This window comes from Marinospirillum celere, assembly GCF_900112235.1.
Taxonomy (GTDB): Bacteria; Pseudomonadota; Gammaproteobacteria; order Pseudomonadales; family Halomonadaceae; genus Marinospirillum; species Marinospirillum celere.
Genome location: NZ_FOLH01000008.1, coordinates 1 through 57,671, shown reverse-complemented (window position 1 = coordinate 57,671; position 57,671 = coordinate 1). Strand labels below are relative to the sequence as shown.

Sequence of the window (57,671 nt, the reverse complement as noted above, 5' to 3'; positions counted from 1 at the left end):
GCTTTTGCGCTTACTGGTTTTCGGTCTCTTTATCATCATCCTTTTGGCCATCGGCCACCGCTACCCCGCTGAAGTGAACGGCTTGTTTAACCCTGTTCACTTCCCTGCTTTATATATAGAGCAGTTGGGCTTACCCCAATTGTCCCTGTTTGCGTTCATTGGCAGCCTCACCGTTCTCTTCATTCAGCTGCTTATCAACCCTCAGCCTTATTATGCTGCCCAGTGGGTTGCTTTGGTTGCCATGGTGTTGGCGCTGCCTCATTTTCACCATGAATATGCACCCGCTTTAGTAACCAGTTTGGCCTTGATCATGCTAAGTATGGCCGTTCTTCAGGAAGCCTTCCAAATGGCTTTCCGCGATGATTTGACGGGGCTACCTGGGCGCAGGGCATTAAATGAACGTTTACAGCGCCTGGGAAGGAACTATGCGATCGCTATGTCTGACGTCGACAAGTTCAAGGTTTTCAATGATACCTATGGCCATGACCTGGGTGATCAGGTACTCAAAATGGTTGCTGCCCAATTAAAGCGTGTTGGCGGCGGCGGTAAGGCTTATCGCTATGGTGGCGAAGAATTCACCCTGGTCTTTCCAGGTAAAACGGCCGAAGAGGCTAAACCTCATTTAGAAAAGTTGCGTATTGCCATTGAAAACTATCAAGTAAAAATTCGCGATGAGTCAAAAAGACCCAAAAGCGATAAAGAAGGCAAACAAAAACGTAATCAAACATCCAAGGACTGGGTATCTGTCACCATCAGTATGGGCATCGCAGAGCGCGGGTCAGATCTGGGCAACCCAGAAGAAGTGATTAAGGCCGCGGATCAAGCCCTCTATAAAGCCAAGAAGGCTGGACGCAATCAAATAGCCTTGGCGAAATAACATGAGCGGAAGACTCATCGTAACGCCGTGCAACCTGGAGTTGGAAACGGGACAGCCGGTCATCCAGATGTCCGAGCTGATAACCGGCTTTAACCTTGCCCCTTGTCGCCCACTCTCGATACTCAGGCAGCCTGAGCAACAGCTAACACTGGACCAGGCTTTTTGGAGTTTCACACCGCCCTGGATGAAACAGCTCGACCAGGCACCCTATATCCTGCGCAGTGAGAAACTATTAACCAGCCCTATGTTTAAAGAAAGCTGGGAAAGTCGGCGCTGCGTGATTCCAGTCACTGGCTATTACCTTTGGCTACAAATGAAACGTCGCAAACAAGCTTTTGCGATCAGAAAAGAGCACAATCGCCCATTTTTTCTTGCCGGACTCTGGACTCGCTATCCAGTCGCACCTGGGCGCAGCTATGATTCCTTTGGATTAATCAGCACCCCGGCTACCCGCTGGCTGGGACAGCTCTCACCAAGAACACCACTGACCATCGATTCTGCTCAACTGCAAGTTTGGCTTAATAAAGCCACTCCCAGTGCTGACTGCCAAGCCCTTTTAGAGCCCTGCGAACAGGGCTTTGAGTTCTACCCCGTTAGCGATCTGGTCAACAACCCAGACAATCAAAGCTCCCAGGTAGCATCCCCCATAGCAGATAGGCGTAAACCCAAGTGAGCAGGGAACTTTCCCTGCTGATCATTGCCAGTTAACCTGTTAACTTTAGATCAGGAACTCTTGTCATGTCTGTAACCACAACTAGATTCTACTGCTCAGCTCTAATCCTTGCTGCCACCCTGATCAGCCTAGCAGCCTGCAGCTCATTAACTCGTCAGGAACCCATGACTTCTCTACCTACACCCATTACAAGTCCACTGGACACTCGCGAATACCGAAGCCTGGAGCTCAACAATGGACTTAGGGTTCTCCTGATCAGCGATGCTGATGCCGAGAAGGCCGCAGCCTCCATGAATGTCGCCGCTGGTAGCCTGCAGGACCCGGATGAATGGCCTGGCTTGGCACATTTTTTAGAACATATGCTTTTTCTGGGAACCGCCACCTATCCTGAATCCGATGCCTACCAGAACTATATCCGCCAACATGGCGGCAGTTACAATGCCTTTACCGCTCCCAGGGACACCAACTATTTTTTTGATATCCGTCCCGAACACCTGGACGGTGCCCTCAGCCGCTTTTCCCGTTTTTTTGTTGACCCCCTTCTTTCCGACGATTACCTGGAACGAGAAATCAATGCTGTTCACTCCGAATGGAGCGCCACCCTGCAAGACGATGGCAGACTGAGACTGGCAGCCCTTCGTCAGGCATTGAATCCAGAGCATCCGTCCTCTCGGTTTAGTGCGGGTAATCGAGACTCCTTGGATATAGAAGACCCTGCTTTGCGTCAAGCCATGCTGGCTTACCATGAAAACTACTATCACCCTGATCGCATGACACTGGTCATCATCGGCCCTCAGGACCTGAACGAGCTGGAAGCCCTCACTGAAAAGCACTTTCTGGACCTGGAAACCAAGACCAGTGAGCCTGATCCCAAGTGGCCAGAGTTAGTCAGATCCGAAGATCTGCCTGCCCTGTTGGAAATCAAACCTCTACGCCAAACCCGACAGCTTCAGCTTTTATTTCCAATTGCGGACTCTACAGCTGATTTCAAAAAGAAACCTGACACCTACTTAGCCCACCTTATAGGCCATGAAGGTCAAGGCAGTCTTTTGGACGCACTCAAGCAGAAGGGCTGGGTTACTGAACTATCGGCTGGCAGCCAAATGCGCACTGGTCAGGAAGCCCTCTTCAGTATCAACCTACAATTAACGCCCACGGGCGAAGAGCACCTAAAGGAAATTGAAGCTGCGGTCTTTGCCTGGCTCAACCTGATTCGTGAAGAAGGTATTGAAGAATGGCGCTTTCAGGAAAAAGCAAAGATAGCGGCCAACAGCTTTCGTTACCAGGAAAGAAGTGACCCGAGCAACCTGGCCACTCACTTGGCCATGCAAATGCCTCTTTATCCAATCGAAGACCTCCTCCGAGTTCATTCTGCCTGGGATACCTTTGATGCCGAGTTGATTCGTGACTATCTCAACCAACTGAAGCCTGACAACCGCCTGACCCTCCATATCAGTCCTGACGTTGAAACAGACTCAGTAGCTCCTTGGCTCCCCGCCGAGTATCGTCTACAGCAACCCTTAAGCGAAAACCGGGCACGCTTAGTTGCTCCACCCGAGTTTCTTGAGCTTCGCCTGCCGGGGCCTAACCCCTTTATTCCCAGCAACCTGACTTTGAATGACGGCGAACAGCAGCTGCAGCCTCAACGAATCAAAGAAACCACCGGCATGGAAGTTTGGCAGGGTTTGGACACCAGCTTTGAAGCACCCAGAGCCCAACTCTATATCAGCCTTCAGAATCCACGCGTTACCTCTAGTTTGCGTGAGCGCCTACTGGCTCAACTGACTGCACGCTGGTTACAAGATGAGCTGAATGCACCCGGCTATCCTGCCCGGCTTGCTGGCTTGAACTATGACATCCATGCTCATTCACGGGGCCTAACCCTTAGCCTCGGTGGCTATAACTCAGAGCAAGAACGCTTACTGGAAATGCTGCTCGAAACCCTGTTAACAGCCAGTGTGGATGAAGAACACTTCCAGCGTCTTCAACTACGCCAAGAAGAAGCCCTGATCAACCAGCGTCGTGATCGACTTCCCCAGCAGCTCATCCGGCAGACCTTTAACGATAGCTTGAGCCCTTCCTGGACTCCTGAAGAACAGTTGAAAGCTCTGCCCAAATTAAAGGCTGAAGACCTTGCTGATTTTGTGGAAACCTTTCCCAATCAGCTCTATGTTCAACTACTCAGCTGGGGCAATCACACACCGGCAGCGGTGGAACGGCTCGCCGACAAGTTGCAGCAAAGACTCCAGCCCGGCCTGACTCCAGAAGACGTAGAACGTCTGGGCATCAAACAGCTGCCACCCGGACAGTGGAGTAAAAAACTCAACCTGGAACACAATGACCGCGCTCTACTCTTTTACTTCCAGGGTAAAAGCGGTGACCCCAAAGAAGAGGCTTACCTCAGGCTGATTGCTCAACTGCAATCCTCTGCCTTCTTCCATGAACTCAGAACGCGCCAGCAACTGGGTTACGCAGTATTTAGCAACTTTTTACCCCTGATTGATCAACCGGGGCTTTTCTACTTCATCCAGTCACCGGATACAGAGCCCGATGAGCTGGCCGAAGCCATAGAAGCCTTTCTACGCAGTGACTTGCAACGTTTGGAAAAACTGGACAAGCAAGACTTTGAAGAGCACCGTCAAAGCCTGATCAACCGCCTGACAGAGAGTGATAAGCGCTTGAGCCAGCGTGCGGATGGTTTTTGGCAGGAAATCGGTAACGGGCGTTACCAGTTCGACTACAAGGATAGAGTCGCAAAAGAAGTAGCCAGCATCGACCGTGAAGCCTTGACCACTTTCTATACCCAGTTGATGAACTTCTCACGTGCTGCCTACTTGGTAGGCAGCTCTCCAGAAAGAAGAGGGCGCCTCCTGCCAGGACAGGAAGCCGATCCAGACAGCTGGCCCGTCAGGATTTTGGAAACTAATAATCCATAAACTGTAGCGGCAAGATGGATTCAACATAGAGCTGTAGCTCCTGAAGAAGAAACAACTGTTCTTCTTCCAGGGGCTGCTGGCTCAGACGAACCAGCTCCGCTTGTAAACCCTGCAGGGTCAAACTGGAAAGCTGGGCTGAATTCATCTTTTGCCAACGAAATTCATCCCAACGCTCACGTTCTGTAGAAGTCAGGGTTTCAGGCCAATTACGCGCACGGTAGCGAAATAGCATTTCTTCAAGACGCGAATCTTCAAAAGCCAAATCCAACTCCGCCAACTCCTCCGGGTGAGCCTGATGAATGCTTGTAAAAGCCTGCTTATCCCGTGATGAGAAGAAGGCCCCCGAATAGAGCATCAAATCAGGGTCCTGCATCTCCTGAGTACCTGGACCTGAAGCAAAAACCTGCTGCACCTTCTGACTCAGATCACTGGCCACCAGCTGCTGCCAGTGGTTTTCATTTTCACGCAAATCCAGCCCCAGGCGCTCAGCCAGATGGGGCTCCATTGCTTTGGCGGGTAGTAGAATCGGACAACGGTTAATATGCACCACTTTAAGTGGCAGCCTTTCCAAACCCTGCGCCTGCAACTCTTCCGTTGAGGTGAAAACCCTTTGCTGAATCGCCTCTGCACTCAACTCAAATAGCGGCCGAGGATCTGCAGCAAGATCATAAACAATCACCCCGTTGGGGTTGGATGGGTGCTGGGCCAAAGGCAAAACAATAGCTGCACAGCCGCGGCTTGCCGGGTAGCGACTGGAAATATGCAACAAAGGTTTGGGGTTATGCACTTGCAGCAGTGGCGCCACCTGGTGTTTACCGCGCAAACTAAGCAAATGCTCAAAAAGGCGGGGTTGCTTTTCTTTGAGCAAACGAGCCAAAGCAATGGTTGCACGAACATCCGCCAAAGCATCGTGAGCTGCGGCACCATGATGAATACCATTGGCGGCGGTTAAATCTTCCAAACGAAAACTGGGTGATCCATCTTCCTTTAGAGGCCAGTTGATCCCTTCAGGGCGAAGTGCGTAAGTTGCTCTAACCACATCAATCAAATCCCAGCGCGAGTTTCCGTGTTGCCATTCCCGCGCATAGGGGTCAATAAAATTACGGTAAAAAAGGTGGCGACTCACCTCATCATCAAAACGGATGGAGTTATAGCCCAGGACACAGGTATTGGGCACTGACATCAGTTCTTGGATACGCTGCGCAAATTCAGTTTCCGGCAAGCCTTCGCGGTAAGCCTGCTGAGGCGTGATGCCGGTTATCAAGACTGCTTGAGGGTGAGGCAAATAGTCATCAGCTGGCTGGCTGAAAAACATTTGCGGCTCACCAATTTCATTGAACTCAGCATCCGTTCTTATTGCAGCAAATTGGCAGGGGCGGTCTCGGCGGGGGTCCGCTCCAAAGGTTTCATAGTCATGCCATAAAAAGGTAGTGTCCTGGACTGCTGAACTCATTAAATCGCCTGATTAATTGGATTAACTGGATAGGTGCTTTTCTGGGAAAGTAACATTAATTTCAAGAATTGAAAGCCTGTCGCTTTCTTGCATCTGCACTCGAACCTGATCATTGGAAACAGCCACATAGCGTTTCACCACATCCAGAATATCCTGCTGCAAACGTGGCAGAAACTCGGGCTGACCTCTCAGGGTTCGCTCATGAGAAAGAATGATTTTTAGCCTCTCCTTGGCAGCAGAAGCCGAAGTCTCTTCATTGCGTTGAAAGAGTTCTTTAAACCTCATTTACGGCCTCCGAACACTCGACTGAAAAAACCAGATTTTTGTGGCTCGGCAAAACGCAGGGGAAGGGTTTCACCAAGCAAGCGGCTCACTGCATCCTGGTAAGCGATAGCCGCATCTGTACCCTCTTCATGGATAACGGGAATACCTTTATTCGACGCTTTCAGCACCGCCTCGGATTCAGGAATCAAACCGATTAAAGGAACGGCCAGAATTTCCTGCACATCATCCAAAGACAGCATTTCTCCCTCAGCAACGCGTTGACTGTTATAGCGGGTCAGCAGCAGGTGCTCATGAATTTTTCCGCCATTTTGAGCAGCCCGGGTTTTAGCCTGCAAAAGCCCGATAATGCGGTCGGTATCCCTAACCGAAGAAACCTCGGGGTTGGTCACCAAAACCGCTTCATCAGCGAAATACATCGCTAGCTGGGCACCCCGCTCAATTCCTGCAGGAGAGTCACAAAGAATATAGTCAAAATCAAGGCTGAGCGCATCAATCACCTGCTCAACACCTTCCAGTGTTAGTGCATCTTTATCGCGTGTTTGGGAGGCAGGCAGCATGAAGAGGTCATCTGCTCTCTTGTCACGAATTAATGCTTGGTGCAGGCTGGCTTCTCCCTGGATCACATTGACCAGATCATAAACAACCCGGCGCTCACACCCCATCACCAGATCCAGATTGCGCAGGCCCACATCAAAATCGATCATCACCGTTTTGTGGCCTCTCAGAGCTAGCCCGGTTCCCAGGGAGGCGCAGCTGGTCGTTTTACCCACACCTCCCTTGCCTGATGTCACCACGATAACTTTTGCCAAAACCTTCCCCTTCCTTTTCCTTGCTGTTTAACTCATGCCGCTTAACTTGGATATCACCAGTTTTTCATCCTGCAGCGCAATACAGACAGCTTCACCTGTCTGTATTGCTTTTGAATCAAGACTGGTTTGATAGTGGCCTGCAATGGCCACCAATTCCGCTTTCAAACCCAGGGTAAAAATTCTTGCTTGAACATCCCCATGAATACCCGCCAAAGCACGCCCCCGCAAGGCGCCATAAACATGTATCTGCCCACTGGCAAGCACTTCACCTCCTGGATTGACACTGCCCAAAACGATTAGATCGCCTTTTTCATGAACAAGCTGCTGACCACTGCGCACCGAACCCTCATAAACTTTGCTTGCACCCAGCTCTTCCTGATTGGCTGCCACCAAAGGACGCTCCTGAGTATTCAAAGCCATTAGACCCAGAGACTTGGCTTCAGACTGAAAAGCCGAGTCGGCACTTCTGATGGCTACCAGCTGAATGCCTAAATCAGTGCAGAGTTTTTGAAATCCCCGAAGGTTGAAGCTTTCTAAATCCTTTAATTCAACAACCAAAGGGGCAGCCTTCAGCAGGCTATTACCCTTTGCAAGCCGTTGCTTTAGCTCTGTTTCCAAAAGATGTAGGCGGTCTGTATTGGGCTGCATCAAGGTGGCAGGCAAAGAAGTGCCTTTAAGACGAAAAGGTGTCGTCACCAGATTCAAACGCGGATTGGCAGCATCAGCCATAACAAGTACTCGCCTCTGGATAGTAAAAATCAAGATACTTGAATTCTACCAAGCATCCCATTAAAAAAACCTTAACGCCCTAAATTCAGCAATTCAGTCAAAGGAGCCTGCCCCTGCAAGGCTTGAATCTCTTTAGCTTCCAACCAGGTATCAAGAGCCTGCCCAGTGACCTCAGCACAAGCCTGAACAGCATGTGCCCAACTGCACTGATTAGCCAGCAACAGTCCCATAACATCCAAGGTGCCGCCGCGGTTGATATAACCTAAGGCTTGAGTGTGTGCAGCACCCAGATCCAGAGAGCGCAGGTGCCCTAAAAAGACTTCAGGCCGCCCGTGACACAAGAACACCCGCTTGCTGACTGTTGAAGGAAAAAGACGCTCGCGCACCGCTGTGGGTGCCTGCCAGGCCGCTTCCTCCTTGTCTCTGGGCACACGGAAACGCCCCGGCTCCTGCAGGTACACCAGAGAAGCCTTTTGACCCCGCGCATCCAAACGCCTCCAGGCCAAGAGAGCCTGAGTGAGCTGATAGGCACCTATAGCCACCAGCTGTAAAGGGGCATCAGCCTTGCCAGCCATCCATAAGGCGCCGTTTTTTGCCAATTCCTGAGCTTGCTCAGCACTCAGGTGCACCGGCAAGCTGCGTTTGGGAATGACCAGGTTGGCAATTTGTCCGGTATAACGATAAACGTCCAGCAAAGCAGCTGCTGCCGAATTAGCATCGGCTGGAAAGAGGACGCGAGAAACATCAGCCATTTCCCCCATCAGGGCTTCGGCCAGTGTCGGATCTTGGTGAGACTGCTCATTCTTGCCGTTTTCCCAAAGATGCGAACTGGAAATCACCGGCACCGACAACCAGCCTGGTCGTTCACCCTTTTCAATTTGATGGCGTGAAAAAATAATTTCCTGGCGCAAAGCACCCAGCATTTTCACGGCAAAAGCCTCATAAGAAACGGCCAAATTCAGGCCACCCTTATTAGCCAAAGCAGCACTGACTACGGCTTCTTCATTCAAAGCCGTAATCACAGCTCCATCCAAGGCTTCATCTTGAGATAATTCAGGTTGGGGAACCCGATGCTTTAGCTTAGCTAGAGTCAGGTTCATGTTGTTGCTGGAAATCTCATCAGGATTACCGACTCTAACCCTTAGCTTGGGGTTGGCTTTGATCAGCGCACAAAAAGCAACATCCACAGCGGCCATGGGTGAGTGCTCTGCCTTTTGAACCATCAGCTCTGATAATTGAGGTATTTGGGGAGATTCAACCCGACGGTTAGCCAAAGGGTGGTCACGCTCCAGGCAACGCCTTTGGAGTTGATGCTGCTGAAAGCTTTTGACGGCCTGATGCAACTCATCAGTAGCCACCCAGAGTCGGGAAGCACCTTCATTAAACAGACGCCGCGCTTCTTCATCCTTTGCAGGGTTTCCTGGCAAAGGCGTGCCATGGGCGCGATTCGTACCAGCACCGGGAAAACCATACCCTTTAGGTGCTTCCGCAATGACATAGGGTAGTCTGGCCGGATACTGCCTACGCCCAGCGGCTATTTCTGCGGCCTCATCCTCCAGCCACTGTTCGCCCATCAGAATGCCCCAGGCAAAAGCCGCAGGATCACGGCCATCAATCACTGCTGGTTGAAAACCATGATGATAAAGGTGGTCGGCAAACCAGTCGGCACCCCCTTCCATCATTAGGGTCGATCGCTGATCAATACGGCGTCCATTGGCAATCATGATGGGGACCACCCAGCCGGTATCTTCGGCACGCCACCAAAGTGGCGACCAGTCACTGCCACGCTGTTCTTCAAAGGCACCATCAGAAAGGAAAGCCACTAAACGCTCTCCCTTCTCACTGGCATGAACATATTGCAGGGCAGTAAAACCCAGATAGCCGCCTTCACTGACCGCACCAGCAGTATTTACATTCATGTGGCTACCCAGAGGAGAGGCAGGCTTGCCCTCATCAGTTAACGCATAAGAATAGAAATCCTGCACAAAACGGCTGAGCACTTCTGAACTCCATTCAGGATAAGCCTTGGCATGCACTTCTTTCTGGTTACCCAAGAGTAAATTAACACTGTCTATCGCTGCTACACAGTGGCCCTGTTCCATTAGCCAGCTTCGCGTGGTTCCTCCCAGTAGATTAGAAAGCATATAACCCACATAGGCTGGCACCATATTGAGTGATCCACCCGTATGGCCCTGAGGGTCTTCCTTGAAATCACCAGGCTTTAAGGGCTGACCCTCCACATCAACTTTTTTAGCGTAGGTGGCATGAACAACCAGCCACATGGCTGCATTGGCCAGGCGGTCAGCCGCTTTCAGGGTTTGCAGAAGAAACCGTCTATCTTCACCCTGTTGTTCCTGCTGATCCAAAAGCCCAGCAATTCTGACTTGAGTAAGCGGCTGATGTACTATCACCCCATGGCCTTCAGCCCAGGCAGCAAACTCAGGATCACTGGCGCGCAAACGCTGTGCTTCCTGTTCAACATGTAGAAGATCTGTTTCAGCAGCATAGAAATGGGCAGTCATAAAAACTCCTTGTCAGGCGATAACTTATACTGCGCGCCTGAAGCCTTCATCTGATAGAATGGCAGGCTCTCTGTCAGGACGCCTCTTTTTCTTCTAGTCTATTCGTCCTGGCTAGGCTTTGCACCTTCAAACCGGTGCAAATAACTGAAAGAATCAATTTTATCGATCTGGTAGCAAGGGCACTCTTAGTCATGAATTCGTTGTTAGTCCGAATCGCACCGCGCTTCTTCAAACCTTCGCTTGAACACAGCAAGCGCAGCATCCGTTTCATGGCCCTACAAAGATTAGATTTGCAGGACAAGCTGCAACAGCAGCATTTTCTGGAGTGGCTGGAAAAAGAAAAAGACCCCCAGTTAGTTCAAAACGCCCTTCCCCTTTTCCCTGAACCGGAACAACTGGCCAGCCTACTGGAAAAACCACTTCAGCCAGCTGTGACGAATTTGCTGATCCAATATCTTGTCGAGCAGCTAACAGACCCAGGCAAAGAAGAAGCCGAGCGCAAAAAGCTGCTGGAAAAAATCCAGCAGCCAGGACTCTTGCTTGCAGTTATTAGTAGCGCCAACGAACAAGAAATGCGCTTGCAGGCTATGCAGCAGTTGGAAAGCGATGAAGCCGACTGGTTGGAGATAGCTCTCAGCAATTCCATGGCACGAGTGCGTTACCAGGCAGCAAGCCAGATTCAACAGGAAACCAGTTTAGAGCAATTGGTCAAAGAGGCTCAGGGCGACAAAAGAGTTTTACGCCTAGCCAGGGAACGTCTCACGGCGATTAGAGCCAAACAGCAGGAAGCGCTGGAAGCTCGCGACCACCAACAAAAACTGGTACGAGAGCTGGAACAACACCTGAACAGCAAAGACCAACAACTCTTTGCGGCTCGCCTGGAGCACATGCAGCGGCAGTGGTCACAGCTTCAGCATTTTCCTGCGCCTGCATCACTCACCCAGCGCTACCAAGAACTACTAAAAATGGCTCAACAAAGAGCTGAGCAGTTGGCCGCCGAAGAAAAAGCTCTGCGCCTTGCAGAGCAACAAAAGCAAGCGGCCCGCCAAGAGCAGAAACAACTGTTCGAGCAGCTTCAACTGCTGCAAAACCAGCTCGCTAACACCCTAAGTGAACAGGGCGATCTGCTACATGAAGAATTTCAGCAATTACAAGCAGCCTGGACTAAAAGCACCAGCCAGCATCTAGCTGAGCCAAACCTTGCCAAACAATGGCAACTAAGCCTGAATCAGCTCCACCCCCTGCTAACCAGTTGGCAAACTTTTAAAAACCACCTGCCGGAATTACAAATCCTGTTAGCAGAAAGTGAGTGGTCATCTCAACAGCTCAGGGCCGCCCAAAAGCTGATCAGCCTGATCAATTGGCCTTTAGCCATTCAGGCGCCAGCTGAAATTCATGAACTGCAAGAACTAGTCAAAGAGCTCAAGCCCTTCCAGCCAGAACCAACAGTTCCAGGCCAGCCGCCATTTAACGAGCAAAGCTGTCTAAATAAACTCCAGTTGCTTGAAGGTCACCTGGATGAAGGCAACAGCCGTGATGCCCAAAAAATCCTGCAACAGCTGCAAGACAACTTTGCTGCTGCTCCCACCAGTTTTCGTAACCAGCAGTCCGCCTACTTCAATCGACTAACCGCCCGCGTTGCCGAACTCAAAGACTGGCAGGGCTTTGTTGCTGCACCCAAGCGTGAAAGCCTGTGTGAACAGATGGAAGCCCTGGCTGAAGATCAAAGCATGGAGCCTCAAGCCAAAGCAGACCGCATCCAGGCTTTACAACAGGAATGGAAAGAGCTGGGTTCAGCCGCTATGAACAAAGCCCTCTGGAAACGCTTTAAAGCGGCAGCGGACCTAGCTTATGAACCCTGCAAAGCCTGGTTTGCCGAACAAGCTCAGCAGCGTGAGTACAACCAGCAGCAGCGCCGAATTATTTGTGAAGAGTTGGAAAAACTGACTAGCAGCAATCAGCGGCAAGAGCTTGATGAAAACGCACTGGACCAACTCCTCACTCAGGTTCATGAAGAATGGCGTCGTTTTAATCCGGTTAACCGGGCAGAAGGCAAGCGCCTTGCCGAGCGTTTCCAACTTGCACTCCAGCCCATTAAAGATCATCTCTATCAGCTGCGTAAAAATCATGCTGAGCAAAAGCGCGAACTCATCAAGGCAGCCAAAGCCCTTCTGGAAGAAACGGACATCAAGGCCGCAACAGCCACCAGCAAAGACTTGCAAAAGCAATGGCGTGACCTCGGTAAAGCGCCTGGGAGCCTGGAGCACCAGCTTTGGAAGGAGTTTCGTACCGCCTGCGACCGCCTATTTGAGCGCCGCGATCAACAAAAAGATGAACACCTGCAACAGCAGCAGGATAATCTGAAGCAGGCCCGCGAACTGCTGAACACAGCAGAACTAGCACTCAGCGAGGGTGACCTTGAGCTTGCCCTGGAAAAGCAGCGGGAAGCATCCACCATCCGCCCTCTTCCACGCTCTGATCAAAGCGGTTGGGATGAACAGCTACAGAAGTTCAAAAAGCAGCTACAGCTGGCCCGTCAGCAACAACAAAAGCAAAAGCAGCTCAACCAGCTACTCAGCCTTTGGGAAGCACTACCTGACGACCAGCCGCTAGAAAACACTGAACTTGCCAGGAAGCTAACTCTTCAGTTGGAAACCCTGGCTGGCATTAGCTCACCTGAAGAAGACCAAGCTTTAAAAATGCAGCTACAAGTCGAAAGACTCAATGCAGGCATCAAGGGTGAAGCAGCCCCACAGGAAAAAACCCAGGAAGCCGAAGAAGCCCTAAAAACCTGGCAAGAAGCGATAGCCAGCCGTCAAGGCCCTCTCGGTCAAAGGTTTATACTCGCCTTACAACAGCTTCACCAGGCTTAACCGCAAAAGGGCAGGTCGCCCTGCCCTTTTGTTAGTCTCTCAACACTCATATTGGCTTAGTGCATGAATTGACCACCATTCGCTGAAATATTGGCACCCGTAATAAAACTGGATGCTTCGTCAGCAAGAAAAACCACGATACGCGCAATATCCTCAGGCTCACCAAAGCGCCCAACAGGAATCTGCGCCTTAATCCCTTCACGAACATCTTCTTTGATCTTCATGATCATATCCGTAGCGATATACCCTGGAGAGATGGTGTTAACAGTAATCCCCTTGCGAGCCGTTTCCTGAGCCAAGGCTTTGGTAAAGCCGTGCATGCCTGCTTTGGCCGCAGAGTAGTTGGTTTGCCCCATTTGGCCTTTCTCACCATTAATGGAAGAGATATTGATAATTCGACCATACTGCTGCTCAAGCATGGCATCCAGGCAAGACTTGGACGTATTGAACACACTATCCAAATTGGTTTTGATAACCGCCTGCCACTTTTCAAAATCCAGCTTCTTGAGCATGCCGTCGGCTGTTATCCCGGCATTATTGACCAACACAGAAACCGTGCCAAACTGCTCAGCAATCTCTGCATAGCTCTTACGAACTGAGTCAAAATCTGTGACGTCAGCATAGCTGATCGCAATATCATACCCCGCTGCTTTTTGTTCTTGTTGCCAAGCCTTGGCTTTTTCTTCATTGGAATAGCCTGCTACCACCTGATAGCCAGCATCAGCCAATGCCTTACAAATGCCCGTTCCGATACCACCAGTACCTCCGGTTACCCAAGCAACTTGTTTTTGCATAGTGAACTCCCTCAATAAAAATAATGACCGGCTAATGCCGGAGTTTTACAACACTGTTCTTGTTTTTCTTATCCAGTAACGTAGCTCATAAGCTTTTTATTTTTATGTTGCCCAGAACCCACTAGTCACAATTTAGTGATTTACCTGTTAATTGCAAACAACCTTTGGTCGTGTATTGACAGGTGTCATAAAACACGTATAATTCGCGCCACTGATGCGGGGTGGAGCAGCCTGGTAGCTCGTCGGGCTCATAACCCGAAGGTCGTCGGTTCAAATCCGGCCCCCGCTACCAAATTCTTAGAAGGCAGATCAATAACTTAGTTGATCTGCCTTTTTTGGTTTCTGGTCCCAAAAAACCAGGTGGCAAAATGTGGCTGACCTTAAGCCATTCTATTAACTTTAGCTTAGTAGGATATAACCTGGTCCGCTAGTCCTCTTCATGGCGTTCAAGCAAATCGCCAACCTGGCAATTTAAAAGCCCGAATGATTTATCAATCACTCCCAGGTCCAATCTCTGAGCTGTCTCACTAACCACATCTATGACGTTTATTTTGCGAAGCTCATTAATTTGGAAACGTCAGAGTGGCGTAAGGATCAGTTTTTCAGGTAACCTTCCTCAATAGCGGTAAACTTCTCTACTTGCTGCCGTCTTCTTTCTATTTTCTATGCCTCCTGAGAACTTCAGGCCAATAAGGCTCAACACTTGCCAAAACCAAGCGTTAAACCCATGCATGTTCAAATGACTCCCGGCATGAAAGCCCAACTACTTGGACTGCTAGTGGTTGGACTGCTAGTTTTGAGCAGCCATCTGCATGCCATTGAGGGAGTTAAACAAGCTCTGTCACAAGCCGAGGTTCTGGTTGGCCCCTATAGCGAAGAGATAAGGCCTCCCGATGACAGCCGCGCCTGGCAGCCCTTTAACTTCGATACGGGAGTGGACAACAGAGAGCAGGAATTGATTACCCTTTGGGTTCGCACCGAGTTTTCTCTGAACACCCCTCTCAACGAACCCCTCCAGCTCTATCTACCACGCCTCTATCACGGTGGTCGAATCTACCTGAATGGCACCTTGTTGGCCTGGATACGCGGTGATGACCCCACGACCCAGGCCCGCTGGTTGCGCCCGCACCTTATTAGCCTGCCTCTGGATACCCTGCAGCAAGGCGATAATCAGCTGCTGATTAAAATGGATACCCGCTGGCCGAACGCTACACTGGGTGTCCCCCTGGTTGGTAGTGAAGACTTAATTCAGCCAAGGTACTTTCAACGCTACTTTGTTGAACATGGGTTGATTGTTATTTCAGTGACCGTCTTATTGTTGGGCGGGCTTTTCCTGTTAGCCATTTGGGTGCGCCGCCGCAAAGAAGTGGGCTATGCACTTTTTGGTTTAGCGATGCTGGCCTGGGGCTTGCGCTCTGCCTATAACCTTTTACCTCTGATTCCTTTGGATTACTGGCTGCTCAGTCGCGCTGTCTTTTATGGTTTAACTGGCTTTGGAAATATTCTCTTGTGCCTGTTTATTCTCCGAACGGCTCAGTTCCATCGCCGTTGGCTGGAGCGGTCAGCCCTGGCCTATGCCACCGCCGGCCCCCTGACGATGTTACTCATTGGTGAGCGTTTTGTGCAGTGGGACGCCTGGTGGTATCTGGGAGCCATGCCACTAAATGTCTTTGCTGTGCTGTTGATTTTTCGGGCGACCTGGCAACAGCCCAGCTGGGACCGCATTGCTTTGGCGACAGGGATAGTCTTAAGTGTTGCGGCCTTTGTGCATGACTCGGCGCTTCAGGCTGGCTGGCTGACCTACTCGGATATTTATCTCAGCTATATAGCGGTATCCCTGATCCTCGCTTCCATGGGCCTGGTATTGGTTGCTCGCTTTACCGATGCCCTCCAGTGGGAAGAAACCAATCGCTACGAACTGGCTCAACGCGTCAAGGAACGTGAGCGCGAATTGGCCGCCAACTATGAATCTTTGCGTGAGCTGGAAGCCGAACAGGTGCGTACCAGCGAGCGCCAAAGGATTATGCGTGACATGCACGATGGCCTGGGTTCTCAGCTCCTGTCTTCCCTGGTGCTGGTAGAAGCAAGCGATCTTAATCACCAGCAAGTGGCCCAAGTGCTGCGAGAATGCTTGGATGACATGCGCCTGGTTATTGATACCCTTTCATTGGAAGACGGTGACCTAGTGACCGCTTTGGGAACCCTGCGCTTTCGCATGGAACCCCGACTAAAACGGGCGGGCATAACGATTAGTTGGAAGCTGCAGGGTGCTGTAGAAGAGATTGAATTAGGTCCCGAAGAAGCCTTAGCTATTTTGCGAATCGTTCAGGAAGCCCTAAGTAATGTACTCAAGCATGCACAAGCCACGCGAATCGAATTTACTCTGCAACAGGCTGCACAAGGCCTGCAACTTTCCATTCGTGACAACGGTTGTGGGTTTGACCTGGACAGCAAGGCCAACGGCAGGGGCCTGACCAACCTGCACAAACGTGCAACCTCCATAGGTGGCGAGCTACAGATATTCAGTGACTCATCTGGAACCGAAGTGCAGCTGACCACCTTCAATGCCTGATGTTTTTGGTGTAACTTAGCGAAAACCAATTGACTACTAAGTAATTTTTAGCCCGTTCCAGGGAGTTACAGGATGATTCAGTGCTAACCCCCTCTCTATTTTATCTTGCCAACCTGCTTTTCTGCCTCGCCTACATGGTTCGTGACATGGCCTGGCTAAGGGCAATTACTATCCTGGCAGCAACCAGCACCCTGCCTTACTTCTACTTCCAGTCGGCTCCTCTCTATTCGGCAATAGGCTGGCAAACCGCGTTTATTATCATCAATGCGATTAATCTCACGATTCTTCTTCTACAGCGACGCCCGGTTAAACTCGATGAACAGGAGCAGTGGCTGCAGAGCACCACACTCCGTTTACTCAAACCTCGTAAAATGCTCCGCCTATTACGGTTGGCCAAAACCCACGAAATTCCTGCCGGAGAGCCGCTGATTCACCAAGGCCAGAAATTGAATGCACTGCTACTACTGCTGTCCGGAAAGCTCAGCGTGCAGGTCGAAGGCCAGCCCCGGGCAACACTTAAGCCAGGTGACTTTGTAGGTGAGATGAGTTTTATCAGCGGCCAGCTCACCAGTGCTGATGTTGTCGCTGACGAGCCAGCTCGTTATCTGGAATGGCCAGCAGATGCTCTGGATCGCCTTTATGCACGTGATTCAGAGATCAAGGACGCCCTTCAGGGCGCTCTTGGCATGGACATGGCCAGCAAGCTGGCACGCCAAGCAACCTAGCCCTAGCTTAATCCGGCCTTTTAACGGCAAAGAATTCACCCAAGGACGCATATTGAGCACCACCCAAACGGGCTAAAGGGTTTATTTTTTGAGCATCAATCAGATAACGACCCTTGGCTTTATCTTCCGTAATGGCTTGGTCATCCACATGCACCTGCAAAAGCTCGGCATAGATCACCGCCTGTTTTCCCGGACCGAGATAATGCACATCATAAAACCTGGCATGAAAAGCAATTGGTGCTGCCTTTAGCCGCGGCAAAGGGCAACCTGGAAACTCCACCAACTCGCCTGCATCCAAATGCTCCAGTTCCGAGTCACCATAAGCCAGGGTTGCAGCGCTGGCGGTTACATCCTTGGCCTGTTCAACACTCGGCAAGTGAATCACAAAATCCCCTCCTTGAATCAGATTACGACGGGTGTCCTTGGGTTCTTCCGGGCCCTTGTGGCCCATCGATAACATCACCAGCGGTGGATCTGAACAGACGGCATTGAAATAAGAGAAAGGAGCCAGGTTGTATGAAGGTTCACCTGAATCAGCAGGCAGGTTGCGGGTCAATACCCAGGCAATAGGGCGTGGCAGAATGCTTTGCGTCATTAAATGATAACGGGTCGTTGCCGTCAGCGGCTGAAGATCGATTTGCACAAAGACTCCTTGTGAATACCAGTATCAATAAAACAAGGCTGTAAAGCCATGAAGCTCTTGGTATCCTAAGCTTCCTTTAGCACTAACAGCAAGAGCAACCTATGCAGCCAGCCACCAATAAAACAACGAAAGGTCCTGAGCTTTCCTGTGCTAGGGCACCCTTAACCCTGAAAACACAAGTGATGAATGAGCAGGGCGAATGGCAGGAACAGGCCCTGGCCTGTGAGCGCCCTCTGACACTTTATCTGGACAAAAGAGAGCTGGTAACCCTGATGACTCTGGGTGAAGACCCTGAAGCCCTGGTATTAGGCTATCTACGTAATCAGGGTTTGGTTGAACAGCTTGAAGATATTCTAGCCATTCAGGTCGACTGGGAAGTCGAGGCTGCGGCTATACGTACGGCCAGAACCGCGGAAAACCTGGAAGAAATTCTTTCCCAGCGTACTGTCACGACTGGTTGTGGTCAGGGTACTGTTTTTGGCAATCAAATGGCCCGACTGGAGCAAGCAGAACTGCCACAATGGCAACTCAAGCAATCCCAGGTTTACAAGCTGCTGCAAGCCTTGAATGACTATAATGCCACCTACCGCAATGCGGGTGCTGTGCATGGCTGTGCGGTTTGTACCGCTGAAGGGGAGGTTCTGGCCTTCTGTGAAGACATAGGCCGTCATAATGCGGTTGATACTCTGGCCGGGCGCCTATGGCTGGAAGGACTTAACCCAGAGCAGGCTATTTTCTACACCACCGGCCGCTTGACCTCAGAGATGGTTATGAAAACCGCACAGATGGGGATTAGCGTTCTTCTTTCCCGCTCGGGTGCCACCCAAATGGGCTTGGAGATTGCCCGCAAGCTGGATATTCTGATGCTGGCAAGAGCCAAAGGTAAGCATTTTCAGGTCTTTAGTGCCGACCAGCGTCTTGAACTGGATGCCCCACCCCCGTTGCGCCCCGGAGATAGGAAATGACTGTAAGCAGTCCTTATATGACCGTCAGGGAAGTCGCTACCTACCTGCATCTTAATGAGAAAAAAGTTTATCAATTAGCCAGTGACGGCCACCTACCAGCAACCAAGGTAACCGGTAAGTGGCTCTTCCCCCGCAAACTGGTGGATCAGTGGTTGATGGAATCCAGTCATCACGGTGTTCTGAGTGACCGCTTACTGATTTCAGGAAGTGATGACCCCCTCCTGCAAGCCGCCCTGTTAAGAATGATGCAGGAGCAACAGTACCAGGCCCTCTACAGCTATATGCCCACAGGCACCCAGGCCGGATTAAGCCTTTTGGCTCAGGGTTTAGTGGATTGTTGCACCCTCCACTGGGGGAAAGCAGAAGAAAGCCACCTCCGTCACCCTGCGCTGATTCGTCAATATACCGGCGCACGCCACTGGGTCTTGGTTCACCTATTCAAACGTCAGCAAGGCTTAATGCTACGTAAGGAAGATGAGCAGCAACCCCTGGCCGAACTACTTAAAAAACGCTGGGTGGTACGCCAGGAAGGAGCTGGTTCACAACGTTTTTTGAAGGATTGGCTAGGGCAACAGGGTGCTCAGTTGGAAGGCTTGGATAAAACTGCAATGGCCCTCACTGAACGAGAAACCGCTGCCGCTATAGCCCAGCATCGTGCTGATCTGGGCCCTGGCACTCTGGCTGCCGCAACTGAATTAGGTTTGGGCTTTCTGCCCGTTTATGAAGAGGCTTTTGAGCTGGTTGTGCCTCGCCCCGTGTACTTCAGGACCCTCTTACAACAGCTGTTCGAATGGTTACAAAGTGAAGAGGGAAGACGCAAAGCAGAACAACTGGAAGGCTATCAGCTTGGCCAGTGCGGCAAGCTGGTCTGGAATGGTGAAGACCGTAAAGACTAATTAGCGATTCTGCAGGGCTTGCTGCATTTGTTCCATGCGATCAGGCATTTCATAAGTCAGGTAGGTCGTTGTATCCGGCCAGCCACGATGCACAAGAACCTGAACGCCACCTCTTTGCCACTCAAATTCTACCGGGCCTTCGGCTCTGCGCCCCATCACTCGCTGCCAGGGGCCGAGTTGATCGCGAACCTGTTCTGCAATCTGGCGTACCTGCTCAGTATCATTAAAAGAACGAAAAGTAATTTCTGCTACCGCAAACAACTCTTCATCCAGGGTGTAGCCAACAGCCATTTCTGTTGCCCCCGCCATCCAAGGAGAAGGGTCATACAAATCATAGGGATAGCTATCCACTTCACGAACGACTCTCACACCTGCTTCACTAATAGCTGTGCGCATTGCAGCTCGTTCGGCTTCAGGCAAGGCTAAACCAAACAACTGAATGGATTGACTGAGTGTCACCTGATGCATCCAAGCCAAACGCTCATCCGGCAAGCGTATCTGTAACCAAACACCCTGACGTTGAATTTCTGCCACTTGGTCACCAGCCGACAACTGGGTCACCAACTCGGAGGAACCATGAGGCTCAGCCCTTACATTGGCAACAGGGACTGCTACCGTCCAGGTGGAGGAAGCATCTGCCTGGCTCACCGCTGGAAAGGCAACCAACAGCAAAAATGCAAGGCTTAAGCCAAAAAAAGTGCTGGCAACCAGCTCTACACGACCGGAAAGCGAGCGCTGAGCGATATTTCTTGAAGATCCATTCATCTATCCTGTCCACCTGCTATATACGATTACAGAAGAACCAGGTCAGGTGACCTGCTCTGACGACCTACTAGAAATTCAATAAAAAGTAGCTTATGTGTCTCATCTCCCTATGAAAGCTTGCCTAGGATAACCACAGGAAGCTACAGACCGCAAATACTTAGGTCAGTTTCTTATAGCTATATTGTAATAGCTTCTTTGTATCGAAAGGAACTCTAGTAACAGTAGGTTTATATTAACAGCAGTTATGCAAAAAAATAGCCTGGATCTAAGCCAGGCTATTTAATGTTTTTTCTACTTCAACCGGTTAGTCCCAGCTTAAAGCACCACCCACCTGGTATTCAGTAACTCGGGTCTCAAAGAAGTTTTTCTCTTTGCGCAAGTCAATGATCTCGCTCATCCAGGGGAAGGGGTTAGTCGCTCCCGGGAACTGCTCTTTCAGGCCGATTTGCGCCAAACGGCGGTTACAGATGAAGTGCAGATACTCTTCCATAATCGCCGCATTCATACCCAGTACACCGCGTGGCATGGTATCGCGAGCATAGTCAATTTCCAGCTGAGTCCCTTCCAAAATCATCTGGGTGATTTCATCCTGAAATTCGGGCGTCCACAGGTGGGGGTTTTCGATTTTGATCTGGTTAATCATATCGATGCCGAAGTTCAAGTGCATGGACTCATCACGCAGGATGTACTGGAACTGTTCAGCCACGCCGGTCATCTTGTTACGACGGCCCATGGAAAGAATTTGGCTGAAACCACAGTAGAAGAAGACACCTTCAGTCACCACATAGAAGGCAATCATATTGCGCAAGAGTTCCTGATCCGTTTCCGGTGTACCCGTCTGGAAATCAGGACGTGCGATTGCCTGGGTGTGCTTCAGACTCCAGGCTGACTTAGCCGCTACCGAAGGTACTTCCCGGTACATATTGAAGACTTCACCTTCATCCATACCCAAGGATTCCACGCAATACTGGTAAGCATGGGTGTGAATCGCTTCTTCAAAAGCCTGGCGCAGCAGGTACTGGCGACACTCGGGGTTAGTAATCAAACGGTAGATAGCCAGCACCAGGTTGTTTGCTACCAAGGAATCCGCGGTGGAGAAGTAGCCCAATGAACGCATCACAATCAGACGCTCATCTTCGGTTAAGCCGGTCTGACTTTTCCACAGGGCAATGTCCGCATTCATATTAACTTCTTGCGGCATCCAGTGGTTGGCACTGCCATCCAGGTACTTCTGCCAGGCCCATTCATATTTAAAAGGCACCAGTTGATTCAAATCCGCACGGCAGTTGATCATGCGCTTATCATCAACAGCAATACGGCCAGCGCCCATTTCCAACTCTTCCAGGCCTGCAGCCACATCAAGGTTTTTCAAGGCTTCAGCAGCACGAGCATGCAGGTCACCCTGAGGCTGGGGCTGATACTGGCGTGCTGGCTCAGCAACGGCTTTGGATACAGCCGCAGGTTCAGGTGCAACAGCTGGCGGCTGCTCGGATTCAGCCGCCTTGGATTTCTGGGCAGTTACCGCCGTATCTTCTTCGTAATCATCCCAACTCAACATGACATCTACCTCGTCTAGTCCTATAAAACATTTTACTGACAGGCTTCACAGCCCAGGTCATCTATATCGCCGCCCTTGGGAACGCCTTGGCCACTGCGTCCTTCCAAAAAATCATCCAAACCTCTGGGTTCGGGAGCTGGGGCAGCAGCAGGTGCCGCAGCCGGAGCTGTACTCACAGCATTCAGGTTACCTCGCTCAACCGTCGATTTTTCAACCGAGGTAGCACCCAGTGCGCGCAGATAATAGGTGGTTTTCAAACCGCGGAACCAAGCCATCCGGTAGGTGACATCCAGCTTTTTGCCGGAAACCCCTTGGATGTAAAGGTTGAGCGACTGGGCCTGATCTATCCACTTTTGGCGACGTGAAGCAGCCTCAACCAACCAACGGGGCTCCACTTCAAAAGCGGTGGCATAACGTTGCTTAATTTCTTCAGGAATCCTGTCGATCTGCTGTAAGGAGCCATCGTAGTACTTGATATCGTTGACCATTACCTCATCCCACAGGTCGTGCTCTTTCAGGTCTTTCACCATATAGGGGTTAACAACCGTGAATTCGCCTGACAGGTTAGATTTCACATAGAGGTTTTGGTAGGTCGGCTCAATAGATTGAGAAACACCGCAGATATTGGAAATTGTTGCCGTGGGTGCAATGGCCATAACATTGGAATTGCGCATACCCTGTTGGACCACTTTTTCCCGCAGAGCGTTCCAATCCTGAGTGCTTGAAGTGTCCACTTCCAGATACTTTTCGCCCCTTTCCTGGCGCAGCTTCTCTATGGAATCCAAAGGCAAAATGCCCTGGCTCCACAAGGAGCCTTCATAGGTTTCATAGCGTCCACGCTCAGCCGCCAAGTCTGACGAGGCTTCAATTGCAAAGTAGCTCACCAGCTCCATTGAACGGTCGGCAAAGGCCACCCCTTCATTGGAAGCATAGGCGATACCCTGCTTATAGAGCGCATCCTGAAAGCCCATGATTCCCAGACCTACCGGGCGGTGCCTTAAATTGGATTTGCGAGCCTGGGGTACGGCGTAGTAGTTGATATCGATGACGTTATCAAGCATACGCACAGCGACTTTAACGCTGCGCTTAAGTTTCTCTACATCCAACTGACCCTGGTCATTAATATGCTGGATCAGATTGATGGAACCCAGGTTACATACCGCAATTTCATCAGCACTGGTGTTTAGAGTGATCTCGGTACAAAGGTTCGAAGAGTGCACCACACCCACATGCTGCTGAGGTGAACGCAGGTTGCACGGATCTTTGAAGGTAATCCAGGGGTGGCCTGTTTCAAAAAGCATCGACAGCATCTTACGCCACAAATCTGCCGCCTTGACCTTTTTGAACAGCTTAATCTCACCGGTTTGGGTTTTGGCCTCATAGGCTTCGTAGGCTTCTTTAAATGCCTGACCAAAGAGGTCATGAAGATCGGGTACATCATTGGGTGAGAAGAGGGTCCACTCCTGATCTTCAAAGACCCGCTGCATAAACAGATCAGGCACCCAGTTTGCTGAGTTCATATCATGGGTACGGCGACGATCATCACCGGTGTTTTTGCGCAGCTCCAGAAATTCTTCAATATCCAGGTGCCAAGTTTCCAGGTAGGCACACACAGCGCCCTTGCGCTTGCCACCCTGATTGACCGCCACAGCCGTGTCGTTGACGACTTTAAGGAAGGGAACAACACCCTGGCTCTTACCATTGGTGCCCTTGATGCGCGAACCCATAGCACGAATTGGTGTCCAGTCATTGCCCAGGCCACCGGCCCACTTGGACAGCATGGCATTATCATGAATCGCGTTGTAAATGGCATCCAGATCATCAGGAACAGTCGTCAGGTAGCAGCTCGACAGCTGGCTCCGTACAGTGCCCGAGTTAAACAGGGTCGGTGTGGAAGCCATATAGTCAAAGGAGGACAGCACCTGGTAAAACTCAATGGCACGAGCTTCCCGGTCTTCTTCATTCAATGCCAGGCCCATAGCGACACGCATAAACATCACCTGGGGCAGCTCATAGCGCACATCTTCATGATGCAGGAAGTAGCGGTCATAAAGTGTTTGCAGGCCCAGGTAAGTAAACTGGTTGTCTGCTTCAGGATTCAAGGCTGCACCCAGGCGCTCCAAATCAAACTCGGCCAAGCGGGGGTCCAACTGCTCAAATTCAATACCTTTTTCGATATAGACCTTGAATGCCTGAGGGTACAGTTTTTTCATATCTTCCTGAGTGGCTTCCTCAGCCACTTCCAAGAAGGACAAGGCTTCACGACGCAGGTTATCCAGCAGCAGGCGCGCAGTAACGTAGGTATAGTCAGGCTCCTTTTCTACCAGCGTACGCGCGGTCATCATCAGGGCGGTGGATACACCATCGACAGGAACACCGTCGTAGAGGTTTTTGATTGAATCTTCAACAATCTTTTTGGCGTTAACTCGTTCAAGGCCTGCACAGGCTTCTTCAACCAGGGTTTCGATACGCCCCAAATCCAGAGGGCGGCGTTGACCATCACGATGTTCAACACTGATGGTTGGGTGCGGCTTATCGATCCCTTCCTGTTGGGCAGCACGCAAGCGCGCATGCTCTTCACGATAGAGTACATAGGCGCGTGCAACCTTTTGTTCACCTGAGCGCATCAGCGCCAGCTCAACCTGGTCTTGGATATCTTCAATATGTAGGGTGCCACCTTCGGGCATACGACGCATAAAGGTGTCCATGATTTGATCGGTCAGTTTTTCGACCAGATCACGCATACGGCTGGAGGTGTCAGCACCTTCACCTTCAACTGCAATATAAGCCTTGCGCATGGCAACAGAGATTTTGCTGGCATTAAAAGCAGCCAGTTCGCCATTACGTTTGATGACTCGCAGCTTTCCTGGAGCAGTGGTTTGCAAATCCTTGTCAGCTGCTTGGGTCGACGAGGCTTCGGCCTGATAATCGCTTGTTGTCGTGCTCATTTCGTGTCCATCTCTTTGAGTAAAAACCCCTACATATAGGGTCTGATAAATTCTGAGGCACAAGATAGTGTTGTTTGCCTACTTCTGCAAGTGAGTATCCTGTGGACAATTTGTGTAGCGATTCCGTGAACGGCTATTCGTCTTTCAACACCTGAAATTCTTTGGCTTTTTTATTTTGATGAAATTTTTGTATTGGCTTTTATTGTCATCATTGAACAAAATCATAATTGAACCGACTTTAGACCCCTCTTTATACCTGGAGAGCTTTCAACCAGCAGCGTTTAAGGTATGATGTGATCTATAAAAGAACGATAACCGGGAACTACAAGCGAGAGATCAAACAGTGGACGCAAATCAGTCACCCCGCATTCTCATAGTTGAAGATGATGCCCGTTTGGCATCACTGACCAAAGAATACCTGGAAGGCAATGGTTTTCAGGTCAGTGTAGAAAGCGATGGCACCAAGGCTGCTGAACGCATAGATAACGAGCAGCCGGATCTAGTCATTCTGGATGTCATGCTCCCCGGTGAAGATGGCCTTAGCATCTGCCGAAAAGTCAAAATGGACAAAGATGTTCCCATCTTAATGCTGACTGCACGCACCGATGACATGGATCAGGTCCTGGGGCTGGAAATGGGTGCCGACGACTATGTCGCCAAACCCGTGCGCCCGCGCGTGCTCTTGGCCCGAATCCGGGCACTCTTACGCCGTGCCGAAACCCAGCCCAGTGGCCATCAAGAAACCAAGACATCCGACACTCCTCGCCTGGAATTTGGCAATCTGGTCATTGACAGCGCCATGCGTGAAGCCTGGCTGAAAGATGAAAGCATTGACCTGACTAGTGCCGAGTTTGATCTACTCTGGCTGCTTGCTTCCAATGCAGGACGCGTTCTAACCCGTGAAGAAATTTTTACCGCCCTAAGGGGTATTGAGTATGACGGTCAGGACCGCTCTATCGATGTGCGAGTTTCCCGCATACGCCCCAAAGTAGGCGATGACCCCATGCACCCTCGCCGCATTAAAACCGTGCGCAGCAAGGGCTATCTTTTCGTCAAGGAAGTCTAAGGCTTGCGTCTACTTAGCAAACGTCTAGACAATGTATTCCTGCGGGTCTATTTGGGTGTCTTTGCAGCCCTGATAGTCCTGCTGCTGCTCAGTTTACTCATGATCAACCTGGCCAACAAGGTACGCCTTGAAGCTCACCAGGAGCAGCTCCTCGAAGGCTTTTTCACTCTACTCAAGCAACAACCTAACCGCACAGAGCAACCCCTGGATACCTGGCTTGCCAATACCGGGCGAGAGCTGGGCCTCACCCTAGAAAGCGTTAACACTCAAGCCTCCAACCTTAGCCAACGCGAGATGCAACGTTTGGGTGAAGGACGTCCACTGGTTAGAACTGACCTGGAAGCCAACGAGCAACGGGTCTACTTTGCATTGAACTTGGCCAGTGGCGATGCAAACTTTTTGAGAGCCAGACTTCAACACCTCCACCAACAGCAAGCCAAGGCCAGCGCCCTGCTTTTGGCAGAACAGTTACAACCCATCGCCAATGCTGAAAGAAATACTGCACTAGCCAGCTGGCAGGAGGTCTTTAATTACCCTTTAGAATTGGTTGATCAACTTCCAGGAGCGGCCACTTCTTTGCTGGAACAACGTCTGACCGAAGGAGAAGCCGTCACCCTGTTTCAGGAAGCGCCCGCCAGCCTGACCAGTTATGTCGAGCTGGAACCAGGACAGTGGTTGAAACTGGGGCCTATCCCACTTTTCAACCCCTATCCCTTCTCTCTGCTGGCCAGTGTTTTATTCACCTTCTTGCTGGTACTCGGACTAACCATATGGTGGTTTTTACATGGCTTAGCCAAGCGTCTGCGCTCGCTGGAAAGGGTATCCAGCCAATTGGCCGCAGGCAATCTCAAAGCCAGGGTTACAGAACAGGAAAAGGATTTCATCGGCAAGCTGGCATCCACTTTCAACCACATGGCCGAACAGATTCAACGATTATTGCGCACCCAGCAGGAAATGATTCATGCCGTTTCTCATGAGTTGCGCACACCCGTTGCACGAATTCGTTTTGGTCTTCAGATGATTGAAGATCTCAGCGAAGAACAGCGCCCCCACCAGGAACTGGTTCGCCAGGTTCAGGGAATCGACAAGGACATTGATGAGCTGGACACCCTCATCGATGAAATCCTGACCTATGCCCGCCTCGGCCAAGAAAAGCTACAGCTACAATTTGTAGAACAGGAAGTCATCGGCCTGCTGGAAGATGTACTCTCCGGCTTTCAGCGCGTTAACCCCAATCTGCATTTGGAGCTCAAGGTTGAAAACCCGGAAAGGGTGAGCAGTGAAGCCGACCTGGAAGGGCGCTACTTTCAGCGTGCCATCCAAAACCTGGTTGGCAATGCGGTACGCTATGCAAAAACACAAATTCGCGTTACCTGCCATCTCGAAGCAGACAATCTCAGAGTTGATGTCGAAGATGATGGCCCCGGCATCCCTGAAGAGGACTGGCAGAGGGTATTCATGCCTTTCTCAAGACTGGATGACAGCCGAACCCGCAGCTCCGGTGGTTACGGTTTAGGACTGTCTATAGTGCAACGCATCATTTACTGGCACCGTGGCAGTGCACTGGTTGATCGCAGCCCCCTCCTTAGAGGCGCGCGCTTCAGCCTGATTTTCCCCAAACAGCAGACAGATAACCTGCCGCCTCTTGATCTCCCTCCACAATAATCATAGCGCACCAAAAAAGATCAGCACTCCTCGCTAAGCACTGATATTGTGCAATACTAAAGCATAATGCACCCTGATGAAGCCTGACTAAACCCTGCTCTACATAGGCTAAGCGTTTATTAACCAAGTTGGTGCGGCTTTTGCATCAGCTTTTTAAAAACCTGCTACCAGGTCCAGAAACCATCAAGCTGAGAAAAGCATGAACACGGCTCCGGAACTGCCACGCCATCTGCTAGAAAACCTGACCACTGCTGTCATGCTGCTGGAACAGAACCTGCGGTTAGTTTATATGAATCCCGCTGCTGAAATGCTGCTGGCAGCCAGTCTGACTCGCTTTCGTCAACAGCCAGTCAGCCTGTTATTTCAGGAGCCAGATTCAGGGCTGGATACCCTTAACCAGGCAGCCACGAGCGGCCATCCTTATACCAAGCGAGAAGCTTTACTTCAGCTGCATAACGGCGAGAATATTACCGTCGACTATACGATTTCGCCGATTGCCGAACTCAGTAATACTCAGTTGATCATGGAAGTTTTCCCACGTGATCGCCAACTCAGAATTTCTCGTGAAGAAGAGTTGGTGAACAAGCAGGAAACAGTACGTGCGCTGGTAAGAGGCATGGCCCATGAAATCAAAAACCCTCTGGGCGGTATTCGTGGTGCTGCGCAACTTCTTGAGCGGGCACTTCCCAATGAAGATTTAAAAGACTATACCCAGGTCATTATTGATGAGGCCGACCGCCTGCGTAATCTGGTCGACCGTATGCTGGGCCCCAACCACCTGCCCAGTATGGAAATGCTAAATATTCACGAAGTACTGGAAAGAGTCTACACCCTGGCTCAGGCTGAGTTTGGTGACCAAATCCGCCTGCTGCGTGACTATGACCCCAGCCTTCCTGAATTTCTGGGTGATAAAGAACAACTGATTCAAGCCGTACTCAATGTGGTTCGCAATTCCATGCAAGCGCTCATAGAATCAGGGCAGTCTAACGGCCGCATTACCCTGCAAAGCCGGGCCAAACGGCAATTTACTCTAGGTGCTGAGCGGCATCGCCTGGTTTGTCAGGTCAAGGTTATCGACAATGGCCCCGGCATTCCTGAAACCATGCTTGAGAATATTTTTTACCCCATGGTTAGTGGCCGTGCTGAAGGCACCGGCCTGGGATTAACCATTGCCCAAGCCGCCCTGCAAAAACACCAGGGGCTGATTGAATGCAAGAGCCGCCCTGGCCACACCGAATTTATTTTGCTGCTGCCACTGGATCCCTGCAACAGCCTTGATGAACCATCCGACACAGGAGTCACGCCATGAGCACCAACAAAGGTCATGTCTGGGTCATTGATGATGACCGGTCAATACGCTGGGTACTTGAAAAAGCCCTGGAGCAGTCCAGCGTCGAGGTGACCACCTTTGATCGTGCTGACAGTGCACTACGCCAACTGGTTCGCCAAGCCCCGGATGTACTCATCACCGATATCCGTATGCCGGGAACCGATGGTCTGGAGCTTTTGAAGCAGGTTACAGAGCTTTATCCCAATCTTCCGGTCATTATCATGACTGCCCACTCAGATCTTGAAAGCGCCGTGGCTTCCTATCAGGGCGGTGCCTTTGAATATCTGCCCAAGCCTTTTGACGTTGATGAAGCCGTTTCTTTGGTACAAAGAGCCCTGACTCATGCCGAAGAAAAAAAAGCGCAAGCAGAAGGAATCCAGCACCCTGCCAGCCAAACCCAGCAGCATACCGAAATTATTGGCGAGGCTCCGGCCATGCAGGAGGTCTTTCGGGCTATAGGGCGCCTCTCCCACTCCACTATAACTGTGCTGATTAATGGTGAATCAGGTACTGGCAAGGAGCTGGTTGCCCAAGCACTGCACCAACATAGCCCACGCAAGCAGCAGCCTTTTATTGCTTTGAATATGGCCGCCATTCCCCGAGACTTGATTGAATCTGAGCTGTTTGGTCATGAAAAGGGAGCCTTCACTGGAGCCACTGCCCAGCGCCAAGGACGTTTTGAACAGGCTAATGGCGGCACCCTTTTTCTGGATGAAATCGGTGATATGCCGGCAGAAACTCAAACCCGATTACTCAGGGTACTTGCCGATGGTGAGTTTTATCGTGTTGGCGGTCACACAGCTGTAAAAGTGGATGTACGCATCATAGCCGCCACCCACCAAGACCTTGAGAAGCTGGTTGAAGCCGGCAGCTTTCGTGAAGACCTTTTCCACCGCTTAAATGTCATTCGGGTTCACCTGCCTTCTCTTAAAGAAAGGCGTGAAGATATCCCCAGACTGGCTGAACACTTCCTTCAAGAAGCTGCTCAGGAGCTCAATACTGAAACCAAGCTGTTGAAACAGGAAACCACAGACTACATTTGTCGACTCGACTGGCCAGGTAATGTACGCCAACTACAAAATACCTGCCGCTGGTTAACCGTTATGGCATCAGGTCGTGAAATTCTGGTCGAAGACCTGCCACCAGAACTTCTCAGCAAAACCCCTAATCGCATTGCCAGCGACTGGGAAGCCTCTCTAAAGTACTGGGCAGAACAGGCCCTCATGCGCGGTGAAAGCAATCTGCTTGAAAAAGCGGTGCCTGCCTTTGAAAGCATCATGATTCATGCCGCCCTCAAGCATACGGGTGGACGCAAAAGGGATGCCGCAGAACTGCTGGGGTGGGGACGCAATACCCTAACCCGGAAATTGAAAGAGCTGGGCATCAATAGCGATCAGGATGAAGATGAAGAGTGAGTTGGTGTTATAATTAAAGGCTTCCTCACAGGAGGCCTAATGCCACATATTGCGCTCTACCAACCCGAAATTCCGCCCAACACCGGAAATCTCATCCGCCTGGCAGCCAATACCGGCTTCCGCTTGCATCTGGTTGAGCCTCTGGGTTTTGTTCTGGACGACAAACGCCTGCGCCGAGCCGGGCTGGATTACCAGGAATGGGCCAGCATCACCCTGCATAAAAGCATGGAAGACCTCTTGACCAGCGTCCAACCTGGGCGGGTTCTGGCACTGACCACCAAAGGCAGCCAGCCTTATCATCAGGTGAGCTATCAAGAAAGTGACCTGCTCCTGTTTGGGCCGGAAACACGTGGCCTGCCTGATGACATTCTTAACCCTCTGCCGGCAGAGCAAAAAATTCGCATCCCCATGCTTCCCGGCAGCCGCAGCCTCAACCTTTCCAATGCAGGTGCCCTGATCGTTTATGAGGCCTGGCGACAACTGGGTTTTCGCGGTGCCCAATTGACCCCCACAGAAAGCAACTAGGTACTTCATGCAAAAGCTTCTCGCCCGCCTTAATGACCGCCAACTCGAAGCTGTCACCCAGGTCACCAGCCCCTTGCTGGTACTTGCCGGTGCCGGTTCGGGTAAAACCAGCGTTATCACGACAAAAATTGCCTACTTGATTCGTGATAAGGGTATGTCAGCGCGTAACATCGGTGCAGTCACCTTTACCAACAAGGCGGCCCGTGAAATGCGTGAAAGGGTGGGCCGAATGCTGAGCCGTGAAGAAGCCAAAGGCCTCACGGTATCCACCTTTCACTCTCTGGGGCTGGATATCATTCGCAAGGAAGTGAAGCATCTGGGCTATAAAAGTGGTTTTTCCCTGTTTGACACCGAAGACACCCGCGCCCTGATTCGTGACCTGATGCATAAGGATGCCCAGGTTGATGCCGATATTATTAACCAGGTTTTGCACCTTATTTCCAACTGGAAAAATGACTTGATCGAGCCGGGCACCGCACTATCTCATGCGGAAGACGAGTCCCAAGCCTTGGCTGCCAAAGTCTATGAAAGCTATATCCGCCACCTGAAAGCCTACAATGCGGTTGATTTTGATGATCTGATTCGCTTACCGGTATTACTGTTTCAACAGCAACCGGAGATCCTCAGAAAGTGGCAAGAGCGCTTGCATTATCTTCTGGTCGATGAGTACCAGGACACCAACATCAGCCAGTATCGGCTGGTCAAACAACTCACCGATCTGCGCAAAACCTTTACGGTAGTGGGAGATGATGACCAGTCCATTTATGCCTGGCGGGGTGCCCGGCCAGAAAACCTCAATCAGCTCAGTGAAGATTTTGCCAACCTGAAGATCATCAAACTGGAGCAAAATTACCGTTCCACAGGCCGCATTCTAAAAGTGGCCAATCAGCTGATTGCCAACAACCCCCACCTGCATGAAAAAAGCCTCTGGAGCCAACTGGGTTTTGGTGACCCCATCAAGGTCATCGAGTGCGCCAGCGAAGATGCAGAAGCCGAACGCATTGCCGGCGAAATCATGACCCGCAAGCTCAAGGAGCGTCTTTCCTGGAAAGATTTTGCTGTTCTCTACCGGGGTAATTTCCAGTCACGTATTCTGGAAATCAAACTCCAAGCCATGCAAATTCCCTACAAAATCAGCGGCGGTACCAGCTTTTTTGCCCGCAATGAAATCAAAGACATCATGGCCTATCTGCGCCTGTTGATTAATCCTTCCGATGACAACGCCTTTTTGCGCATCATCAATATCCCGCGCCGGGAAATCGGCCCGGCCATATTGGAAAAGCTGGCCATTTATGCCAAGGACCGGGATGTCAGTCTTTTTGCTGCCTGCCATGAATTAGGACTGGAGCAATACTTAAGCGAGCGCCAGGTCGAGCGCCTGCGCCGTTTCACTCACTGGCTGGATGGCATCATTCGCCGCTGTGAAAGTGATGAAGCCATAGCCGCAATCGGTGAAATGATCCGGGACATGGATTATGAAGCCTGGCTTTATCAGAATGCCAGCTCACCCACAGTCGCTGAGAGACGCTACGCCAACATCTGGACGCTGGTGGATTCATTAGCCGAAACCCTCAAGCGTATGCAGGAAGAAAACCCTGAAGCCACAATACGGGAAGCCATTGCCCGTCTGGTACTACGTGACCTGCTCGAACAGCAAGAAGAAGAGGATGACTCCGACAAGGTACAATTGCTGACCCTGCACGCCTCCAAGGGCTTGGAGTTCCCCCAGGTATTTTTGATGGGCATGGAAGAAGAACTCCTGCCACATCGCAATGCTATAGAAGCGGACACCATCGAAGAAGAAAGACGTCTGGCCTATGTTGGCATCACTCGAGCCCAGCAGCACTTAACGCTGACTCTGGCCCGCCAACGCAAAACCTATGGGGAAATGCTCAACTGCACACCCAGTCGTTTTCTGGATGAATTGCCTGAAGAAGATTTGGATTGGAAAGGCAGCAAAGGCGAGAAAAAAGAAAGCCCTGAAGAGAAGATGCAGCGTAATAAGAGCAGGGCCAGCGCTTTGAAAGAGCTGCTCAAAAACTAGAAAGCCCCTTGATCTAAGGATCAAAGGGCTTTCAGGGCCAGCCTCAGCTAAAACTCAAATTAGCGGCTGGCATCAACCAGAAATTCTACAGCATCACGAATTTCTTCATCCGAGTAGTTGCTACCACCCCGTGGAGGCATAGCACCCAGACCATTAATGGTGCTTGCCGTTAAATCATCCAGGGATTTGTTCAAGCGGTCACCCCAAGCAGCTGTATCGCCTTTACGCGGTGCACCCGCAGCGCCAGTATCATGGCAGGCCGCACACACACTAGCGTAAACTTCTTCACCTGACATCGCTGGGCCAGCAGCGACTTCAGCGGCAGCAGCACCGCATTCCATACCTTCCAGGCACAGTTCTCCAGAAGGCTTCAAACGCTCAGCAATTTCTTCGGGCGTACCAAAACGGGCTTGTGCTTGCATGGCAACCATAAGACCAAGACCCAAGACGGCCGCTGCTGTCAAAATACGGGTAACCTGAATTCTCTGTTTCACTCTCACCACCTCTAGATAGTCGGTTTCAGGCCAACCGGATAGGGCTTGCAAGCCTTTGCCGAGCACAGCCTGTGAATTTTTACTTTATAGCTAAAAATTGGGTAACCAAATTATACCCAAGAAAGCCCAATAGCGTAACCATTAACACTAATACCTTAGACAGGCTGTAACTTTTTTATCGCAAAGATAGCTTCGCTCAGTCAGTGGCCGCTGCGAATTTGACCAGGTGTTTTGCCGAGGTGGCGCTGACAGGCATGAGCCAGAGAGCTTTGACTGGCAAAACCCGCTTCTTCAGCAATGGCAGACATAGGCAAGCGGGTTTCTCGGAGTAGATCACTGGCCCGTTCAAGGCGAGCTTGAACAATATACTGGCCTGGTGTCATGCCTGTTACTCCGCGGAAGAGTTCGTGAAAATGCCCCGGGCTGACACAGGCAGCTTCTGCCAGGCGGGCAACGGGCAAGGGCTCAGCCAGGTGCTGCTGAATATAGACTTCCAACTGCACCATATCCAGACGACTGGGTGCTTGTGGCAAGGTCGGTGACTGTTCAAACAGGCGCTGGTAAAGGCTCCCCAAAAACACCTTGGACATACCCTCAACCGCATCAGCAGATTGACGCCAAAGTTGCTGCTCTCTATCCAAAAAACCCAGCAACATGCGCAAACTGGGGTCAGCGGTAAAATAACGGGGCCGGTCAAACAAGCGCTGCAACTCTTGCTGGGTACTGGGTAAGGGAAAATCCATCACCACATGACGATTGCGGCCCAAGCCTTCATAGAAATGCACCTCACCTGCAGGCACGAGACAGCCGTGCATTGCATCAACTCGCCCCCCGTAACCAGCAATTTCAAACTCGGCACTTCCCGACAGGGCAATGACCAATTGATGGTAAGGGTGGTGGTGATGCAAACAGCGTGTGGGCAAAGGAAAACTTCGTATTCGCGAATGCATGCTGATTACCTGACTCGGTTGCTTATCTGAGTTTGGAACAAAACCTTCTGAGTTTCAATCAAGACAAATTCCCGCTGGCCTACCAAACTGATTGGCAAGGTCAAAAATAAATAGCGGAGTTCTATCCATGTCCATTAAACATCCCCTTCATCATCAGAATGTCAGCGAGCATTTAAGCGCTGAACAGCTGTTGAAACCTGATTTGGAAACTCAGGATCTGCCCAAACTGCTGGACACTTTAAGTCAGCACTATATGGTTGATGAAGACACCTTCATGGAAGAACTAGTCAAAATGCTCAACCATCAGCCTGAAGACTTCACACGTCTGGCCAAAGAAACAGCCGACCTGGTCCGTGAGGTGCGTAGTCAGGGTGATGCCATTGACAGCATTGACATGCTCCTTCAGCAATATAGCCTGGATACCCAAGAAGGGGTACTGCTGATGTGCTTAGCAGAAGCCTTGTTGCGCATCCCGGACTCTCGTACTGCTGAAGATCTAATTCGTGACAAGCTCTCTATTGCTGACTGGAAGCGTCATCTGGGACAAAGTGAGTCCCTGCTGGTCAATGCCTCGACTTGGGGGCTAATGCTAACGGGACGCGTCGTCAGTGTCGATCCAAGAGACGACAAACCCGTACCTGTTCTTAACCGTCTGGTTAGCCGCCTTGGTGAGCCTTTGGTCCGCCAAGTGATGGCGCAGTCTATGAAGCTCATGGGGCACCAGTTTGTCTTGGGACGCACGCTTCCTGAAGCCTTGAAAAATGGCAAACCTCTGTTCAAAAAAGGCTATACCTATTCTTTCGATATGCTGGGTGAAGCGGCACGCACCATGAAAGATGCCCAGCGTTACTTTGATGCCTACCTGGATGCCATAGAACGGGTTGGCCAGGCCGATGAAAAAACCACTGCAGGTGCGCCTGCACCCTCGGTTTCCATCAAACTCTCCGCCCTTCACCCCCGCTATGAGCGAGGCAAGCGTGAACAAATTCTGGACGAACTCAGCGGCATTCTAAGCAAACTGGTTGAGCGCGCTAGAGAGTTGGATGTTGCCTTGACGCTGGATGCCGAAGAAGCAGATCGTCTGGAGCTCTCTTTGGAAGTATTTGAAAAGGTCTATCGTAAAGAAGGAAAAGGCTGGGGTAAATTTGGCCTGGTGGTTCAAGCCTACTCCAAACGCGCCTTACCTGCGCTGCACTGGCTGACCCGACTGGCAGCAGAGCAGGGGGATGAAATTCCGGTACGTCTGGTCAAAGGAGCCTACTGGGATACAGAAATCAAACTGGCCCAGGTTGAAGGGCTTGGTGGCTATCCAGTCTTTACTCGTAAAGCTAATACCGATGTCGCCTACCTTTCTTGTGCCCGCTTCTTGCTTTCTGATGCTACCCAAGGCCGAATTTTCCCCCAATTTGCGACCCATAATGCCCACACCCTGACTTGCCTGCTGGATATGGCCGGAGACAGAGCTATAGAGTTCCAGCGCCTGCATGGTATGGGTGAAGCTCTTTATAATCAGGCTTTAAAGCGCGCACCCAAGGGCACCTACTGCCGTATTTATGCACCAGTCGGTGCTCACAAAGACCTACTGCCTTACTTGGTTCGTCGTCTCTTGGAAAATGGCGCCAACTCGTCTTTTGTACATCAACTGGTTGATGAGCGAGTTCCTGTAGAGGGTCTCTGCCGCCACCCTCTTGAACTCCTGGCCAACAAAAAATCTTACCGCAACCCAAGGATTCCGCTTCCCCTGGATATCTATGGTGCTAACCGTAAAAACTCCAAAGGTGTCAATTTAATGATCAACAGCCAACTCGAACCCCTGCTTGAATCCATCCATGCTTGGGATAATCACCAGTGGAAAGGTCAGCCGCTACTTGGTACGTCACTGGCAGCCGACCCCCAGCTGAAGCAGGCTATCGTCAGCCCCTTTGATAAAAATCAGCAGGTCGGTGAAATTCAATGGACCTCCCCCGAACAGGCCAAAGCGGCCCTTGATGTTGCTCACCAGGCTTTCCCTGATTGGAATGCGGTCCCTGTCGCTGAACGCGCTGCCTTGCTGCGTAAAATTGGTGACACCCTTGAAGATCATCTGGCTGAACTCATGGCTCTTTGCGCACGGGAAGCCGGTAAGCAACTGGCTGATGGTGTGGCTGAAATTCGTGAAGCCGTCGATTTTTGCCGTTATTATGCCAATCAGGCCGAAAAACTCTTCGGTGAGACCACAGTTTTGCCAGGGCCTACCGGGGAGTCCAATGAACTTTATTTAACCGGCAAAGGGGTTTTTGTTGCTATTAGCCCCTGGAACTTCCCGGTGGCCATCTTCCTCGGCCAGGTGTTGGCAGCAGCTGTTTCCGGCAACACGGTTCTGGCCAAACCAGCTGAACAGACCTCTTTGGTTGCCTGTCGCTGTATGGAACTGATTTATGAGGCTGGCATGCCCCGTGATGTCATTCAGCTTTTACCTGGTCTGGGCAAGGATATTGGCCCAGTTCTTACCGCTGATCCGCGCGTTACCGGTGTCGCCTTCACCGGGTCTACAGAAACAGCCCAGGTCATCAATCGTAGCTTGGCTGCTCGTGAAAATGCCCCCCTGGCGGCACTGGTAGCCGAGACGGGTGGCCAAAATGCGATGATTGTTGACTCCACGGCCTTGCCTGAACAGGTCGTTGCCGATGTAGTAGAATCTTCTTTCACCAGTGCCGGGCAAAGGTGTTCTGCCTTAAGAGTGCTATTCTTGCAGGAAGATATTGCTGATAGAGTTCTTGAAATTCTTTCCGGTGCGATGCAGGCGCTGCAGCTGGGAGATCCTCGCGACCCAGCAACTGATGTAGGCCCGGTGATCGATGCCACTGCGCGTAAGAACCTAGAAGCCCATGTAGAAAAATTCCGTCAGCAAGGACGTATTCTTGCTGAAACCCAGGTTCCCAAAGCTCTTCAGGAACAGGGCGAGTTTGTCGCCCCTGTCACCATCAAGCTCGAAAGCCTGGATGAACTGGAACGTGAACAATTTGGCCCGATCCTGCATGTCATTCGCTACAAGTCGACTGAACTCGACAGCGTGATCGACAGCATCAATCGTAGTGGCTACGGGCTAACCTTTGGTATTCAAAGCCGCAATGAAAGCTTTGCGGCCTATATCGACAGCAAGATGCGTGTCGGCAATGTCTACGTCAATCGCAACATGATCGGTGCGGTTGTCGGTGTCCAGCCCTTTGGCGGTATGGGGCTGTCAGGTACGGGGCCCAAGGCAGGTGGTCCTCACTACCTGCTGCGCTTTGCAAGTGAGCGTACTCGAACCATTAATACCGCTGCGATAGGTGGCAATGCCAGTCTGCTAGCTCAATCCGATGAAGAGGATGAAGCTAGCGACAAAAGTTAATAACTAAGCAACACAACAACAAGCCAATAAAAGGTGAGCTTATGATTGAAAGCAATGCTGCGGTCGGCTGGACCTTCATCGCATATATCGCGGTGATCTTAGGTATCGGCTGGATCGCTTACCAACGCACTCAAAACCTTTCCGACTATATTCTGGGTGGCCGTGGCTTAGGCCCCTGGAGTTCGGCTCTTTCCGCCGGGGCATCCGATATGTCCGGCTGGTTGTTACTTGGTCTTCCCGGCGCAGCTTTTGCAGCAGGCTTAAGTGCCAGTTGGATAGCGATCGGCCTTTTGGTCGGCACTTGGCTAAACTGGCTGTTTATGGCTCCACGCCTGCGTGTATATAGCTTCAAAGCCAGTGACTCCCTGACGCTGCCCGAGTTTTTAGAGCAGCGCTTCCGTGACAAGACCAATATGCTGAGGGTGGTTTCAGCACTCTTTATTCTCCTTTTCTTCCTCTTTTACACTTCTTCAGGCCTGGTTGCTGGCGGCAAACTCTTTGAAACTGTTTTTGGCGTCAACTATCAGCTTGCCGTACTCCTAGGCACCCTGGCAGTGGTTTCCTATACCATGTTTGGCGGCTTCCTTGCCGTTTCCTGGACCGACCTTTTGCAGGGTCTGATGATGGCTGCCGCTTTGGCTATTGTCCCTCTGTGGGCTATGGGTGAATTGGGCGGGGTCAATGCTACCTTCTCCAGTATTAGCGACCTCAATCCTAATTTGCTGACTTGGTTCAGTGATGAAACAGGTACAGCCCTGACCTTTATTGGTATTGTCAGCTCCGTTGCCTGGGGCCTGGGTTACTTTGGCCAACCACATATTTTGGCCCGTTTTGCAGCCATTAAATCGGCAGGCCACATTCCTGCGGCTCGTCGTATTGCCGTATCCTGGACAGCACTGACCCTTTTCAGCGCCATGCTGATCGGTTTGGTCGGCACTGTTTATATTGGTGAAGGCTTGGGTGATGGCGAAACTGTCTTTATGGTTATGGTCAATGCCCTCTTCCACCCAGTGATTGCCGGTATTCTGCTAGCAGCGATTCTGGCTGCTGTCATGTCGACGGCTGACTCCCAGCTACTGGTCTCTTCTTCAGCGCTTACCGAAGATTTTTACAAGTCCATTTTCCGTAAGGATGCCACCCAGGAAGAACTAGTACGTATCGGCCGCATTGCAGTTATCGTAATTGCTCTGGCCGCTATGCTACTGGCTTTCAATGAAGACAGCACTGTACTGGACTTAGTGTCCTATGCCTGGGCTGGCTTTGGTGCCACCTTCGGCCCCGTACTGTTGCTTTCCTTATTCTGGAGACGGTCAACCGCTCTAGGCGCCATGGCAGGTATTGTCATTGGTGACGTAACGGTTGTTGTTTGGGCCAACCTAACCGGTGGCATCTTCGATCTCTACGAAATTGTTCCTGGCTTCATTTTGGCGGGCATTGCAATGATCGTCTTGAGCCTGGTCAGCCCTGAGCCAGAACAGGAAATTCTTGATGAGTTTGATGCCGTTCAGGAAGAAGTACGCGGCTAACGTTTTGTAACAATCAAGTCCGGCCAGGGAAGGCCGGAAATTACTTAAACAAAAACCAAAAAAGCTTTAAAAGACCCTTAAAAGAAATACAAGCCAACTACCATATACATGCTATTTATTTTAAATTATTTAAATTTAAAATAAGCTAAAACACAGTGTTCATGCCCCCTAAAGCCAAGATTCCTTTCTGTTATCTAATAAAAAACACATAATTTGAAAGGAAACTGTGACCAAGTTCTGAACCCTCATGTTTACCAACAGTTTTGTCTTGCTTGGCTGTAAAGGCGGGTGCTAACATAAAAAGACAAATTAACAAAGGTTTAAACCTCTTAACATTCGGCTAACAGATGCCAATAAAAACAAGAGGTTAGCCTTGCCGCTCCGAGTCAACTGGGATGAGTCTGCCAAGCCACCAAAGCTATTCATTGCTTGCTGCCACTTTTGTGGTTCGGCATTGGCTGATTGTTATCTGGCTACCGGGTTGTCTGGTTATTTTTTTACCCGCTGCTTTGGCTGAAACAGCAGATCCTCAATTCGCTCCAGGTATTGTGCGCCCTGACATTCAAGCGCCCAGGCTGCCCCCTCAACCTCCGGCCTCAGTTCTTGAAATACCACCGTTGGTTGAACGCCCTTTTGCTGAAGAAGCTGGCGAGCGTGTTGAGGTTAAACGCTTCCGCCTGGAAGATGCGCGGGACTTGCCAGAGCACAACATCTCTCTTGATGAACTGGAAACCCTGCTTGAAGAGGCTCGTGCTGACAGACCGGATGGTTTCACCATTGGCCAACTGGAAAGAGTTGCCGATAAGGTAACCAACTATTATAGAAGCCGCGGACTGATTCTGGCCAAGGCAGTCATTCCTGTCCAAACCGTTGATGAAGGCCTGGTCACCATTCAAGTGATCGAGGGTAAGCTGGGCAGAGTGCTTGGAGAAGGCAACGAGCTTTATTCCACTGCAACCTTGGCGCGTGCCTTTGGTGACCTGAAAGGCCAGCCAGTCAGTCAAGCTGAAGCAGAATCAGGCTTGTTGATTTTGACCGATTTTCCAGGCCTAGCCGCTTTTGGGATGTTTCAACCCGGACAAAGAGTGGGTGAAGCTGACTTGCTAATTCGTGTGCCCAATGAGGATCGCTTCAACTTTGACTTAAGGGCAGACAATCACGGCAGTGATACTACAGGCGAGTATCGAACACGTGGAACCCTGCGCTGGAATAACGTTACCGGCAATGCTGACCGCTTAACCGTCACCGCCCAGCAAAGCTTTGAGCCGATGAATAGCCAGTTCGGTTCACTGGATTACCATGTGATTCTCAATCGTCAGTGGCAGGCTGGTGCCAATCTTAGCTACAACCAATTTGATGTGGGTGGCGAGTTTGCCAATTTGGATATTTCCGGTAATTCAACCAGTGCCAGCCTTTACACTGACCGCATCTGGTTACGCAGCCGAGAAAGAAACTTTTCAACCCGTATAGGCATTAATTTTCGTGAAGCCATTACCGAGCGTAATGGAGACAGCACTAACGAAGACCGGCTGACTTATTTTAAAATCAGCTTAAATTACGATTCTGTTGATACACGCTTGAGTGGCCTCAACTATGCCGGCCTGGAGCTATCTCAGGGCCTGAATGACTTTCTGGGTTCCATGGGTACCAGTGACAGTAGCTATGACCTACCTCAAGGCGAAAGACCCAGTCGCCGGGGTGCGACTCAATCAGGCGGGCGTCTACCTTTTGCAGAGGGCCAGTTCACCAAGCTGCTGGCTTTTTATTCCCGGCTACAAAACCTGACCAGCAACTCATCCCTACTGCTACGTACTGAGTTGCAATACTCACCTGACCTTCTTGTTCCTATGGAGCAGTACGCAGTTGGTGGTGCCGATCATTTACGTGGTTTTCCTTCTTCTTGGACCATGTATGATTCCGGCGCTCTGCTATCTTTAGAATATATTCTGCAGGCCCCTTTCATTGGCGACCGCCAAGCCTATGATGAGTGGCGTTGGCGCGACCTGCTGCAGTTTTCCATTTTTTATGACCACGCCTATGGTGAAAAGAATGACCCCTTTCCCAATGAACCCCAAGGGCTGTATCAGTTGAGCAGCCTGGGCATGGGTACTCGGTTAAATCTGCCGAATCAACTCAGCTCCCGGCTGCAAATCGCTGTTCCGGTAATTGATGAAAGTGATAACGATGACGAAGAAAGCGCGCAAGTCTGGTTCGACATCACCTATCATTTCTGAGCTGCACAAGCTCGCACCCACAGCCCTGGCCGCTGCTTTGCTGGCCCTGGGGGGAACCTCTGCGCTTGCCGGTCCTAGTGGCGGAAACGTTGTTGGCGGGGAAGGCAACATTAGTAAGCCTGATTCCAATACGACCAATATCCATCAGCACTCTGACCGACTGGCAATTGAATGGGACAGCTTCAACGTCAAAAAGGGACAGAGCGTCAACTTTTATCAACCTTCCTCAAGCTCTTTCGTTCTCAACCAAATCCTGGATGCCAATGCCAGTGTGATTCGTGGGCAGATCAATGCCAATGGCAATGTGGTTCTGGTTAATCCCAATGGTCTCCACTTTACTGATACAGCCACTCTGAATGTCGGTTCTCTGATAGCTTCCGGCCACAGCCTGTCTGTGGATGACTTCATGGATGGCTACCTGCAGTTCCAACGGGAGCAGGATAAAAGTGGCCGTGTAATCAACCAGGGCACTATTAATGCAGCGACTGGCGGCAGTGTGACCCTCTTGGGCAGCAGTGTTGAGAACTCAGGGCAAATCTATGCCCAGGCTGGCCGTATCCATCTGGCTGTAGGCGAGCGCATCACCGTGGATTTTGATGGCGACGGCCTGATGCGCTTTGCCGTAGATAAAGCTCTGCTGGAGAATATTGAAGGCCTGGATGCTGCGATCAAAAACACCGGTACTCTGGAAGCCAATGGCGGCCATATCGTTATGGATGGCCGAATTGCTCAGGATATCTTCTCTCAGGTCGTCAATAACGAAGGCATCGTTAAAGCAGGCCGCATTGAAAATAATGGCGGCAGTATTCGCCTGGTGGGCAGTGGCGGCAGTGACAGTTCGGTGGTTAACACCGGGCAATTGGATGCTTCCGCCCAGGATGCACACAGCGATGGCGGCCAGATTACCCTAAACGCCCAAGACTCTACCCTTCTGGTCAGCGGCGACAGTCATCTTGATGCTACTTCACAAAACCAGCAGGGTGGCCAAATTCATCTGTTTGGCGAGAATATTGGCCTTTCCGGCAACACTCAAGTGAATGTCAGTGGAGCCAGCGACGGCGGTGAAATTCTGGTTGGTGGTGACCTGCAAGGTAAAAACCCTGACATCCCCAATGCCCAGCGTGTCGTCGTCACCAGTGGCGTTCACCTCAAGGCCGATGCGACTGATAACGGCGATGGCGGACGCATTATCACCTGGGCCGACGACTGGACTCGTTTCTCCGGCAGTCTCTCAGCCCGTGGTGGAGAAAAGGGCGGTGATGGCGGTTTTGCTGAAGTTTCCGGGAAAAAGAACCTGTCCTATTCAGGCATGGCTGACTTAAGAGCCCCAAAAGGAAAAACCGGGACGCTGTTGTTGGATCCGGAGAATATCACCATAGTAGATGCAAGCGATGGAGATAGCGACCAGGATGACCAGCTATCACCTGATCCAGAAGTTTTGTTTGCAGAAGATGATGATGGGGCTGTCGATTACACAATCTCCAATGCAACAATCAACAAACAAACTGCTGACGTCATCCTCCAGGCAACTAATGACATCGATGTTAATGCCGCCATCAGCATGGAAAACGAAAATGTCGGGTTAACCTTCCAGGCTGGAAACGACATTACTATAAATGCCTCCATTGTGACTCAAGGCGGGCACATCCACCTGGAAGCAGACTCGCCACACTCCACAACTGGTGGCGGCAGTGGCGATGGTGATATAACCATCACAAGCAATGGTAGCTTAACAACTAATGGCGGCACTGCCACCGGTGCAAACATAACTCTGATTTTTGGTGATCAGCTGCGTACAGAAGGTGATATTAATGCAGGTGACGGGGATATCTTCGCTGCTCATTCTACAAATGACCGAACTCTTAACTTTAGAAATAACAACCAAGGACATATCCGCTCCGACCAGCTTCATCGGTTTAATACCAACGGCACCCTCACTTTAGGCCGAGCAATAACTGCGGGTGCAGATGGAACAGGTGCTGGTGACACCCTTACCGCGCAAGACATCACAGTTAATAACAACGATTTTAAGCCTTCTACTGCAAATGCCAACACCTACCACCTACTAGCCAGTGATTCCATTGATATTGGTGGAAATGATCTTGATGTTGAAGGCTCGGCTTTGATCCTGGAAACCACTTCAAATGCCAACGGTGGACATATCACCGGTTCCGGCGAGGTGGCTGCAGAAGCCATTAAACTTCTTGCCGCTGGCAACTTTACAATCAGTGGAGCCATCACTGGAAACTCAATTCTTCTCGAGGCTGGTGGCAATATCGGGGAGGACTCTACTACTCGCATCACTACCAACACCAATAGCTTAACTGCTCTTGCTGGCAACTCTGCCTGGATCACTAACACTGGCTCAGATGAAGCCACCCTTGCCGGCTCTGCTGGCAGCACCTTTGATGTTGTGCATAGTGGAAGCAATCTCAGTATTGGTAGTGGAGCCGATGCAGCAGATGACCCCGTCAATGGTATTAATGCCGAGGCCATTGAAGTTACAGTGACAGGCGCGAATAACTTAACCGTTGATCAAGCCGTTACCGCCACCAACGGGGCAATTGCACTTAGCTCTGAACAAGACCTCAATATCAATCAGGCTCTCCAAGCTACTAGCAACCTCAACCTCTCAGCCACAGGTGATATTACAACCACCACCGATGGCACTATCAGCTCAACCACCGCAGGTGATGTTAGTTTATCGGGTGCCAACCTCACCTTGGCCTCCAACCTGAGTACAACAGACGGTGATATCTCGCTCACTGCCACTAATGCTCTCGCCCTGAATGACGGCGCAATTACAGCCGTTGATGCTAGTGGCGATGAAAGCCGGATTGAACTTAATGCTGCCACCATCACTCAGGATGTAGCTCACGATGGTCTAATTGCCGATCAGCTGAAAGTTACTTCAACTACTGCAGGTGATATTACTCTAGATAACAGCAACAACAATGTAGGAGTTCTGGCAGCTGATATCACTGACGGCGATCTGACTTTTACTAATTCAGCGGGTTTGGAGCTGGGTAGTGTGGGTGCAACGAGTGGCATCAAGGCAGACGCTTTTGAGCTAATTCTGGATTCTGGTGACCTCAGCATCACTCAGATGGTAACCGTTGACAGCTTGATATGGAGTATCTCTGGCGGTGTCACTCTATCCAACGAATTAACAGCCGCCACATCTACAGAAGAAAACATCAATATTACTGCTGGCGGAAGCTTCATTACCGATAATTCCAGCTCAATCATCACTTCCAACGGTGGTGATATTAGCCTGACAGCCAGTAGCTTTGATCTTCAGCTAGGTGAAATCAACGCTGACACAGGTGGCTTAAAGCTAGAAGCCATCAGCGATACGAACGCTAGCAGCGCAATCACTCAAGATGGTGGACATGGCGGAATAACAGCATCCTCTTTATTGATTATCCTTGCAGGCAATGGAACCAACAGAAGCGTCAATTTAGGCAACAGCAACAACACCATAGGCCGCTTGGCCGGAAAGGCAGAAGATGATGGTTCAATTGGAGAGTTTCGACTTACCAGTAATACCAGCTTAACTATTGATGAACTGGATAGCGTCCAAGGAATCACCACTTTTGGTGACATTTTTCTGGAAACAACAGGTTCAGCCGATTTAATTATTGACCATCAACTAGAATCAACCGACGGCAGCCTACAAGCTACCACCGCAGATGGAAGTATCAAACTGGCGGCAAACATCAGCACCGCAACAACTCAAATCTACTCAGGCGCTGTAACCCTAGAGGAAAACACCACCTTCACCGCAGATGATGGTGGCACACTAGCGCTGATTACTTTTGAAGAGACGATTAATTCCAGTGCAGGTGATGGGCGTACCCTAACTCTAGTTGGTAATGCTCAATTTGATGAAGCGGTTGGTGGTGCTACTGATGGAGAGCTGGGCTCACTGAGTGTGACTGGAACCACTTCTTTGGCGGGCAATATCACCACCTCCGGTATTCAAAATTACACTGGAGCCGTTATCCTCACAGACGATGCCATCTTAGCCACCACTGACAATAATATAACTTTCGGTTCAACCATTGATGGCACTCAGGCACTCACCTTGGATGCCGGTACGGGAACCGTTAGCTTTGCAACTGGTGTTGGTGGCGATGATGCGCTGGACAGTCTGAATATCACAGCCGGCACCATCAACCTTCCTGCCAGTATTGAGACTACAGGCACCCAAACCTACAACGGTGCCGTCATTCTCGAGCAAAACACCACCCTCACCGCAGAGGATGGCGGTACGCTGGCACTGATTACTTTTGCAGGGACAGTTAACTCCAGTGCAACGGATGCGCGCACCCTAACGCTCAATGCCAATGCCCAATTTGATGAAGCGGTTGGTGGTGACGCTGACGGAGAACTGGGCTCACTCAGTGTGACCGGAACCACTTCTTTGGCAGGCAATATCACAACCTCAGGTATTCAGAATTACACCGGAGCCGTCACCCTCACAGATGATGCTATCCTAACAAATTCAGCTAGTGATATTGATTTCGGCTCGACAATTGATGGCGCTCAGGCAATCACCTTGGATGCGGGAACAGCAACCGTTACTTTGGGTGGTGACGTTGGCAGTGCAACTGCACTCACTAGTCTGAATATCACAGCCGACACCATCAACCTTCCTGCCAGCATTGAGACTACAGGCACCCAAACCTACTCAGGTGCTGTGACCCTAGAGCAAAACACCACCCTCACAGCCAATGATGGCGGTACGCTGGGATTGATTACTTTTGCAGGGACAGTTAACTCCAGCACTAATGATGGACATACCCTGGCCCTAGTTGGCAATGCCCAGTTTGATGAAACGGTTGGTGCTGCTACTGATGGAGAACTGGGCTCATTAAGTGTGAGCGGAACCACTTCTTTGGCAGGCAATATCACCACCTCAGGTATTCAGAATTACACCGGAGCCGTCACCCTCACAGATGATGCTATCCTAACAACTTCAGCTAGTGATATTGATTTCGGCTCGACAATTGATGGCGCTCAAGCACTCACTCTGGATGGCGGTACCGCAGCAATTACTTTGAATGGCGATGTTGGTGAAGATACTGCACTCACTAGCCTGAATATCACAGCCGATACCATCAACCTTCCTGCCAGCATTGAGACTACAGGCACCCAAACCTACTCAGGCGCTGTCATTCTAGAACAAGACACCACTCTCACCGCAGAGGATGGCGGTACGCTGGGACTGATTACTTTTGTAGAAACGGTTAACTCCAGCGCAACGAATGAGCGCACCCTAACATTGAATGCCAATGCTCAATTTAATGCCGCCGTTGGTGGTGAAACAGACGGGAAGCTTGGCTCGCTGAGCGTAACCGGTGCCACTTCTTTGGCGGCCAATATCACCACCTTAGGCACTCAGAATTACACTGGCTCCGTTACCCTCGAAGATGATGCCACCCTAGCCACTACTAACAATAATATTGACTTTGGTTCGACGATTGATGGTGCTCACGAACTCACCCTAGACGCGGGTACAGGAACCGTTAGCTTTGCAGCTGGTGTTGGTGGCGACGATGCGCTGGACAGCCTGAATATCACAGCCAGCAGCATCAAACTACCGGCCAACATCACAACCACCGGTGCACAAACCTACAGTGGTGCTGTGACCCTAGAGCAAAACACCACTCTCACCGCAGAGGATGGCGGTACGCTGGGACTGATTACTTTTGCAGAGACGGTTAACTCCAGTGCAGATGATGAACACACCCTGACACTCAATGCCAATGCACAGTTTGATGCCGCCGTTGGTGGCGCTACTGATGGCGAGCTGGGCTCACTGAGTGTGTCTGGAACGACCAGCTTAGCCAGTAATATTACGACTACAAATGCTCAGCAATATACAGGTGCAGTCACTTTAGCAGGTGATTCCACCCTTACTACAGCCAACAGCAACATTGCTTTTGACTCCACTCTTGATGGTAGCCATAACCTGGTACTGACAGCTGGTACTGGAACTGCCACCTTTGGGGATGTTGCTGGAGGAACTAATGAGCTAAACAGCTTGGATGTGACCGCTAGCACCATCAATCTGGGCGGCAATATCACCACCAGTGGTACTCAAAATTACACCGGCGCAGTTAACCTGAATGCCAATGCCACCTTAACAACTTCAGCTAGCGATATTGATTTCAGCTCGACCATTAATGGGGCCCACAGCCTGACACTGGTCGCTGGCACAGGGGCAGTTACCTTTGAAGATGTAGTTGGAAATAATGATGCGCTGGACAGTCTGAATATCACAGCCGACACCATCAGTTTAGGTGGCAGTGTCACAACGACAGGCATCCAAACCTACAAAGGTACTGTGACCCTAGAACAGAACACCACCCTCACGGCAGATGATGGCGGTACGCTGGCACTGATTACTTTTGAAGATACGGTTAATTCCAGTGCAAGTGATGGGCGCACCCTAACTCTAATTGGTAATGCTCAATTTGATGAAGCGGTTGGTGGTGCTACTGATGGAGAGCTGGGCTCACTGAGTGTGACTGGAACCACTTCTTTGGCAGGCAGTATCACCACCCTAGGTACTCAGAATTACACTGGCGCAGTTACCCTCGAAGATGATGCCACCCTAGCCACTACTAACAATAATATTGACTTCGGTTCGACAATTGATGGCACTCAGGCACTCACCTTGGATGCCGGTACAGCAACCGTGACTTGGGGTGGTGACATTGGCAGTGCAACTGCACTCACTAGCCTGAATATCACAGCTGATACCATCAACCTACCAGCCAGCATCACAACCACCGGTGCACAAACCTACTCAGGCGCTGTGACCCTAGAGCAAGACACCGTCCTCACAGCCAATGATGGCGGTACGCTGGCACTGATTACTTTTGAAGAGACGGTTAACTCCAGCGCAACGGATGGGCACACCCTAATACTCAATGCCAATGCACAGTTTGATGAAGCGGTTGGTGGTAGTGCTGACGGAGAGCTGGGTTCGCTGAGTGTGACCGGCACCACTTCTTTGGCAGGCAGTATCACCACCTTAGGTACTCAAAATTACACTGGCGCCGTTACCCTCACAGATGACACCCATTTCACCGCAGCTGACAGCAATATCAGCTTTGGCTCGACGATTGATGGTGATCATGCACTGATTCTGGATGCCGGTACCGCAGCAATTACTTTGAATGACGATGTTGGTGAAGATGCTGAGCTGACTAGTCTGAATGTTACTGCCAGCACCATTAATCTGGGTGGCAAGGTCACAACCACAGGCACTCAAACCTACTCAGGCAGTGTGGTCCTAGAGCAAGACATCACCCTCACAGCAGAGAATGGCGGTACGCTGGCGTTGATTACTTTTGAAGAGGCGGTTAATTCCAGTGCAGGTGATGGGCACACCCTAACTCTAGTTGGTAATGCACAGTTTGATGAGGCCGTTGGTGGTGCTACTGATGGAGAATTGGGCTCATTAAGTGTGTCCGGCGCCACTTCTTTGGCAGCCAATATCACAACCACAGGCACTCAGAATTACACCGGCGAAGTGACCCTGGCGGGCGGCAATAGTGTTCAGGAGCTGACCGGTGCCACGGTGACGTTTGCTAGCAATGTCCTGGCAACCACGGATACCCAAGAAGGTTTGCTGATTACTGGCGACGCTGAGTTTGGCGGTGATATCGGCACTTCAGGGGTTCGACTGCAATCACTGGCAGTCACGGGCACCACTACATTGGGTGGTGGTGTCTTTACCGATAGCACCCAGCAGTATACCGGAGCCCTTACCCTCACAGATGACACTCATCTCACCGCAGTTGACAGCAATATAAGTTTTGGCTCAACGATTGATGGTGATCATGCATTGACTCTGGATACCGGTACCGCAGCAGTTACTTTGGGTGGTGCTCTTGGTGAAGATACTGAGCTGACTAGTCTGAATGTTACTGCCGGCACCATTAATCTGGGTGGCAAGGTCACAACTACCGGCGCACAAACCTACTCAGGTGCTGTCACCCTAGAACAGGACACCACCCTCACTGCAGATGATAGTGGCACTCTCCAACTGATTACTTTTGAAGGTGCGGTTAATTCCAGTGCCGGTGATGGGCGTACCCTAACACTCAATGCTAATGCTCAATTTGATGGGGTCCTTGGCGGTGGTACTGATGGCGAGCTGGGCTCGCTCAATGTGTCCGGAACCACTTCTTTGGCAGGCAGTATCACCACCTTAGGCACTCAGAATTACACTGGCGCCCTTACCCTCGAAGGTAATGCTACCCTAGCCACCACCGACAGCAATATAGATTTTGGCTCGACCCTTGATGGTACCCACAACCTGATACTAGCCACTGGTGATGGGGTAATCATTTTCGAGGATGCTGTTGGAGGAACTGATGAGCTAAGCAGCTTGGATGTGACCGCTAGCACCATCAATCTGGGCGGCAATATGACTACGACCAATGCTCAGAACTATACCGGAGCCGTTAATCTGGATGCTGATATCACACTGGCTACCAGTAACAGCAACATTGGTTTTAGCTCCACAATTGATGGTACTCAAGCACTCACCTTGGATGCGGGAACAGCAACCGTGACCTTGGGTGATGACGTGGGCAGTGCAACTGCACTAACCAGCTTGAATGTTGCTGCCGACATCATCAACGTGGATGGCAATATCACAACTACAGGCACTCAAATCTATTCAGGTGCTGTCATCCTCGAGCAAGACACCACCCTCACAGCCAATGATGGCGGTACGCTGGCACTGATTACTTTTGCAGAGACAGTTAACTCCAGTACTAATGATAGACATACCCTGGCCCTAGCTGGCAATGCCCAGTTTGATGAAGCGGTTGGTGGTGCTACTGATGGAGAACTGGGCTCATTAAGTGTGTCCGGTGCCACCTCTTTGGTGGCCAATATCACCACCACAGGCACTCAGAATTACACTGGTGCTGTTACCCTCGCAGATGACGCCGCCCTATCCACCACCGACAGCAATATAACTTTCGGCTCAACCATTGATGGCACTCATGACCTCACCCTGAATACGGGCACAGGAACTGTTACCTTTGAAGGTGTGGTTGGTGGGGATAATGAATTAAGCAGCCTGGACATTACGGCTAACACCATCAATTTAGGCGGTAATATCACCACCAGCGGCACTCAAAATTACACTGGCGCAGTTAACCTGAATGCCGATGCCACCTTAACAGCTACAGATAGCGATATTGATTTCAACTCAACCATTAATGGCGCTCAGAACCTGACACTGGTCGCTGGTACAGGAGCCATTACTTTTGAAGATGTGGTTGGTGGCGACGATGCGTTGGACAGCCTGAATATCATGGCTAGCAGCATCAGCCTTCCTGCCAACATTGAGACTACAGGCACTCAAACCTACGACGGTGCCGTCATTCTTGAACAAGACACCACTCTCACCGCAGAGGATGGCGGTACGCTGGGATTGATTACTTTTGCAAAGACAGTTAACTCCAACGCAACGGATGGGCACACCCTGGCCCTAGTTGGCAATGCTCAATTTAATGCCGCCGTTGGTGGTGAAGCTGATGGCGAGCTGGGTTCTCTGAGTGTGTCTGGAACCACTTCTTTGACAGGTAATATCACTACCACAGGTATTCAGGGTTACAGCGGCGATGTGACCCTGGCGGGCGGCAATACCATTCAAGAGTTAACCGGCTCTACCATTATTTTTGACAGTAATGTATTAGCCACCACCAACACTGAAGAAGGTTTACTGATCACTGGTAATGCTGAGTTTGGCAGTGATGTCGGCGCTTCAGGAATTCAACTCCAATCCTTGGCAGTCACCGGTACTACCTCATTAGCTGGCAATGTCTTTACCGATGGCGCCCAGCAGTATACCGGAGCCGTCACCCTGACAGGCGGCAATAGGACTCATGAGATAGCTGGCTCTAGCGTTACTTTTGAAAGTAATGTGTTAGCTACCACCAACGCTGAAGAAGGCTTGTTGATTACCGGCAATGCTGAGTTTGGCGGTGATACCGGCACTTTAGGAATTCAACTTCAATCCTTGGCAGTCACCGGTACTACTTCGTTAGCTGGCGATGTCTTTACCGATGGCACCCAGCAGTATACCGGAGCCGTTACTCTCACAGGTGACGCCCAACTCACCGCAGCTAACAGCAATATCAGTTTTGGCGCGACCATTGATGGCGCTCAAGTACTGACTCTGGATGCCGGTACCGCAGCGGTTACTTTGGATGGTGCTCTTGGTGGAGATACTGAACTGGCCAATCTGGATGTTACCGCCAACACCATCAATTTAGGCGGTCATATCACCACTGCAGGAACTCAGAATTACACCGGCGCAGTTAACCTGAATGCCGATACCACCTTAACAACTACAGATAGCGATATTGATTTCAGCTCGACCATCAATGGTACTCACAGCCTGACGCTGGTCGCTGGCACGGGGGCAGTTACCTTTGAAAGTGTTATTGGTAGTGACGATGCTCTAACCAGTCTGGAGGTTATAGCTAGCACCATCAATTTAGGCGGCCATATCACCACTGCGGGAACTCAGAATTACACCGGCGCAGTTAACTTGAATACTGATGCCACCCTAACCACGACCAACAGTGATATTGAGTTTAGCGCGACGATTGATGGCGACCAGTCACTTACTTTGGATGTTGGCACAGCAACAACTTCTTTGAGTGGCGCTCTAGGTAGTAACACTGAACTAAACAGCCTGAATATTACTGCCAACACTATCAACTTAGGCGACAATATCACCACTGCAGGAACTCAGAACTACACTGGTGCGATTAGCCTGAATACTGATATTGCCCTGATTACAACCAACAGTGCTATTGAGTTCAGCTCCACGATTGATGGTAATCATGCGCTGACTCTGAATACAGGTACGGCAACAGTGGCTCTGGGTGATGACGTTGGCAGTGCAGCTGCACTCACCAACCTGAATATCACGGCTGATACCATCAACCTTCCTGCCAGCATTGAGACCACAGACACCCAAACCTACTCAGGTGCTGTCATTCTCGAGCAAGACACCACCCTGACTGCTGATGATGGTGACACTCTCCAACTAATTACTTTTGAAGATACGGTTAATTCCAGTGCAGGTGATGGGCGCACCTTAACACTCAATGCCAATGCACAGTTTGATGCCGCCGTTGGTGGTAGTGCTAACGGAGAGCTGGGTTCGCTGAGTGTGGCCGGAACCACTTCTTTGGCAGGCAATATCACCACCTCAGGTATTCAGAATTACACTGGTGCTGTTACCCTCGCAGATGACGCCGCCCTATCCACCACCGACAGCAATATAACTTTCGGCTCGACCATCAATGGCACTCACGACCTAACCCTGAACGCGGGTACAGAAACCGCTAGCTTTGCAGGTGTTGTAGGTGGCACTGATGAGTTAAACAGCCTGGATATTACGGCTAGCACTATCAATTTAGGTGGCAATATCACCACCAGCGGTACTCAAAATTACACCGGCGCAGTTAACCTGAATGCTGATGCCACGCTAACAACTTCAGCTAATGATATTGAGTTTAATTCGACTATTGATGGTGACCAGTCACTTGTTTTAAATGCAGGTACAGCCAGGGTGACTCTCGGTGGTGCTCTTGGTGGAAATACCCAACTAACCAATCTGGATATAGCCGCAGACACTATCAGTTTAGGCGGCAATATCACCACAGCTGGAGCTCAGAATTACTCCGGTGCGATTAATCTGGATACTGATATCACCCTAGTCACAACCAATAGCGCTATTGAATTCAACACGACGATTGATGGTAACCAGGCGTTTACACTGGATGCAGGTACTGGAGCGGTTACTTTGGGTGGTATTCTTGGTGGAGATGCCGAACTGGCCAGTCTGGATATTACCGCAGGTACTATCAATTTAGGCGGCAATATCACCACAGGTGGGGCTCAGAACTACACTGGTGCGGTCAACCTGAATACGGACGCAACTCTGGCGACTACCAACAGCAATATAACTTTTGCGTCCACATTGGACGGTGCCCACTTCCTGACTATTGATGCTGGCAATGCTGACCTTTCTTTTCTAGGAGCCGTGGGTGACACCACTCCACTAACAGGTTTGGCTATTACGGCTGGAACCATTGAAGTTGCTGACAAGCTGCAAACCACCGGCAGCCAAACCTACTCAGGTAACTTTACCCTGACTGAAAACACTCAAATTACAACTGATAATGAAGACATTAGTTTCAGCTCTGGTATTTTGGGTCAGGATTACAGTCTGGAGATTATTGCTGGCACAGGTGACATCTCCCTTGAAAAAGCAGAAAACCTTGCCGATTTAACCCTAACTTCCGCTCATAACATCAGCCTTAGCGACGAAATTCAGATCAACTCAGGTGGCACTTTTGAAATCACTTCTGCCTCAGGCTTAACTCAATTAGCAGCAGACACCGAGATTTATGCCGATCATATCCTGATCAGTTCAGCCGTACTTGAATTTGGCAATCAGGTCAGTCTAGATACTTCAGGCCTTGATAATGGATCAGTCAAACTCTTCACTGACAAATTTACCGCCTTGGGTGAATTGGATGTTATTGCTGGCGATACCACTGGTATTGCTTCCTTGGCTGCTCAGGACACTAGCGCCACCATTCTAGTATGCTTGACTGGAGACTGCTCAACAGCCGGAATAAGCGGTGATATTGCTCTCTACACTCTGACCTCAGATATCCAGGTCACTGCCAGCCAAGTCCATATCGGCAGTCAGGAAACAGGTGAAGAACATCAGGGTGATATTGTCCTTCGCAATCTTCAGGTACCTTTTGACTTGGAAGTGACAACCCTGGGCACCGATAAAAACATCACTCTTGAAGGTGGCTACGACAGCACTAGTGGCAGTGGTTCAGATTCGGGTTCGCTGCGTCTTATTGCCGGTAATGGCAGCATCTTACTAAATGGCGATATCGCCACCCACAGCAACTTGGTTTTTGAAGATGCCGTTGTTCTGCAACAGGATATCAACCTAACCAGTAGCCAAGGCAATATTCACTTCCAATCGACTATTGATGCTGCAAATGCAGATACTCAGTCTCTTAACCTTGAAGCCAGCAATGGCAACCTTACTCTTGATGCTGCCGTAGGGGGCACAACCCGCTTAAACAATCTAACCATTGCCGAAGCAGTTGATACCCAGCTAAACAATACCTCTCTGGCCGGCAGCCTAAACCAAGATGCCGGCAGCGGTACAACAACCCTCAGTGGTGCACTTCAGGCCAGCAACATTAGCCTGGAGGTTAATAGCTTGATTCTTGATGGCATCAACCTGGATACCAGTGATGCTAATGGCAATATCAGCCTCTTTATTGATGAGCTTTTAACCATAGGGGTTGGAACAGTCATAGATGCAGGTACGGGTACTGTCAGTCTGGCCACTTCAACAGAAACCAATAGCTTGGAAATATGCAGTGGCACTGCCTGCGAGGCTTTAGGTACTTACGATACTCAATATGATTTAGCTGATCTTTCCATTAATGCTGGAGATATTACTTTTGGCCGAGAAGCACATACGGGCAACATCACTCTTCAAGGCATCGCTTTCGATTATGAAATGAAAGTCCAAAATACAGGGCAAATTTTTGTTGAAGGCGCTCTGGACGGAACGATTGATGGTGCCGGTTCTTTAATTCTGGATGCTGGTACTGAGGGTAGTATTTTACTGAAGGGCAATATTGAAACCAGCGGCATTCAAGAATACCTGTCTGAAGTTCAGCTCAATGGCGACCTGGCTCTAACCACCGACAAAAGCAATATACGCTTTACCAATCTCTTAACCAGTACAAATGGCAACCAGTATGACCTTGAAATCAGTACTGGTTTAAACACTGATAGCGACCCCAGCTGGACTGTCTTTTTTGAAGGCCAGATCAGTGAGATTAACAACCTGATCATTACTCAAGCCGATAATATTAATCTCGGCGGCCAGGTTAACCTTTCAGGCCAGTTTGATATTGAGCAAGCCAGTGGAACACTTGAATTTCAATCCGGTTTATCATTAGTAGCAACCAGCCTTGAATTCAATTCACAAAGAATCGAGTTTGCTGCTGGTGACTCTATTCAGCTTACCACCTTGGATAATGGTAATGTTGAACTAATCACGGATGATTTGTCCATTTCGGGCAACCTGGACATTAACGCAGGTTCAGGAACCATCACACTAGCACCTCAGAATGTCGGCACTGATCTTTTAGTGTGCAGTGGTATCTCCTGCGCCGGAGTTAATGCTGGTGCAGGTGAAGCGCTTTATGATATTGGTAATGAATTTACTTTTAACGAGGATGCAACCTTCCAGGTCGGCCAGGCCAATCACGAAGGCAATATAACTCTTTATGCTTTCACTCCCAGTTATGAGTTCTCTTTATCCAACACCGCTGGAGGCTCTATCACTCTGGAAGGCGCCTTTACCAGTGATCATGATCTAACTCTAAGCTCAGGCAGTGGCGGCATCTATATCAATGATGAAATCAATCTAGCTGCTGGTGGTTCACTGACTGCCATTGCCGACTCTGGTAATGCAAGCATCTACCTTGGAGCAGACATCACCACAAACAGTGCACAGCAAAGCTACACCGGTGCCCTGGTATTGGAAGCGGATAGAAGATTAACCGCCAGTTCAGTCAGCTTTAGTGATGGTATTAGTGGTCAAAACCACGAATTGGTGATTGATGGCAATTGGCTATTCACTGGCACCACTACGGATCTGGCTTCTCTTGAAGTAACCGGTGAAACCACTCTGAATGACAGCATCACTACCTCCGGCAACCAAAACTATGCACAAGAAGTGACGCTATCTGGAGTTTCCAGTTTCACCAGCACCTCTGGCAGCATCACCATGAGTAATGGCCTGGATGCTGATAATCAAGACCTGACCATTGATGGCGACTGGATCTTCCAGGGTTCAGCAATCAACCTGAACAGCCTAACCGTTACTGGCAATGCCGAAATTGGTAGTAGTGTCACTTCCACTCAGGATCAGACTTATCAAGGCACGCTTGCACTGCTCGATAACACCACCCTGGAATCCAACTCGGGCAGTATTAACTTTCAAGGTAATCTACAGGGTAATAATCATAATCTGACCATCCAGGGGCTGCTTGATCTGACTGCCAATCTGGCTGGTGTCGATCTTTTCCAAGTCTCAGGAGCCGCAACGCTTGAAGGCAATCGCACCCTGGAAGCGTCTGCACTCACTTTTGCAGCCAGTGTCACGGGTGATGATAACGACCTGTCTATTGCTGGTGATACCACCTTTAATGGCGCCGTCTCCCAGTTGGGCGCTTTGGTTATTGATGGCACCCTGGATTTGCAGGCCAGTTTAGACGCTGCATCTCTGAGTGTGTCCAATAGCGCCAACCTGGCTGGTGATGTCACTACCACGGGTACGCAAACCTATTCCGGTGCGGTAACGCTTGAAGGTAATCGCACCCTGGAAGCATCTGCACTTACTTTTGCAGCAACTCTAACCGGCGATGATACTGGTGATCTGACTTTGACAGGCAACTGGAATCAACAAGGTCAGGTTACAGACATCCGCAATTTAAGCGTAACTGGAACTTCTACTCTAACAGCGAATGTTACCACCACCGGCAACCAGAATTATCAAAACCAAATCATCCTAGATGCTTCCAACCTGACTCTAGAAGCTAATCAGATTACTCTAAGCGATGGCATTGACGGTCAAAATCACGGACTAGTGATTGATGGCAATTGGCTATTCACCGGCACCACTACGGATCTGGCTTCTCTTGAAGTAACCGGTGAAACCACTCTGAATGACAGCATCACTACCTCTGGCAATCAAAGCTATGGACAAGAAGTGACGCTATCTGGAGTCTCCAGTTTCACCAGCACCTCTGGCAGCATTACCATGAGCAATGGCCTGGATGCTGATAATCAAGACCTGACCATTGATGGCGACTGGATCTTCCAGGGTTCAGCAATCAACCTGAACAGCCTAACCGTTACTGG

30 protein-coding genes and 1 tRNA gene (1 of these 31 running past the window's edge) are annotated in these 57,671 nt (G+C 50.5%); 19 read left to right on the top strand and 12 right to left on the bottom strand.

Translation table 11 applies throughout. From position 1 onward, the window contains the following. The 3 genes from BM185_RS14155 to BM185_RS14145 form a co-directional block, all read left to right on the top strand. On the top strand, positions 1–877 hold the 3' portion of the coding sequence (locus BM185_RS14155) for a GGDEF domain-containing protein (protein WP_091965102.1). The gene continues 374 nt to the left of window position 1, outside the view; the window shows 877 of its 1,251 coding nt (coding positions 375–1,251); its start codon lies beyond the left edge, outside the window; it ends in the stop codon at positions 875–877. Position 878: 1 nt separating this feature from the next. Beyond that, on the top strand, positions 879–1,550 hold the full coding sequence (locus BM185_RS14150) for an SOS response-associated peptidase (RefSeq protein ID WP_091965100.1): 672 nt from the start codon (positions 879–881) through the stop codon (positions 1,548–1,550). A 164-nt stretch (positions 1,551–1,714) separates the two neighbouring features. Further along, entirely contained in the window at positions 1,715–4,486 is a 2,772-nt protein-coding gene (locus BM185_RS14145) for an insulinase family protein (protein WP_177203579.1), read from the top strand. Here the strand turns inward: BM185_RS14145 and sbcB are convergent. The 5 genes from sbcB to BM185_RS14120 all read right to left on the bottom strand — a co-directional run bounded on the left by sbcB (position 4,473) and on the right by BM185_RS14120 (position 10,284). After that, entirely contained in the window at positions 4,473–5,939 is a 1,467-nt protein-coding gene (sbcB, locus tag BM185_RS14140) for an exodeoxyribonuclease I (RefSeq protein WP_091965096.1), read from the bottom strand. The genes BM185_RS14145 and sbcB overlap by 14 nt on opposite strands. A 21-nt stretch (positions 5,940–5,960) precedes the next feature. Continuing rightward, positions 5,961–6,224 (bottom strand): cell division topological specificity factor MinE, encoded by a 264-nt coding sequence (minE, locus tag BM185_RS14135; RefSeq protein ID WP_091965094.1) that lies wholly within the window; start codon positions 6,222–6,224, stop codon positions 5,961–5,963. Continuing rightward, complete coding sequence (gene minD, locus BM185_RS14130; RefSeq protein WP_091965092.1) at positions 6,221–7,033, bottom strand: septum site-determining protein MinD; 813 nt, start codon at positions 7,031–7,033, stop codon at positions 6,221–6,223. Before minD ends, minE begins: the two co-directional genes overlap by 4 nt. Before the next feature lie 27 nt (positions 7,034–7,060). Continuing rightward, on the bottom strand, positions 7,061–7,762 hold the full coding sequence (gene minC, locus BM185_RS14125; RefSeq protein ID WP_091965090.1) for a septum site-determining protein MinC: 702 nt from the start codon (positions 7,760–7,762) through the stop codon (positions 7,061–7,063). 71 nt (positions 7,763–7,833) lie between these two features. Further along, positions 7,834–10,284: a phosphoketolase family protein gene (locus BM185_RS14120; protein ID WP_091965088.1), complete on the bottom strand. Its 2,451-nt coding sequence runs from the start codon at positions 10,282–10,284 to the stop codon at positions 7,834–7,836. Positions 10,285–10,475: 191 nt separating this feature from the next. Here BM185_RS14120 and BM185_RS14115 point away from each other — a divergent pair, with 191 nt between their 5' ends. Further along, on the top strand, positions 10,476–13,157 hold the full coding sequence (locus BM185_RS14115; protein ID WP_091965086.1) for a DUF349 domain-containing protein: 2,682 nt from the start codon (positions 10,476–10,478) through the stop codon (positions 13,155–13,157). A gap of 56 nt (positions 13,158–13,213) precedes the next feature. Here BM185_RS14115 and phbB read toward each other — a convergent pair whose 3' ends face one another. Then, positions 13,214–13,951: an acetoacetyl-CoA reductase gene (gene phbB, locus BM185_RS14110; RefSeq protein WP_091965083.1), complete on the bottom strand. Its 738-nt coding sequence runs from the start codon at positions 13,949–13,951 to the stop codon at positions 13,214–13,216. 215 nt (positions 13,952–14,166) lie between these two features. Between phbB and BM185_RS14105 the strand changes: the two genes are divergently transcribed. The 3 genes from BM185_RS14105 (at position 14,167) to BM185_RS14095 (ending at position 17,248) form a co-directional block, all read left to right on the top strand. Continuing rightward, positions 14,167–14,243: transfer RNA gene (locus BM185_RS14105), tRNA-Met, on the top strand. Between the two features lie 435 nt (positions 14,244–14,678). Next, positions 14,679–16,523, top strand: a complete 1,845-nt coding sequence (locus tag BM185_RS14100; protein ID WP_091965081.1) for a sensor histidine kinase — start codon at positions 14,679–14,681, stop codon at positions 16,521–16,523. 80 nt (positions 16,524–16,603) lie between these two features. Next, positions 16,604–17,248 (top strand): cyclic nucleotide-binding domain-containing protein, encoded by a 645-nt coding sequence (locus BM185_RS14095; protein WP_091965079.1) that lies wholly within the window; start codon positions 16,604–16,606, stop codon positions 17,246–17,248. Between the two features lie 7 nt (positions 17,249–17,255). On the opposite strand, the gene BM185_RS14090 is transcribed toward BM185_RS14095, so the two are convergent. Next, positions 17,256–17,891 (bottom strand): flavin reductase family protein, encoded by a 636-nt coding sequence (locus tag BM185_RS14090; RefSeq protein WP_218149455.1) that lies wholly within the window; start codon positions 17,889–17,891, stop codon positions 17,256–17,258. A gap of 101 nt (positions 17,892–17,992) precedes the next feature. On the opposite strand from BM185_RS14090, the gene fdhD reads away from it, so the two are divergent. Together fdhD and BM185_RS14080 are read left to right on the top strand one after the other, a co-directional pair. Next, positions 17,993–18,856: a formate dehydrogenase accessory sulfurtransferase FdhD gene (gene fdhD / locus BM185_RS14085; RefSeq protein ID WP_091965077.1), complete on the top strand. Its 864-nt coding sequence runs from the start codon at positions 17,993–17,995 to the stop codon at positions 18,854–18,856. Continuing rightward, entirely contained in the window at positions 18,853–19,752 is a 900-nt protein-coding gene (locus tag BM185_RS14080; protein ID WP_218149454.1) for a helix-turn-helix transcriptional regulator, read from the top strand. The genes fdhD and BM185_RS14080 overlap by 4 nt, the downstream gene beginning before the upstream one ends. Here BM185_RS14080 and BM185_RS14075 read toward each other — a convergent pair whose 3' ends face one another. The 3 genes from BM185_RS14075 to BM185_RS14065 all read right to left on the bottom strand — a co-directional run bounded on the left by BM185_RS14075 (position 19,753) and on the right by BM185_RS14065 (position 25,023). Beyond that, positions 19,753–20,517, bottom strand: a complete 765-nt coding sequence (locus tag BM185_RS14075; protein WP_091965075.1) for an SH3 domain-containing protein — start codon at positions 20,515–20,517, stop codon at positions 19,753–19,755. A 304-nt stretch (positions 20,518–20,821) separates the two neighbouring features. After that, positions 20,822–22,075 (bottom strand): ribonucleotide-diphosphate reductase subunit beta, encoded by a 1,254-nt coding sequence (locus BM185_RS14070; protein ID WP_091965073.1) that lies wholly within the window; start codon positions 22,073–22,075, stop codon positions 20,822–20,824. A 32-nt stretch (positions 22,076–22,107) separates the two neighbouring features. Then, positions 22,108–25,023 (bottom strand): ribonucleoside-diphosphate reductase subunit alpha, encoded by a 2,916-nt coding sequence (locus BM185_RS14065; RefSeq protein WP_091965071.1) that lies wholly within the window; start codon positions 25,021–25,023, stop codon positions 22,108–22,110. A 343-nt stretch (positions 25,024–25,366) separates the two neighbouring features. On the opposite strand from BM185_RS14065, the gene BM185_RS14060 reads away from it, so the two are divergent. The 6 genes from BM185_RS14060 (at position 25,367) to rep (ending at position 33,068) form a co-directional block, all read left to right on the top strand. After that, positions 25,367–26,089 carry a response regulator gene (locus BM185_RS14060; protein ID WP_091965069.1) on the top strand — a complete coding sequence of 241 codons (723 nt, stop codon included), beginning with the start codon at positions 25,367–25,369 and terminating at the stop codon, positions 26,087–26,089. Between the two features lie 3 nt (positions 26,090–26,092). Beyond that, entirely contained in the window at positions 26,093–27,754 is a 1,662-nt protein-coding gene (locus BM185_RS14055; RefSeq protein ID WP_091965067.1) for an ATP-binding protein, read from the top strand. A 199-nt stretch (positions 27,755–27,953) separates the two neighbouring features. After that, positions 27,954–29,063: a nitrogen regulation protein NR(II) gene (gene glnL, locus BM185_RS14050; RefSeq protein WP_091965065.1), complete on the top strand. Its 1,110-nt coding sequence runs from the start codon at positions 27,954–27,956 to the stop codon at positions 29,061–29,063. Then, positions 29,060–30,499, top strand: coding sequence for a nitrogen regulation protein NR(I) (ntrC, locus tag BM185_RS14045; protein WP_091965063.1), 1,440 nt, complete (start codon positions 29,060–29,062; stop codon positions 30,497–30,499). Before glnL ends, ntrC begins: the two co-directional genes overlap by 4 nt. 39 nt (positions 30,500–30,538) lie before the next feature. Continuing rightward, positions 30,539–31,024, top strand: coding sequence for a tRNA (uridine(34)/cytosine(34)/5-carboxymethylaminomethyluridine(34)-2'-O)-methyltransferase TrmL (trmL, locus tag BM185_RS14040; RefSeq protein WP_091965061.1), 486 nt, complete (start codon positions 30,539–30,541; stop codon positions 31,022–31,024). Positions 31,025–31,031: 7 nt separating this feature from the next. Next, a complete protein-coding gene (rep, locus tag BM185_RS14035) occupies positions 31,032–33,068 on the top strand; it encodes a DNA helicase Rep (RefSeq protein ID WP_091965059.1) in 2,037 nt (678 codons plus the stop codon). Positions 33,069–33,127: 59 nt separating this feature from the next. Here rep and BM185_RS14030 read toward each other — a convergent pair whose 3' ends face one another. Both BM185_RS14030 and BM185_RS14025 read right to left on the bottom strand, forming a co-directional pair. Then, entirely contained in the window at positions 33,128–33,562 is a 435-nt protein-coding gene (locus tag BM185_RS14030; RefSeq protein ID WP_245751775.1) for a c-type cytochrome, read from the bottom strand. A gap of 200 nt (positions 33,563–33,762) precedes the next feature. After that, the gene (locus BM185_RS14025) at positions 33,763–34,512 is read right to left on the bottom strand and encodes an AraC family transcriptional regulator (RefSeq protein WP_091965057.1); all 750 of its coding nucleotides are present in this window, start codon (positions 34,510–34,512) and stop codon (positions 33,763–33,765) included. Between the two features lie 127 nt (positions 34,513–34,639). Here BM185_RS14025 and putA point away from each other — a divergent pair, with 127 nt between their 5' ends. From putA to BM185_RS14005, 4 genes are all read left to right on the top strand, one after another. Beyond that, the gene (gene putA, locus BM185_RS14020) at positions 34,640–37,885 is read left to right on the top strand and encodes a bifunctional proline dehydrogenase/L-glutamate gamma-semialdehyde dehydrogenase PutA (protein ID WP_091965055.1); all 3,246 of its coding nucleotides are present in this window, start codon (positions 34,640–34,642) and stop codon (positions 37,883–37,885) included. A gap of 41 nt (positions 37,886–37,926) precedes the next feature. After that, the gene (putP, locus tag BM185_RS14015; RefSeq protein WP_091965051.1) at positions 37,927–39,411 is read left to right on the top strand and encodes a sodium/proline symporter PutP; all 1,485 of its coding nucleotides are present in this window, start codon (positions 37,927–37,929) and stop codon (positions 39,409–39,411) included. A 395-nt stretch (positions 39,412–39,806) separates the two neighbouring features. Beyond that, entirely contained in the window at positions 39,807–41,645 is a 1,839-nt protein-coding gene (locus tag BM185_RS14010) for a ShlB/FhaC/HecB family hemolysin secretion/activation protein (RefSeq protein WP_091965049.1), read from the top strand. Next, a partial coding sequence (locus tag BM185_RS14005; RefSeq protein WP_091965047.1) for a two-partner secretion domain-containing protein occupies positions 41,596–57,671 on the top strand: 16,076 nt, incomplete at its 3' end. The genes BM185_RS14010 and BM185_RS14005, both read left to right, overlap by 50 nt.

Bases quoted from the DNA above. Each gene is read 5' to 3' on its own strand.
- BM185_RS14150 (WP_091965100.1), top strand. From the start codon at position 879: ATGAGCGGAAGACTCATCGTAACGCCGTGCAACCTGGAGTTGGAAACG.
- BM185_RS14145 (WP_177203579.1), top strand. From the start codon at position 1,715: ATGACTTCTCTACCTACACCCATTACAAGTCCACTGGACACTCGCGAA.
- sbcB (WP_091965096.1), bottom strand. From the start codon at position 5,939: ATGAGTTCAGCAGTCCAGGACACTACCTTTTTATGGCATGACTATGAA.
- minE (WP_091965094.1), bottom strand. From the start codon at position 6,224: ATGAGGTTTAAAGAACTCTTTCAACGCAATGAAGAGACTTCGGCTTCT.
- minC (WP_091965090.1), bottom strand. From the start codon at position 7,762: ATGGCTGATGCTGCCAATCCGCGTTTGAATCTGGTGACGACACCTTTT.
- BM185_RS14120 (WP_091965088.1), bottom strand. From the start codon at position 10,284: ATGACTGCCCATTTCTATGCTGCTGAAACAGATCTTCTACATGTTGAA.
- BM185_RS14115 (WP_091965086.1), top strand. From the start codon at position 10,476: ATGAATTCGTTGTTAGTCCGAATCGCACCGCGCTTCTTCAAACCTTCG.
- phbB (WP_091965083.1), bottom strand. From the start codon at position 13,951: ATGCAAAAACAAGTTGCTTGGGTAACCGGAGGTACTGGTGGTATCGGA.
- BM185_RS14100 (WP_091965081.1), top strand. From the start codon at position 14,679: ATGCATGTTCAAATGACTCCCGGCATGAAAGCCCAACTACTTGGACTG.
- fdhD (WP_091965077.1), top strand. From the start codon at position 17,993: ATGCAGCCAGCCACCAATAAAACAACGAAAGGTCCTGAGCTTTCCTGT.
- BM185_RS14080 (WP_218149454.1), top strand. From the start codon at position 18,853: ATGACTGTAAGCAGTCCTTATATGACCGTCAGGGAAGTCGCTACCTAC.
- BM185_RS14075 (WP_091965075.1), bottom strand. From the start codon at position 20,517: ATGAATGGATCTTCAAGAAATATCGCTCAGCGCTCGCTTTCCGGTCGT.
- BM185_RS14070 (WP_091965073.1), bottom strand. From the start codon at position 22,075: ATGTTGAGTTGGGATGATTACGAAGAAGATACGGCGGTAACTGCCCAG.
- BM185_RS14065 (WP_091965071.1), bottom strand. From the start codon at position 25,023: ATGAGCACGACAACAAGCGATTATCAGGCCGAAGCCTCGTCGACCCAA.
- glnL (WP_091965065.1), top strand. From the start codon at position 27,954: ATGAACACGGCTCCGGAACTGCCACGCCATCTGCTAGAAAACCTGACC.
- ntrC (WP_091965063.1), top strand. From the start codon at position 29,060: ATGAGCACCAACAAAGGTCATGTCTGGGTCATTGATGATGACCGGTCA.
- trmL (WP_091965061.1), top strand. From the start codon at position 30,539: ATGCCACATATTGCGCTCTACCAACCCGAAATTCCGCCCAACACCGGA.
- rep (WP_091965059.1), top strand. From the start codon at position 31,032: ATGCAAAAGCTTCTCGCCCGCCTTAATGACCGCCAACTCGAAGCTGTC.
- BM185_RS14025 (WP_091965057.1), bottom strand. From the start codon at position 34,512: ATGCATTCGCGAATACGAAGTTTTCCTTTGCCCACACGCTGTTTGCAT.
- putA (WP_091965055.1), top strand. From the start codon at position 34,640: ATGTCCATTAAACATCCCCTTCATCATCAGAATGTCAGCGAGCATTTA.
- putP (WP_091965051.1), top strand. From the start codon at position 37,927: ATGATTGAAAGCAATGCTGCGGTCGGCTGGACCTTCATCGCATATATC.
- BM185_RS14010 (WP_091965049.1), top strand. From the start codon at position 39,807: ATGAGTCTGCCAAGCCACCAAAGCTATTCATTGCTTGCTGCCACTTTT.